Source organism: Pedobacter sp. (assembly GCF_045627485.1).
GTDB lineage: Bacteria > Bacteroidota > Bacteroidia > Sphingobacteriales > Sphingobacteriaceae > Pedobacter.
The window spans coordinates 1-57,671 of the sequence record NZ_JAZQNU010000135.1 but is presented as its reverse complement, the minus strand read 5'-3'; the positions used below and the strand labels follow the sequence as shown (position 1 = coordinate 57,671).

The following is a 57,671-nucleotide window of genomic DNA, read 5'->3' as shown; positions in this document are numbered from 1 at the left end:
TCCGGGCCAAAAGTTAAAGCTCTAGAGTATGAATTATTAAACCTGACGGGGACGAAAGCCGCCATTTGTGTAAATTCTTGGACATCTGGAGCAATTATGCTACTGAAATGGTTTGGAGTTGGGGATGGAGATGAAGTTATTTTACCGGCATATTCTTATTGTGCTACAGCCTTGTGTGTATTACATTGTGGTGCTACACCCGTCATGGTAGATATTTTAGATGACTTTACTATTGATCCTGTATTGGTGACAAATAAAATCACTGATAAAACCAAAGCCATAATTGGAGTAGATATTGCAGGGTTGCCTTGTAACTACAATGAGTTGCGAAAAATCGTAAATGATCCGCTTGTAAAACAGTTGTTTAATCCTGTTACAGCTAAGCAATTAGAGTTAGGGAGAATATTATTGATTTCTGATGCAGCACACTCTATTGGTGCCACCTATGATGGGCTTCCAGCCGCTCAAATGTGTGATGCTACAATCTTTTCATTCCATGCAGTAAAAAATATTACCACTGCTGAAGGGGGATGCATCTGTTTAAATCTGCCAGCGCCTTTAGACAATCAGGAAGAGTATAGTTTTTTAAAGCTTTACTCATTAAACGGGCAAAATAAAGATGCTTTCGCTAAATCTAAAGGTGCGAACTGGAGATATGATATTCTTTTTAAAGGTTTTAAAATGAATATGCCTGATATTTGTGCTGCTATAGGATTAGCTCAAATCAGACAGTACAATAAAACGTTGCTTCCACAACGTAAAAGGATATACCAAAAATATTGTGAGGCTTTCAAAAGTTATGATTGGTTTATTGAGCCAACAATGAAAGATGATTCAAGGGAGGCTTCTTATCATCTATTCCCTTTGCGTATTAAAGGGATTTCAGAGGTTCAAAGGGACCAGATTATAGAAGGGTTGGTACATTGGGATATTAATGTGAATGTTCATTTTATACCTATGCCAATGCTAACTTATTTCAAAAGTATTGGATACGCTATAGAAGACTATCCAAATAGCTATAAACAATATGCTTGTGAGATATCCTTGCCCATATATCCACAGCTCTTGGATATTGAAATTGATTTTATTGTTGAATGTGTTATTGACGCGGTACAACAAGTAAGAGTTGTTAATAATTTGGTAAAGGTACTCCTGTAAGAATTAAAAATCATGGATGCAAAAAGAATGTTCGATATAGTCTTCGCTGTGACGGGTCTATTGTTTCTGCTGCCATTTTTTTTTGTAGTCATTATTCTTTTGAAATGTGACTCAAAGGGGAGTGTTTTTTATAAGCAAATTCGAGTAGGCTTAAACCACAAGAATTTTGAACTGATTAAGTTTAGAACAATGTATAAGAATTCTGAAATCGGTGGCTTACTGACTGTTGGAGATCATGATACACGCATAACCCGATTTGGAAGCTGGCTACGAAAATACAAAGTTGATGAGCTACCACAGCTCATTAATATTTTAAGAGGCGATATGAGCTTAGTTGGCCCAAGACCAGAGGTGCTTAAGTATGTTTTATTGTATGATGCTTTTCAAAAAAAAGTACTTACTGTAAAACCTGGTATTACGGATTGGGCTTCAATCCAGTATATTGATGAAAATCAACTTCTTGCTAACGCTGATGATCCTGAAAAATTCTATATTAATACAATTATCCCATCAAAAATTACGCAGAACCTAAAATATATTGATAATCATAACCTTTGGGTTGATCTCAAGATTATTTCATATACAATTAAAAGAATTATTTTCAGATGAAAGTTTTAAAAATTCTGGATTGGCCATCTAAAAGATATTATGGTGAAACACATCATTTTTATCGCTGGAGGGATACTTTTCTGGATCATGGGCTGAAAGTGGAAATCTATTATGATCATAAGGATAAGAGGCTTCATGGAAGTGATTATTTGCTAATCCATTCTCGGTATTTTGAAGATGGATGGCAAAATATATTAACCAGAACATCCCAGAATGAGGATGAAATAATGGCATACTTGTTCAACATGAAAAATGAAACTGGCAGGCTAATTTGGTTTGATGCAGCGGATTCCACTGGTTCAAGTGATTTTCCGATTATACCGCTAGTTGATGTTTTCATGAAAAAGCAACGGCTCAGAGATATAAATTATTATACCTCCGAGAACCTGAATGACTTAAGAATTTGGCTAAATCCTGTGCCTGGAGTTCAGCGAACAACTTTTGCTCCATGCCCAAAAAATCAACTTCATAAAATTAAACTAGGGTGGAATTTAGCACTTAATGATTACAGGTACTATGGATATAAAATGAGCAGGCTAAGTAATTACCTGGCCTATAGTATCTATCCAACTCATTTGACACCTTATGATAAAAAAAGGAAATATGACCTTGCGTTTAGGGGGACGATCCATAAGGAAAATGGGGAAACAAGTATGATTTCCTACCAAAGGAATTATGTATTGGGGCTCTTTGAAAAATTGAATCTTATTATTGCAACCGGTAAAAATGTTAGTAAAGCAAAATACTGGAAAGAACTTAGAGATTCAAAGCTTAGTATTAGTCCGTTTGGTTGGGGAGAAATTTGCTATCGTGATTTTGAAACATTTATTGCAGGATCAGTTTTAATTAAGCCGTTGATGAGTCATTTAGAAACATACCCTGATCTGTATATTGAAAATGTAACATATGTCCCTGTGAGTTGGGGTTTACAAGACCTGGAAGAGAAGTTGGAGCACATGGTTGAACACTATGAATCGTGTAAACAAATTGCAAAGAATGCACAATTGCAATATTTTAATGCGGCTAATAACGCGCATAGCTTCATAAATTCTTTCAAACAGAATATTGATTAGCTCGGAATATGAAAATAATGGCCCTCGTACTTGTTATCTTGTATTTATACTCACTGTCATTTGGTATTTTTATGACAGAATTATTCAGAATTCCTGCACCTCTGATATTCTGCATTCCTTTAATTTTCTTATTTAGAGAAAAAGGAAAATTAGAATTCTTGTATAGTAGAGAGCTAGTTCTTTTTGGTATAGCAATTTTCTTATATAATGTTGTTGGCTTATCTGAATTGGTAGTTTTTTTTGCTTATATCATCTGTATCGGCCTCTGTGGATTTTATTTTAATTATTTTGTTGGAACGAACCTAAAGAGGTTTACCACCACCATCTTTGTTTTTATAGCATTACTAACTTTCTCTGCAATTGTAATGGTTTTCAATCCTTATTATGAGTCGGAAATAGATAATTTAAGAACCATGCTTATGGGGGAGCCTGTATTGCAAAGTCCTTCTGGAATAGCAGTTTACCAATTTAATTTTGGCTACCAATTAGCCGCCCTCGTCCCGTTTCTTCTAATAATTACATTTGTTTATAAATTGCCCCTTTTTGTTAAAGTGTTAACCCTTTTTATTTGTTTGCTTTTTATTTATCTGGGTATGCAGCGTTCGGTATTTGTCGGTTTTGCTTGTTCTGCCTTCTTATTTTTACTGATGTATTATAATTACAAAGCGATTTTTATTACAGTCTTTGCAGCATGTGCAGCATTTATTTTTTATACTTATGTTCTTAAGGATAATCTTGATACTTATAATAATATCATTACCAAGAACGAGAACAATATGCAAGAGTATAATCGTTCTACTCTTGCTGCCGAAAATTTAAGGATCTATTCTGGCTACCCTTATGGGCTTATTTTTTATGGAAAAGATTGGTCTGATGTTATTTACCGTAATGAAGTGTTTTCTTCAGGAATTACATCGCATAATGCTTATTTAATGTTTCTTACCTATTTAGGCCCTTTTTTAGGTTTAGGAATATTAATAGGCTTGTATCATAAAATTGGAAAAATTATTATTGACGCCTTTAGAAATGTAAGGAAGAAAGAATATGCCTTAATGATTTGCCTGTGCTGTTCTTTCATTGCTGTTTCTATAAATTCCATGTCTCATAATTCATGGCTTGTTAGTGCAAATGGGCCTACAATCTTTCTCTATTTCGCGATTTTACACCTTGATTTTTTGCTTCATAGAGCGGCCAAACCAGCCTTAGCACAAAATGTTACCTCAAACATTCACAGCCACCATTGCTAAGACAATCAATTGTTCCGAATAGTTCTTGACTAAGTAATCAAATGAAGAAACTCAGAATAATGCACCTTATCGGCGATTTAACCAAAGGTGGTGCTGAGCGCTTCGTAGTTGATTTATGTAATGAGCTTGCAAAATTGGATCAGTATGAAGTTTTTTTGATCTCTATATGTGCAAATAATGAAGAGATTACCTTTGTTAAGGATATTCATAAAGGTGTTAGGTATGTCTCTTTTAATAAAAAAAGAGGATTTAATCTGGGTGTATTTATAGCTTTAACTAAATGGTTAATTAAAGCGAAGCCACATATTTTGCATTCTCACTTAAATGGTTTTGAATACCTGGCATTCTACCTTTTTTTAAATAAAGAGACCATATTTTTTCATACCATTCATAATATAGCTGCAGCTGAATGTCCAAATCCATTCATCAAGAATTTCAGGAAGGTCTGGTACAAATCAAATAAAGTAAAACCAGTAACAATCTCTTATGATGGCCGTGAAACTTATAGAGATTACTATAAACTGAATAATGACATCCTCATCGAAAATGGACGTCAGCCTATGGTAACCAGTGATCAGTGTACATTGCTTATTAAAAAATATAAGAATACTCATGATAATTTTATTTTGGTACATATTGGGCGTATTGCTATTGAAAAGAATCAGGAGCTATTAATTAGGGCTGTGCAGAAATTCAATACAACTGAAAAAAAGAAATGCAAGCTGATAATTATTGGGGAAGTAAAGGACAAACATTTGTACCAGCATTTGTTAGCAGTGGCTAAAGAGGACTCCTACGTTACGTTTGTTGGCGGCAAAAATAATGTTGCCGATTATTTAAGTATAGCAGATGCGTTTTGCCTTTCAAGTACCTACGAAGGGATGCCAATTTCAATTATTGAAGCATTATCAATAGGATGTATTCCAGTTTGCACTCCAGTTGGTGGTATAAAGCAGATGATTCTGCATGGGAAAACCGGTTTTCTAAGTAAAGATCTTAGTGTGGATGGGTATTATGAAGTGCTAAAGGAGGCGCTGAACCATCCAGAATACATGATGATTAAATTAAGTGGAAGACATTTTTTTGAATCGAATTATCATATTCAAGTATCTGCAAATGCACATTCCGAATACTACTTAGCATGTATGCAGATGTAGGGTTTTTTACATTTAATAGAAACTTCCTGAAGTTGATATTAAAGTAGATGCCTGCTTCTTATCAAACCCTTATGCAAATGATCTTTTTATAGAACGATTTATAAATGAAATTTTGCATACCTCTGGTAAAATCAGGGCTTTGTTGGAAAGCTTTCCATTTCAAAATAGGGTGATATTAGTTAAAGGGGGATCGTGCTTCGTTACTGGAGGATCAATTTAAATAAAGAATGGAGACCTACAGCGACCAGTTACGGAAGTAATGTGATTATAGAAACCTTCAAATCTTTAAATCACAACAGGAGGTAAAGCTTATTTAGAAGATTCATTAGTTAATTAACGCTAAGATATTTTACTTCTGATTAACTATTAATGGTAATGAAAAAACGAGTGATTTTAATGACTCCTTCCATGAGTAAGGGTGGAGCAGAAACCCAATTGCTGAAAATTGCCTTGTTTTTAAAGTCTAAACATCATAAAGTTCTAATCATATCTTTAAAGCCTATAGATGAATTTAAAGGCGATATCCGCAAAACTGGTTTAGAAATATTATTCTTGAAAAATTGGTTCCGTTATCCTTTTTCTAATATTTTCAAGCTTTATAGAACCATTAGACAGTTTAGGCCAGATGTGGTTATTGCTTTTATGTTCATTGCTATCATATTTGCACGCCTTTTAAAATTGACTGCCAAATTTAAGTTGATATCTACTATTAGGATTTCTGTAATTCCAAAGAAGTGGTATCTCGCCTTTAAGCTTACACGAAGATTCGACGATGCGATAGTTTATAATTCATTTGCTTCAATGGTGAATTTCGAAAGGCAAAAGCTTGTAAGTATTGGGGGACTAGTTATTCACAATGGTATAAGGATGCCAAAATGTTATGACCTGGTTGATGATGTTAAAAATAAGCATTTCAAATGGGTATGTATTGGCCACTTTAGATGGAATAAAGACTACCTCACGCTTTTTAAAGCAATAGCTCGGTTAAAGCATATCAATTTCACAGTCGATATTGTTGGAGATTTGAAAGGAGAAGTGTGGCCACACCAAATTATTGAAAAATATGAGATTCAACAACACGTAAATATATTGGGCTTTAAAAAGGAATCGCAAAGCTATTTAATGCAATCAGATGCATTTGTGCTTTCCTCATTTTCTGAGGGGATGCCTAATGCAATTCTGGAAGCCATGGCATATGCTAAACCTACTGTTGTAACTGATATCGACGGTAATCGGGAGTTAGTTGGGAGCGCTATGTGTGGATTATTGTGCGAAAAGCAAAATGCGAAGGATTTGGCTACTAACATGCTAAAGATAATGAATATGTCATTGGCTGATAGGGTAATGCTTGGAAAAAACGGACAACTGCATATTCAAAAAATGTTTAGTGAAGAAAAGGTGATGAATGAATGGATGCAATTAATAGATAAGCTAGCTTGTTAATGTGATTTAAATTGACGGAATATGTGCGGAATATTTGGAACAATAAATTATGAATACCCAATTGATAAAAGCTTTATTTTTAACGGATTATTACACAGAGGACCTGATGAACAGGGGCATTACAGCGCAAATAATGTAAATCTTTATCATACCAGGCTGGCTATTCAGGATTTAAGCATAACTGGTCAGCAACCAATGGAGTACAATGGATTAGTCATTGTATTTAATGGTGAGATATATAATCATATGGAATTGAGAAGGAAGTATGGATTAAAAGCCTCTTCTAATTCTGATACGTTGACCATTCTTATGATGTTCGAGTTAATGGGAATGAATATGCTTGATGAATTTGACGGTATGTTTGCGTTTGCTTTGTACGATACCGTTAAATGTAGAATATATCTTGCGCGTGATAGGGCTGGAAAAAAACCTTTATACGTATATCATAAAGCAAGGATTTTTGTTTTTTCATCGGAACTAAATGTGCTCTATAAAAAGTGCAGACCTGAGATAGACTACTCTTCAATAGCCGAATACCTTTATGTTGGGCACCATTATCGAAAGGCCACACCATATCTTTTGGTGAATGAACTTGAAAACGGACACTATTTGAAAATTAATACACAGACAGGCGTTTATGATGATGTTTGCTGGTTTAAAATGGAGGAATATTATAAGACTGAAAGGCAAACTAATTACGCTGATGCTGTAACGCAATTAGATCAAATATTGAAAAATGCGGTAAAATGTAGAATTGATAGTTCTGATTTAGATGTAGGATCATTTCTAAGTGGAGGTATTGATAGTGGTTTAATTACAGCTATGGCTGCTCAGCAAACTTCAAAACTTAAAACATTTACAGTTAAAATGCCTGGGTTGTTTGATGAGTCGGCATTGGCAGGTAAGGTGGCTCAAAGGTATGCGACTGATCATACCATTGTGGAAATAGATTTTTCAGATTTAAATAATGATATAGAAAAGATCATTGTAAATCATGGTGAACCCAATTCTGATAATTCTGCAATTCCGAGTTACTATGTGGCAAAAGAAGCCAAGAAGCATATCACTGTAGTTTTAAATGGTGATGGTGCAGATGAGTTATTCGGAGGATACAGAAGGTACGTACCTTTCAGGCATGTTGATTTTTTTAATCCTAATCAATTCTCCAGGGTTTGTTCAAGAATTTTAACGCGCATTTTACCAATAGCTAATCATAAGCAAAGTAACTATAACTATTTTTATAGGTTATTGCAATTTGCCAGTTATTCTGACTTGATTAAGATTTATTGTTCTGCTTCTTCGGATCTTTTTGTTGGTTTTGAAGATGTTTTTATCGAAAAACCAAAGATGAATCTCATTTCAAGTGATTTGGAAAGGATAAATAACTATTCAATATCGCCATTAAAAAAGTTATTGCTGATGGACTTTGATTCCATGCTTTTTAGCAGACTATTAACCAAAATGGATATTGCTACGATGGCGAATTCTTTAGAAGGGAGAAGTCCATTTCTATCAAAAGAAATGTTAGAGTTTGCACCAGGGTTACCGGATAGTTATAAAATAAAGAACCTTCAGACCAAAGACATACTTAGAACTCTCAGTAAAAAATATCTGCCACAGGTTCTGATTGACCAACCAAAAAGAGGCTTCGAAATACCACTTAAAAACTGGGTAGATAAAGAATTGAAGGATATCATACAAGCATATTTAATGGCTCCAGATAATTTGTATTCCAAAATTTTAAAAAAAGATTTCATTCTAAATCTAATTGATAGAAAAGTTAAGATTTCGGACGAAAGAAGAGCTAAAATACTTTTTTGTGTATTCAGTCTAGAGGTATGGCATAAGCACCTTTAGGCTTTCAACCTATTGTTTAAAATAAAACGCATCATTATGAAAGTTTTGGTTACAGGTACTGCCGGTTTTATTGGATATCATCTGGCAAAGTGCTTGTTGGAAAGAGGCGATGAGGTAGTAGGGATTGATAATATTAATGATTATTATGATGTTAATCTAAAATATGGCAGACTTGCAGAAACAGGTATTAATGAAGCAGATGTAGAATATGGCAAAACTGTGAGAAGCGCTAAATATTCAAACTATCAGTTTGTTAGATTAGATCTTACTGATTATGACAAGATGAAAAATATTTTTAAAATTTGTCATTTTGATGCCGTATGTAATTTAGCTGCCCAAGCTGGAGTACGGTATAGTATTACCCATCCAAGAGCTTATATTGATTCTAATATTGTTGGTTTTCTTAATGTTTTAGAATGTTGTCGTACTCACAGGATTAAACATTTGGTATATGCTAGCTCTTCAAGTGTATATGGATTAAATAAAAGCATGCCTTTTTCATCATGTCATCAAGCTAATCATCCGGTATCATTATATGCTGCCACTAAAAAGAGTAATGAATTAATGGCACATACCTACAGTCACTTGTTTAACCTGCCGACAACCGGGTTACGTTTTTTTACAGTTTATGGTCCTTGGGGAAGACCTGATATGGCTCCATTTCTTTTTACCAAGGCGATCCTGGAACATAAACACATAGACGTATTTAACAACGGAGCAATGAAACGCGATTTTACTTATATAGACGATATTGTGGATGGAATTGTTCGCGTAATTGATGATCCTGCGAAAGTAGATACATTATGGGATGGTCTAGACCCTGATCCGTCCACTTCGAATGTTCCATATCGGGTTTTTAACCTAGGAAGAGGAGAGTCCGTGGATTTACTAAAATTCATTGCGGAGATTGAAAAAAACCTAGGGGAACTTGCGGTAAAAAATTATATGCCTATGCAGAATGGTGATGTGGAAGAAACCTGGGCAGACATCTCTAGCATGAGGGAAATGCTTGCCTATAATCCAAAAACTTCAGTCGCTGATGGGGTGAGAGATTTTGTGAGTTGGTATATGACCTTTTATAAGGTAGCAAATAACCGACAAGATGTTCTGGGAAGACATCTCGCTTAGGTGATTGCAATTTATTTACTATTAAAATAAATTAAAACTTATAAAGCAACACTGTATTAACTATAAGGATTTCTCGAATATAAAATCGCATTTGTTAGCTGATTATTATGAAACTATTTTTTATATGTGAAAAAATAGTGGTTTAATAATTAATCTTTAACCCTAAAACTGATAAAATACAGTATAAATTTCATAAAAAAATATATGTTCCATACTTTTTAAGTATATAATACCTCAATTTTATACGTTAGGTTTGTATTATACTTAAAAAAAAATGGAAATAAAAAACAAAACAACAAATCGCGTATCAATGAGTCTTCTATTACTTTTAGTGGTTTTTACTTTTAGTAAGTGTAAAAAGGGCTCGGAAGTGGCAAATCCAGACAGCCAATTGAATACAATTGAGAAGACCTTAGCGGCTTCAAATAGCAAAAATGGTATTAAAGCACTTAATTTAAGTAATGCTGTAAGTGACGGTGGTTTTTCATACAAGGCCTATGGAATAGCTGTTGATGGAGACTCACAAAGTAATTCAACTATTTCAACATTAAGATTGTTTGAAAATGGCAAGGAACTAGGTGCTGCCCATTCTAAACATGACGATATTAGAAAAATGGGTAAAGGCCGTTTTAGTCATTGGTTAAGTACGCTTTATTTTTCAGCATCAGATAATACTGATCCAAGAACAAATGGTCGCACTTATACTTATTCTATTGATGGAAGTACTAGTATTGGGGTGCCGCCTGTAACTAATCCATCTTTGCCAGATGGAAAAACTCCAATGGATAGCGAAGCTATTATTGGTTATGCATCAGTTAATGGTAAAACTACAGGTGGGTTGGGAGGTCGAACCGTAACTGTATCAAATCTAGCCGCTTTAAAATCTGCTGTTTCTTCGAATAGCGCAAAAATAGTTAGAGTGTCGGGAAGGATTACTGGAAAAGGCTATATAAATGTGGGGTCAAATACAACGATCCTAGGTTTAAAGGGGTCAAGCATGGAAGGTGTTGGTCTGTTAATGTATGGTACTAATAATGTGATTATACGCAACATGACGATCAAAAACGTAGTTACTTATTCTAACATTGTTATAAAAGAAGGTGCACATCATGTGTGGGTTGATCATTGTGATTTGTCATCTGACAGAAACCACGGATGGGATTATTATGATGGATTGTTAGATGTAGGAAATAGGGCTGATTATGTGACATTATCATGGAATAGATTACACGATAGTCACATTCCTATGTTAATTGGTTTCGGAGATGGAAACACTAATGACTCTGGTAAACTTAACGTTACTGTTTACAAAAACTACTTCTATAACGTGTCTGAAAGACAGCCAAGTACTAGATTTGGCTATATGCACGTGTTCAATAACTATTTGCAAAATGGTAGCGGATATGGAATTGGTGCAACAATGGGTGCAACTGTAAGAACTGATAACAACTACTTCGAAAATCAGAATGCCCCTATTCGTACAACGTACAATGCAAAACCAGGGTTTGTAAGTGGTGCAAATACTAACATATATAAAAATAGTGGAGCAAATAAAATTTCTACATCTGCTTCAACGTGGGTTCCGTCCTACGAATACAAATCAGCGTTAATTTCAGCTGCTCAAGTTCCAGCGGTAGTAACAGCCGGTGCTGGTGCAACTTTGAACTTCTAAAGTGTCAACCTTTAAGGTTGGCTAACTATAATTATTGGACTATATAAATCTTAGGGTCGGTTTAACATTTATGTTATCCGACCCTAAAATTTATACCTATAAATCAAAGTCAACATGATAAAGGAAAAAAAGACAATCTTAATTTCTTGTGATTCCCCACGTTCATTATTGGACTTTAGAGGGAAATTGATCGAATCGCTAATTGTAAAACATGAAGTCATAATTTTTACTCCAAAAATTGAACAAGATTGGATTAAAAAGAGGTTGACTGAATTGTCCATTAAAATATATGAAAATGAATTAAATCCAAGTAATGTATCCGTTCTTTCTGATTTGAAATATCTTTTTGAATTAAGTAGAGTAATACGAGCCATTAAACCTGATGTATTTTTCCCTTATACTTTTAAGCCGGTTATTTATGGAGTAATGGTGGCCAGAATTTGCAAAGTAAGTCATATAACGCCAATGTTAACCGGACTTGGCTATAATTTTCTTGATGTAGGTTCAGGTAAAAGTTTTGTTCAGAAAATCACAAGGATTTTGTTAAAAATCAGCCTTGGCGCTAGCAAAAGATTGCATATTATCTTTCAAAATGAAGATGATTATTACACGCTCATACGTTCAAATATTATTTCAAAAAGAAATATAACGCATGTGGTAAATGGCTCGGGTGTAGATTTATCATACTACCAATATACCCTCCCAGACTCACTTAATATAAGCTTTTTAATGATTTCTAGACTAATTAATGCGAAAGGTATCAAAGAGTATTATTATGCAGCAAAACAGATAAAAAAAAAATATCCAGAGGTTGTTTTTAAGTTAATCGGGGCATATGACGATAATATAGACGCCATAAGTTCAGAGCTGTACTCCAAAATAAAAACTGATGGAACAATACAGTACTTTGGATTGGTTGATGATGTAAGACCATACATTAATCAATGTTCAGTTGTTGTTTTACCCTCTTTCTATGGAGAAGGGGTTCCAAGGTGTCTATTAGAAGGGATGGCAATAGGCAGGGCTATCATAACCTGTAACTCGGTTGGGTGTCGGGAAACAATAAATCCAAATCTTCCACAGACAAACGGATTTTTAATTCCAATTAAAGATGTTAAGCAGTTAGCATGCAAAATGGAATATTATATAAGCCATACAGAAGATATCATAAGATTTGGTGAAAACGGAAGAAAATACGCCACCGAGAAATTTGATGTAAAAAAAGTTAATCAAGCTATGGTTAACATTCTTGAAAATACTGGAATCTGAAGTTTTTATTCTGTAAACGTGTTTTGAACAGTATAATAGGAATAAAAGTATAAAATCGATATACGTTAATAATGATTATTACTAATCCGTTCATGAATGAAAATTAAATCTTCAAGCAAAATGACATCTGTTGGAGGGTATTTGGAAATACAATTACCGAAAGGAGTGGAGCTATACCCTTCGTTATTGAAATTAAATACTGGTAGAAATGCGTTTGAATATATCCTAAAAGTGAGGCGTTATAAATTGGTTTACATCCCTTATTTCACTTGCGAAGTAATACTAGAGCCACTTAAGAAATTGGGAATTCAGTTTAAGTATTATATTATTGATGAACAGATGAACCCTGTGCTTGATATAGTTTTAGGACCAGAAGATTGTCTTTTATACACAAATTATTTTGGATTAAAACAGGAAACGGTTGTAAGGTTATGCAAACTTTTTGCTAACCTGATTATTGATAATTCTCAGGCTTTTTTTACCAAACCATTAGATACTGTAGACACTTTTTATTCTTGCCGTAAATTTTTCGGGGTTCCAGATGGTGCATATCTGCAATGTAAAAGTGATATAAAACTGAAATTAATAAAAGATATATCAATAGATAGATTTTCTCATTTGATAAAAAGTGTTGATTTGGGGATAGAACACGGATATAATGACTTTATCGTCAATGATATCAGTTTATCTAATTTACCAATTAAAAGGATGTCAGTGCTATCTCAAAGACTATTGTCAGGGATTGATTACATGGCATGTAAGCACAGGCGAAATTCTAATTTCTTGTACCTGCATGATTATCTAGAAAAGTACAACGATTTTTCGTTTGATGTAGCATCTGTTAATGGCCCAATGGTTTATCCTTTTTTAACTTCTTGTTCTGAAATCAGAAATAAGCTATTAGAAAAAAAGATATACGTTGCATCATATTGGCCAAATGTTTTAAAATGGACAACAAAGAATATGTATGAATATTATTTGACGACACACCTAAATGCCTTGCCCATTGACCATCGATATACACAATTTGAAATGAAACGCATTGTTAATGTAATAAAAACAGTATTATGAACGATAATATCTATTTAAGACCTCTGGTGGTAAATGATGCCAGCACGACGTATAAATGGCGAAATAATCCAGAGGTGTGGAAGTACACACTGTTTAGTCCAAATGTAACAATTACAATGGAAAAAGAGAAAGCGTGGCTGGAAGACATTCTGCAGCGACCTGATCAAAAAAGATTTGCTATTTGTTTAACACATACCGAAAAACACATAGGGAACATTCAATTGATTGATATTGAGGATCAGCATGCAGAATTGCACCTATTCATAGGAGATAAAGATTATTGGGGTAAAGGATTAGGTACCAAAGCGACTAAGTTAATTCTCGATTATGCATTTCGCACATTAAATCTTAAATACATTAAGCTTAGTGTAAATAGAACTAATGAAGCGGCCATTAAGATCTATACCAGGCAAGGTTTTACAAGACAGGATGAGGGAGTGAGTTTCATGGATATGAAAATTACAAGAGAAGATTATATACTTAATAACGGATTAAAATACTTGATTACAATTGACCAGGAAGTGGAATGGAAAAATTTCGTGAAAAGAACTATTAATTATGATTTTTACCATTCATGGACCTATCATTCTTTGGATCGCTCTGGAATTCCTTTATTGTTCGTTTATGAAGAAAAAGATAATTTCATTGGTATTCCTCTAATTAAGCGGGAAATTATCGACTCTGAATACTATGATATGACATCTGTATATGGATATAGTGGTCCTATTTCCAATAGAGATTTCAGCAGTTTACCCCCTGATTTTGTGAATAATTTTAGAAGCAATTTTTTAGATTTTTTAAAGGATGAAAAAATTGTAACTGTGTTTTCTCGTTTAAATCCCTTCTTTTTTCAAACTGATATAATGAAAGGTTTTGGAGGGGTTGTAGATAATGGTAAAGTAGTGGTTATTGATCTTTCCGTATCGCTTGAAGCGCAGCGAAAAGGCTACCACCAAGGAAGAGTATTAAGAAAGGTAAGACAACTAAGAAGAAATGGATTTTACGTGAAAGAGGCTAGGTCAGCCAAAGACGTAGAAATATTTTCGTTGATATACAATTTAAATATGCTGCGTAAAGACGCATCCGCAATATATCATTTTGACTACAAATATTTTAAATCTTTACTAGATACTGAAGAGTATGATGCCAGACTTTTTTTTGTATATGATATAGATGATTATCCTATATGCGGAGCCATTGTAGTAATAACCAACGGGATTATGCAAGCTCATTTAATTGGAACAAGAGCAGAGTACCTTTCGTATTCTCCTGCTAAATTATTAACTGATGAGATCGCTAATATTGGTAGAACTCTTGGAGCTAAATTTTATAATTTGGGTGGAGGTTTAGGTTTTAAAGAAGACTCTTTATATAACTGGAAGGCCAGCTTTACTGATCTTACTTTTGAATATAAAAGTTGGCGTTTTATTGTAAATGATGAAGTGTATAAGTCTTTATTAATTAAGAAGGAAATTAAGCTCGATACTAAAGTTGATTTCTTCCCACTTTATCGGTTGTAAGCTATAAAAGCCTAATTATTTCTCTCTTAAAAGTATAGTATCATGAAAAAAGAAATGTTTTGTGAGAAAATTTATTCTAGATGGCTCATTTTACTTATTGATCAGCTCATTATAATATTTGCTCTTGCCCTCTCCATAATAATTATAAAAAATTCAATTTTTCAAATTGTAATTGACAATGATTTACTTTTTTGCCTTGCTGTCTACAACGTGATCACTGTGTCGGTGTTTGTAAGTATGAGAATAAGCACAGGGATAATTAGATATTCAAGTGTTGATGATATTTTCCGTGTTTTTAAAGCAGTTTTGTTGGCTAGTTTGCTATTTGAAAGCGTAAATTATTTGATTTTGTCACCCTATTTTGGCCTGGATGATAAGTGGTTTATTTCTATGCTTATTATAAATTTTTACATCTCTGCTTCAATGTTAATTGCATTAAGGATAGGTGTTAAACAATTGTTTCATTATTTAAAAGATTTTGAAGTAGTTGCTAAAGAAGTGTTACTTATTTATGGTGCTGATAGATCGTCTCTGTTAATTAAGCAAGGCCTAGATTACTCCTCAGAACAAAATTTTGAAATTTTAGGTTTTGTTGATGATAACCATGATAAGAGAAATAAATATATTGAACAAAAGAAAGTATATAGTTCACAATCAATTCCCTATCTAAAAAACAAATATGGTGTAGAGAAGATGATTGTTATGGAAGATTGCGTGGATCTTGAAGGACGAAAACTGGCGATAAACAAATGTATGGAGTGTGGAATAAAGGTTATTTCTGTGTCTTCCTTAACCTCCTGGCTTGAGGGGAAATTAAAATTAAGTCAGCTCCCTCATATAAAGATTGAAGACTTATTACAACGTGACCCTATCCATATGGAAGGTGAAAATATTAAATGTGAACTTCAAGGCAAAAGAGTTTTGATTACTGGTGCAGCTGGATCTATTGGATCTGAAATAGTTCGACAGGTCTTAAAATGCAACCCTCAGATCATAATTTTATGTGATCAGGCGGAGACACCTCTTCATGAAATGCAGCTTGAAATTCAAGATAATTTTAATGCTAAACAATGTGAATTTGTTGTTGTAAATATTCAAAATTATGGTCGACTAAGAAATCTATTCCAAACATACAAACCGGAAATTGTTTTCCACGCTGCTGCTTTGAAACATGTTCCTATGATGGAGCATAATCCTACAGAAGCTGTTCTGACTAATGTATTGGGTACTAAAAATCTAGCTGATTTGGCTATTGATTATGATGTTGATAAATTTATAATGATATCAACGGACAAGGCAGTTAGACCTACAAATGTAATGGGAGCCTCAAAAAGAATTGCAGAAATTTATATCCAGTCACTTCAAAATTATCAAACCGATATCGTTCCTAGGACGCGATTTATAACTACAAGGTTCGGTAATGTCCTGGGGTCAAACGGGTCAGTTGTTCCACGTTTTAAAGCGCAAATTGAGAGGGGAGGGCCTGTTACCGTGACTGATGCTGCAATAACGAGGTATTTTATGACAATTCCCGAAGCAGTGCAATTGGTATTAGAGGCATCTGTAATGGGTAAAGGTGGAGAGATTTTTATTTTTGACATGGGAGAGCCAGTGAAACTTTTGAATTTGGCTGTAAATATGATCAAGTTAGCTGGTTTTGTTCCTTATACCGATATTAAAATATGTTTCACCGGGTTAAGGCCTGGAGAGAAATTGTATGAAGAATTATTGAATGATACAGAGATGGTAGTTCCTACTTATCATGAGAAGATTAAAATATCAAATGTCATTTATCATCCATACATTTATGTGAAACGCAAAATTGATGAATTGTTAGCGTTGAGTCAACTGAATGACGATCAGGTATTGGTTCGGAAGATGAAAGAAATTTTGCCTGAATACGTTAGTGCAAATTCTCATTTCCAAAATGCGGATGTGGTAGACCAAGTACCTCAATGAGTGAAGCTCCTCAAGCTTTAAGAATATTGTGTAAATTTTAAGAGTAATTATGGTTGCTGATTTCACCGGTAAAAAGCCGCTATTCACCGACCATTTGCTTCATTTGGAAAGTGATGTGTTTTTACTACCCGCTAACGCTTTACATTTGAATATAAATTCACACTAATGGAAAATAAAGATAATATTCAAGCTCCTGTTTCCAACAACAGAACGTGGGGTGGTATAATTATCCTGGTTATCGGGCTCGTTTTTTTGCTTAGAAATTTTGGTATTTATGTTCCGGGCTGGTTATTCAGCTGGTCTACACTTTTGCTTGGCATTGGCTTATATGTTGGGTTTAAACGGAACTTTACGGGCGCGGGTTGGCTGGTCATGGTTTTAATTGGTGGTTATTTTACCATCAACGACATGGTAGATTTTGATTTAGGAAAATATTACTTTGCCTTTGCATTAATCGCTTTAGGTTTATTCCTTATTCTTAAGCCTAAATATAGCGTCAAATCAAAAATAAACAGTAGGTTATCATATCAACAGGTAGCCGAGCCCTTACCGGATACTTTTGAAGATAAAGGTCCTTTAGGTGGTGAGGAAGCCATAATTGACAAAAGTGAAGTCATTGAAGCAGTAAGTGTTTTTGGTGGTGCCAGTCAAAAGGTTTTTTCCAAAAACCTGAAAGGAGGGGAGATCATTGCGGTGTTCGGGGGCTCAGAAATCAACCTCACCCAAGCCAATTTTGAAAATAGTATTGTGATAGAAGTGGTGGCTATTTTTGGTGGAATTAAAATCATTCTACCGCCAACCTGGGAGGTCAAATCAGAAGTGGTTGCTATTTTCGGGGGTATGGACGACAAGCGGGCTATCATGCCTTTTGGCGATGGTCCGAGAAAAATAGTTGTTATTAAAGGAGTGGCTTTGTTTGGTGGGGTAGATATCAGAAATTACTAATCTAAAGGCTTGTGATTACCAGACCGTTATCTGTTCCGAAAATACAAAAAATCGCTGTCAGCTCTTTCCTTGCCTATGCAGCTACCTTTGTCTTGTTATTTTATTACATGCTGAATTTCAACTGGACAATTTCTGTTGCTGATAGTGGAATTACCAATGGTTTACTTGCCCTCTGTTGTATCGTATTTAGCACTCTATTGGGTTATTACCAGCCAAAAAGCGAGCCTGTGATTTATGTTTTGGTGGTTACCATTATTCTGGCGTCGTTTGTGACTTTCACTAGCACCTTTCTTTTGGAGCAGGTTCTGGAGGATGCAAATTATAGTAGTTTTCTACAGTTGACTAAGCCCTTTAGGTTCATTATTGTTTTTATATTTCTGGTTTGGTGGGCGCTGGTTAATTTGCTGTGGTACAGGTTGGAGGAGCAGTCGCAAATGAAAGAACGGTTGTTTGCGGCACAGAACCTGGCTAAAGAAGCTGAGCTTAATAAACTCCGTCACCAGTTACAACCACACTTTTTATTTAACAGTCTCAACTCTGTATATGCACTTACCATTGTGAATCCTAAAGAAGCGGGTCCGATGATTATGAAACTGGCTTCTTTTTTAAGGGGCACTTTAAAAAGAGATGATGAAGTTTGGGTAAGTGTAGCCGAAGAAATGGAATACATACAGCTGTATTTGGATATTGAGAAGGTAAGATTCAGTCACCGCCTGAACCTGGATGTACAAATTGATGAAGAAACACTTGGAAAATTTTTGCCTGGAACATTTTTGCAGCCAATTGTGGAAAATGCTATTAAATTTGGATTGTATAATACATCGGCTGCCATTACGATTGCCATTCGTGTGAATATGGAACAGGATTTACTTAAAATTACAGTGAGTAATCCTTTCGATCCTGACATGAAGGCGACGGGAGGGACAGGTTTTGGCCTTACGGCCATTAAACGTCGCTTATATTTGCTATTTGCCGACCAAAATTTGTTACAGACATATACACAGGAACCTAATCTATTTGTTACACAGCTAAAAATACCACAACATAATGATCAAAACCATACTCATTGATGATGAGTCGCTAGCCAGGGACATTATTAAATTTTATCTGCAGAGTTTTCCAGAAATTACCATAATGGCGGAGTGTGCAGACGGTTTTGAAGGGTTAAAGGCGATTTCACAATATAAGCCAGATTTTATTTTTCTCGATATCCAGATGCCTAAAATAAGTGGTTTTGAAATGCTTGAACTGGTAGACGACCCGCCCAAGGTTATTTTTACTACTGCCTTTGATGAGTTTGCTATTAAAGCATTCGAAGTGAATGCTATAGATTACCTGCTTAAACCTATTGAAAAGGAACGTTTTGACCAAGCTATAAAGCGATTATTAGCCAGGCTGCATAGCGAGCATGACAATACTAAAGAACTGCTGGATACAGTTTCTCTAAGCCCTGTCCAGAACAATCGTGTAGTGGTGAAGAAAGATGGGGCCATTAAGATATTAAACGTAGCAGATATCCATTATTTTGAAGCCGACGACGACCAGGTGAAGTTGAATACCACAGAAGGTAATTTTTATAAGAACAAAACGATGAGCTTTTTTGAGAAAACACTCGATTCTTCTCAATTTATTCGTATTCATCGTTCTTATATTATAAATTTGTCGCAGGTGACTAAGATAGAGCTCAAGGAAAAGGAAAGTTACGTTGTGCTTTTAAAATCTGGTATATGGCTTCCTGTTAGTAAAACAGGCTATTTAAAGTTGAAAGCATTGTTAGGGATATAGATGCTTATTTAAAAATACTATACATCAATAATGTATTTGCATTTGAGAAATAATCACGCTATATTTGCACCTCTTATTTAAAAAATATATAGTTAAGATATAAATACAGTTATGAAAAGAACATTCCAACCTTCGCAAAGAAAGAGAAGAAACAAACATGGCTTCCGCGAAAGAATGGCTACAGCAAACGGTAGAAGAGTATTAGCTTCACGCCGCGCAAAAGGAAGAAGAAAATTATCAGTTTCTGACGAACGTCGTCACAAAGCATAATTTGATTGCAACACCATAAGTGTTAGCAGATAACCATGTCTGCAAAATTGCAATCGAAAACATGAAAACATTCTCAAAAGAAGAACGGTTATGCAGCAGAAGATCCTTAGATCTATTGTTCAAAAACGGTTCTTCTTTTTTATTGTATCCTTTTCGCGTATCTTATCTTTTTGTGGCTGAGCCTGTTGCAGCTCCTGTTCAGGTTGTTATTAATGTTTCTAAAAAACGTTATAAACGAGCCGTCGACCGTAATGTACTCAAACGTCGCACCCGCGAGGCCTATCGTTTACATAAGCAAGACCATCTATACAGTATCTTAAAACCATCTTCACAACTTTTACTGCTCTCCATTCAATTCATTGGCAAGCAGAAGTATGAATTTGATTTCATGGAAAAAAAGATGATCAGCGTATTCAAAAAGCTCATTACCCAGCTAAAGGAACATGAAAGCGATTAAATTTATTCTAAGTTGGATATTTCTGGCCATCATCAGGTTATACCAGGTCGTTTTGTCGCCTTTGTTGGGGTCAAATTGCAGGTTTACACCTACTTGTTCACAATATGGTATAGAAGCGATTAAAAAGTATGGTCCATTTAAGGGAGGATGGCTCACGATAAAACGCATTGGTCGCTGCCACCCATGGGGCAAACATGGGCCCGATCCCGTTCCATAACTGAAAATCCCTTATATTTGCGACAATGGCAAACATACTTCAAATTGAAACTGCTACCCAAACATGCTCGGTTGCATTAGCGATAGCAGGTGAAACCGTAGCACTCAAAGAGGAAACTGCAAAAAATATTCATGCCGGAAGCCTAACCTTATTTATTGACGCTGTAATGCAGCAGGCTGGTCTACGCTACCAGGATCTGGATGCTGTGGCGGTGAGTAAGGGCCCCGGATCTTATACTGGATTAAGGATTGGTGTATCGACCGCTAAAGGTCTTTGTTTTGCCCTTGACAAACCACTGATCGCAATTGATACTTTGAAGATGATGGCTAATGGGTTCCTTGTGGAAAATCCAGCGTATGAGGGTTTGATTTGCCCTATGATTGACGCACGCAGGATGGAAGTTTTTACAGCTTTATTTGATGAAAATCTTAATGCTGTAACGCCAGTAATCGCTAAAATTATAGATACTAACTCCTATGCCGCTGAGCTTGCTGCTCATCACGTGACTTTTATAGGTGATGGTGCCTCAAAATGCAGTGATATTTTACAACATCCTAATGCAGTGTTCTCAGCTATTAATTATAATTCGGCCGATTATTTGACGCCACTGGCATTAACCGCCTATAACCAGCATACATTTGAGGATGTAGCTTACTTCGAACCTTATTATTTGAAAGACTTCGTTTTTACTACCCCTAAAAAGAAGGTATAGAGTCAGGTTCTGATATTATTGCAGGAATTTTACTTAACAACACATTAGTCTGGAAATTCTTATGATCGCTTGTGAGTTGAAGGATTGTAGCATCGAATTCTCCTAAATGATCATATGATGAATACATGCGGTAATAGGGTAGGTACAGGTTATGTAAAGCGATTCTTTCTGAATTTTGATGATCGATATAGAAGATCACATTTGATTGTGACGATAATTGGTCAAAGGCCTCCCGGTATGTCTTTTTATTAATCAACTGTTTGTTGTTTCTGTAGTTAAATAAAAAAGACTGCAAGGTGCTGGCCCGGTTCGAAAAAACAAGGTAGTTGTCCACGATTGTGTAATAAGGTCTTTTAAATTTTTCAAAAGCTTCTCCAAAAAAGCTGAACAACAGGTGATCTTCCTTAAAAATGCTGATATCGTTGTCGTGAACTGTACTCACGTCTAGTAGCAATTGGCGAAGTTTATCGCCATTGCTCAGGTTAATTGCACCCAGTGTTTCTCTGGTCTTCAGCTGAAACGTAATCATCTGATCGTTGAAAATCTGAGGAAATGTGAGGTCAGGGTTTAATCGGTAAACCGTGTTCATACGGTTTAGGGAATTTTCTACCAGTTTTATCTTATTGGTTGCCTGAAACCATTTAGTTAATTTAGGTTGCCAACTTTTATATGGCCCGGGCATATATATGATATAGTTTGCTGTATTTTCGGGTAAGATGGCATCGATGGTTACTTTCTCTGGTTTGCTCTCAGAAAACAGGTTTAGGTAATTATTTTCCGCTTGAATAGATGTGTTTCCATTAAATAAGATGCGGTCCTTGCTATAACGGTAACTTAGGTTGGCAAATGCGTGCTGTTGGTTTAATAAACTAAATTCCTGTTTTAAGCGGCTGGGAGTAACCTGTTTTAATAAATCTTCCAACTGGTCAAAGTTCAAGTATAAAGTTGCCAGGCTGTTCTTTCTAAACTGTATGTTTTCCTTAATATAATCAATAAATGCTGTTTGTTTCGGTTCCTCAATAGATTTCAGGCATTCTGAAATCACCTGATAGGATGGAGATAATAAGATGAGATTCTTTTTTTGTGCGAGATAAAATACTGACGTATCGGCAAGTGTAAGTTTTGAAAAACTCTCCTGGTTTTCCACGGTAATGCCTTTTGCAGTGAGCATATCCGATAGTAATTTTGTGTCAATTTTTTCAGTGGTTTGTGTACTGACAAGGAAGTTGATTTCACGTTTCTCGGCCGGTAAAAAGCTGAGGTAAATGTCTTCATTTTTCGTGAGTGCGCTTAGCTCTGGTTTGGCCAGTAAATATTGCTGAAGGGATTGTAGATTTTTCATCTCCTGTGTTGATAGCAGACGTTGCAGAAGATCTTGGCTACCAAGCAGCTCTAAAATGCTTTTTTCGTTCTCAAAAACAAATACTAATCCCGACTTTGCCGTGGCTGCGTACAAACTTGCTTCACCCTCGTTAGTGTCCCTATTTAACTTTGAGAAATAGAGATATGCCAGGGTAATCATAGCACTTAGTAATACAATGATGGTGATGTAAAATCTTTTCATTTGTTACCCACAAATTTAATTTATATAGTTGGATTAATAGAAAATGCATACAAGTTTCTTACTTTTATCACTTATCCCATTTGAATAAATGAATAAGCGTATAATTTTAACTGCTGCATTTTGTGGTGCCCTTGCTGTTGTTTTTGGTGCTTTTGGGGCACATAGTCTTAAAGCCCTAATTGATACTTATTCCTTAACGATCTGGTCGAAAGGGGTAGAGTATCAATTCTACCATGTTTTTGCTTTGTTGTTTCTCTCCACGTTTGGCCGTTTCAGAAACAAACTGGTGGAATGGTCGTATTATTGTTTTACTGTAGGAATTGTTTTATTTTCAGGTTCCTTATATTTCTTGGCTACCAGGGAAATCCTACAGCTATCTTTTGTTAATTTCGTTGGACCCATAACGCCAATAGGCGGTTTGTTCTTAATTGCGGGCTGGGTGTTGCTATTCATTGCAGCGTTAAGACATAAATAATGGCAGAGGATCAGCTTGATTTTACGGAAAGAGAAACGTACTTCATTGAAGTTATTCTTCCCCTGTCTTTGGCTAAAAATTACCTTTATAGAGTCCCTTATCATTTAAATGATCAGATAGCTGTGGGTAAGCGGGTAATTGTGCAGTTTGGGAAGAGTAAAATATATACCGCACTGATTAAAAGCATTACAACTACCGCTCCTGAGGTATATGAGGCCAAATACATTATTGATGTGGTTGACCAGGCTCCTGTGGTAAATGCCATGCAACTAAAATTCTGGGACTGGATGGCAAGCTATTATGTTTGCAATGAAGGTGAAGTGATGTCAGCTGCTCTGCCTGCTGGTTTGAAGCTGGCCAGTGAAACAATTATTGTACTTCGAGAGGACCAGGGCGAAGTTCATGATAACCTTACAGAAAAAGAGGCGCTACTTGTGGAGGTGCTTAGAACTAAACAGCGCTTATCTATTGATGATATTGCTAAGTTGCTTGGGCAAAAAATAGTATTTCCCATTATACGTTCCTTAATTGATAAGGAAGTGGTATACATCTCGGAGGAAGTGATTGAGAAGTACAAACCGCTTTTGAAATCTTTTGTCAGTCTGAATCCCTTTTATAAAGAAGAAGGTAGCTTAAAGGTTTTATTTGAAAGTCTGGAACGAGCGCCTAAACAATTGGATGCGCTAATGGCTTACCTTCAATTGTCGAAGCAAAATTCAGAGGTGGCCAAGGTAGAATTGCTTGAACATAGTAATGCGGGACAGGCGGCCATTAAATCTCTCGTAGATAAGGATGTTTTTTTGATAAATAAGAAGCCTGTGAGCCGTTTGCAGGATGAAACCGATGACTTTATACTCAACTTCAAGTTAAGTACCGCTCAGGCAACTGCATTTGCCCGGATCAATGAGATCCTGCTGGAGAAGGAGGTCGTATTATTACATGGCATCACTGCATCGGGAAAGACCCAGTTATATATCAAACTCATTGAACAAGCCATTGAACATGGGGGGCAGGCTTTGTTTCTTTTGCCTGAGATTGCCTTAACCACACAAATAGTAGAACGGATTAAAAAATATTTTGGTGATGCGATAGGGGTGTACCATTCTAAGTTTAACGACTTTGAACGCGTGGAGATCTGGAATAAGGTGATTAATGGTAATTATAAAATTGTACTGGGTGCCCGTTCTGCTGTCTTTTTACCTTTTAACGATCTGAAATTTATTATTGTTGATGAAGAGCATGAGTCTTCCTATAAACAACATGACCCTGCGCCGAGGTACCAAGCACGGGATGCCGCAGTTTATTTAGCCCACCAGCACAAGGCAAAGATTGTATTGGGTTCAGCAACGCCGTCTATAGAAAGTTATTACAATGCTTTAAACAATAAATACGGGCTAGTTACCTTAGATGAACGTTTTGGCGGGGTGCAGCTACCAACGCATGAGGTGATTAGTATTGCCGAGCAAACGAAAAAGAAGAAAATGGTTTCTTATTTTTCCAGCGTATTAATTGACGATATTACCACTTCGCTTGCCAACAACGAGCAGGTGATTTTGTTTCAGAATCGACGGGGTTATGCTACCATCTTAATTTGTGCTACTTGTGGTTTTACACCCAAATGTGTAAACTGCGATGTAAGTTTAACTTTTCATAAAAGCAGTGGTAAATTGCACTGCCATTATTGTGGTTACCATGAGAGCCCGTTGAACATTTGTCCGGCATGTGGATCTGTCCATATAGAGCAAAAAGGTTTTGGAACCGAAAGAGTAGAGGAAGAGCTGAGTCTGATTTTTCCGGAAGCAAATATTGCTCGTCTGGATGTAGACAGTACACGTACAAAAAACAGCCTGCAAAAAATTATAAGTGATTTTCAGGATAAAAAGACTAATATTTTAATCGGCACTCAAATGGTGGCGAAAGGATTGGATTTTGATAACGTGACCCTAATCGGAGTCATCAATGCAGATACGCTGCTTAATTATCCGGATTTCAGGGCTTTTGAAAGAAGTTATCAATTACTTGCCCAGGTATCGGGAAGAGCGGGAAGGCGTGAGAAACAAGGGAAAGTATGTATACAGGCCTACGATGATAAACATCGCATTATTAAGCAAGTGGTGGAAAATGATTATGTGCAGATGTATGAAGATGAAATTGCGGAGCGTAGCCAGTTTAACTATCCCCCTTTTTCGAGGCTCATATTCATTAGCCTGCGGCATAAAGATGCCGATGTGATCAATGCAGCCTCACTACATTTCGCCAATACTTTAAAGGCACGTTTAGGCAGCCGCGTGTTGGGCCCTGAACAACCATTGGTATCAAGAATTAGGAATTATTACATCAGACAAATAATCATCAAGTCTGATAAACATACAGCGATTCAAAAGGTTAAAGCACTGTTGAAAAGTGAAATCACGACGTTTAATGCGGAGAAAAAATTTAAGGGTGTATTAATACAATTGGATGTTGATCCGTATTAGTTTACGAACTAAATTTATAAGGGTTGATCTTGTGAGGGTTAAGTATAAAACAAGTTAATAATCGTTTAAATGATGCTGAATAGCGTATAAACTGTTATTTTTGATAACGATGGCATATAAGTTTGTTGATAATTACAGGGAAAGAGGCGCTCGGAAAAAGTTAGTTGAACATCTAAAATCCAGAGGAATTACTGATACGAAGGTTCTTGCTGCAATAGGTAGGGTGCCACGTCATTTTTTCTTTGATGAGACTTTTTGGAACCAGGCGTATAAGGATATTGCTTTCCCAATTGGAGACGGTCAAACTATTTCCCAACCCTACACTGTTGCCTACCAGACGGAATTGTTGCACATCAAAAAAGGTGATAAAGTATTAGAAATAGGTACTGGATCTGGCTATCAAACCTGTATTTTAATGGAATTGGGGGCTGAGGTGTTCACGATTGAACGCCAGGAAAGTATTTACCGGCACACTATTAAGGTATTGCCGGGAATGGGGTATCGTGCGCATTTTTTCTATGGTGATGGTTCTATGGGTATTGCCGAACATGCTCCTTACCACAAAATTATTGTGACTGCCGGTGCACCATTTGTACCTGAAGCGTTGTTAAAACAGCTAAAAATAGGTGGTATACTTGTGATTCCGGTGGGTGATGAGAATAGCCAGAAAATGGTAACCGTGATCAGGGTGAGTGAAACTGACTATGAAAAAATAGAACTGGATACCTTTAGGTTTGTACCTTTAGTAGGCGACCAGGCTTGGTAACTATACCTTCATGGCCCTGTCAAGCTCGCGCTTAGATTCACGGTCTTTAATGCTATCTCTTTTATCAAATTCCTTTTTCCCTTGTGCCAGGGCGATTTCAATTTTTGCAAAACCACGTTCGTTGGTGTAAATCCTTAGGGGCACAATGGTATAGCCTTTTTCTTCACTTTTGGCTTTAAGTTTTTTAAGCTCTTTTTTATGTAACAGCAAGACACGGTCTCTCTTGATATCGTGATGGTAAAAAGAACTGTTGCTATATTCAGAGATATGAAGGTTTCGTACGTAAAGGATGTTGCCAATAAACATGCAGAAAGCATCAGACATATTAGATTTTCCCTGCCTGATTGCTTTTATTTCTGTACCTAACAAGGCTATCCCAGCGTTGAATTTTTCAACAATGTGGTAGTCAAAATAGGCTCTTTTATTCTTAATTTGTACGTCTTGTTTCATTAATGTTTTGCTATTTAAAGTTATGAAACTATCATAAACTTAGCATGGTTATATAAAAAGTAGGCTAATATCCGAAAATTACCTGACAATCAGGACCGGTATCTTTACCTTATGCCTAACTGCATCAACCGTAGTGCCAAAAATTAAATCTTTAATGCCTTTATGCCCGTGAGCACCCATAACCAGTAGCTGAAGTTCGTTTTGGTCACTAATTTCAGCTATCGCTTTTGCTGTACCACCGTATCCAATAACCGGGGTTACCATGTATCCAAGGTTCATGAGATTGTCGGAATACTTTTGCAGGTTTAAGGTATCGCTTTGTGTTTCATAATCTAAGGTATTTTTGCCATAATAATTAGCGAGTGCGGTTTCTACGATGTGGATAAGCACATACTCTGCATCTTTGCCACCCTGAAGCAAAGCATGTTGAATGGTGTTGCGGTCGTTTTTAGAAAAGTCTACTGTAATCCCGATCCTCGTGTGTTTAATTTTATCCACTTCTTCAATGTTTAGTGCATCGCCATGAGGTACATTAGTTTTTAACTCCTTTCTGGAAACGATGATAGGATGTATAAAAATATACAGTAACAACAGCCCGATGAGGATTGAGGCGGGAATAACCAGGTAATCGACATACCATGCGTTGGCGCCCTCGGTCCAGGATCCTATTTCTTCTACTACCATTTTTACATTCAGTGAAACGATTACTAATGCACTGATCCAGGCCAAAATTTTTACCCATGATTTGATGGCAAACCCTTTCATTTCTTTTTTATCGGAGGTAAAGTGGATTAAAGGAATTACTGCAAAGCCGAGTTGTAAACTCAGTACTACCTGACTCAAGATCAGTAAACCGCTAAGGGCATCGTCGCCAAAATAAAGGATGGTAAAAAAGGCAGGCACGATGGCCAGCAAGCGGGTAATTAAACGTCGTAACCATGGGCGGATCCGCAGGTTCAAGTGGCCTTCCATTATAATTTGACCAGCCAGGGTGCCGGTAACAGTTGAACTTTGTCCGGCAGCAATTAAGGCAATGGCAAATAGCGATGGGGCCACACCACCGAAGATATTTTCGAGTAATATATAGGCATCCTGAATCTCAGCAACTTCATGCAGACCATTATTGTAAAAGGCGGCTGCTGCAAGTATTAAAATGGCAGCGTTGACCAGAAAAGCTAAATTTAAGGCTATTGCTGTGTCGATAAAGTTGAACTTAATGGCTTCTTTAATGCCTTTTACATCCCTGTTAAATTTTCTGGTTTGCACCAGCGAGGAGTGAAGGTATAAATTGTGTGGCATTACTGTGGCACCAATGATACCAATAGCAATGTACAAAGCATCACCTGAAAGTACACTTGGCTCAAAGCCTTTGACAACATCTTTTAATGAGGGCTCTACAATAAACATTTCTACCAAAAAAGATATTCCCACTATAAACACCATGGATACTATAAAAGCTTCCATTTTGCGCATGCCCTTGTTCATTAGGAATAATAAAACGAAGGTGTCGAGGACGGTAAGACTGATTCCCCAAATTAACGGAAGGCCGAATAACAATTGTAAACCAATGGCCATACCAATGATTTCGGCAAGGTCGCAGGCAATAATGGCAGTTTGAGCTAAAATGTACAATGGAACATTAGCCCATTTAGGGTAAGTAGTTCTTGAAGCTTGCGCTAAATCAAGTCCTCTTACAATACCAAGGCGCGCACTTAAAGACTGAAGGAGTAAAGCAATTAAATTGGACATCAGTAAAACCCAGATAAGCTGGTAGCCAAACTGACTTCCTCCGGCCAAATCTGTTGCCCAGTTTCCCGGATCCATGTAACCGACACTCACTAAATAGGCAGGGCCAATGAAAGACAGAATTCGTTTCCATCCTGTACGCTTATTGGTTTCTACACTATTATGTACCTCACTTAAAGACTCAGACTGCTTCATGTTGTTGTATCAATAATTGTTGTTTAAAAATAAAGTGCTTTCTATTCTCATTTCTGTTAGGCGGGTTTCATTAACAGGTGTTTGGCAACCTCTCTACTGATGTTAATCTTTTTATCATCTATAATTAAATCAACAGAACCATCGAATTCCGTTATTTCAACCAGCTGTAAGGTAGTGCCTAAAGTAAGTTTTGTTTTCTCAAGGTATTTCAAAAAAGCGGAGGAGTGCTCACTTACACCAACAATGATGCCCTTTTCACCGGGTTGAAGTCTGTTTAATTTGGTAACTGATGTTTCTTCTACATTCCCATTTTTATCTGGTATTGGGTCGCCGTGGGGGTCCCGTGTTGGGTAGCCCAGAAAGCGATCAAGGCGTTCGACTAGAAGATCAGAATTGACGTGCTCCAGGTCCTCGGCTATTTCATGAACCTCATCCCAACTAAATTTTAATGTTTTTACCAAAAAAACTTCCCATAGGCGATGCTTGCGGACTATATTTACTGCTGTAGCTTGTCCTTTTTCGGTCAGTGTAACACCTTGATATTTCACATAGTTTACCAATTGTTTCTCCGCGAGCTTTTTTATCATATCCGACACGGATGCTGGTTTTGTCTGTGTGCGGTCAGCAATTGCATTAGTTTGCACAGGGCTAGCACTTAAACGTGACAAATGGTAAATGATCTTTAAGTAGTTTTCTTCCGTTTGGCTTTCCATTTCAAGGAATCTAAAAAAATATTTAGACAAATCTAAATAAAAATATAAAAAATTAATCTTATTATTTAGTTCATCTCATAAAATTATATTTGGCAGGTAGCGGTCATTTGTTATATCTTTGTTCAAACAAAACACAACATGGCCGCAGAAATTGACAAAATAGATTTTAAAATACTTAAGTTATTACAGGAAAACGGTAGAATTACAAATTTGCTATTGTCGCAAGAAATTGGTTTATCTCCTGCACCAACCCTGGAACGGGTAAGGAAACTTGAATTAGCTGGATTTATTAAAAGTTACCACGCACTGGTAGATGAGGAGAAACTTGGTTTAGGTATCAAGACATTCATACAAGTGCAATTAGATTTCCATAAGAATAACACCATTCAGACTTTTCTTGACGAAGTGAATAACATTAAGGAGATAACGGAGTGTCACCATGTCACTGGTCAGGCAGACTTTCTGTTAAAGGTTTATGTAAACGACATTAAAGCCTATGAACGTTTGATAATGGAAAAGATTAGCAAGATATCGGTAGTTAAGACTTTCCAAACCATGATGATCATGTCAACCACTAAAAAAGAACCGATCGTTCCATTGGAATATTAGTCATTTAAGCGCCAGTCTATCGGCGCAATACCCTGTTCCTTAAGTATTTGATTAGTTAACGAGAAGTGCCTGCAGCCCAGAAAACCCCTATATGCAGAAAAGGGGGAGGGGTGTGCGGCTTTTAATAAAGTATGCCTGGATTCATCGATTAACAATGATTTATCCTGGGCATATTTTCCCCACAACAAGAACACGATACCTTTCCTTTGCCTGGATAGTTCTGTGATTATGCGATCTGTAAAAGTTTCCCATCCCTTACCTTGATGTGAGCCTGGTTCTTGTGCACGTACGGTTAAGGTTGCGTTTAATAACAAAACTCCCTGGTTTGCCCATTTAGTAAGATCACCATGAACAGGTGATTCGAAATCCTGTATGTCTGTTGATAGCTCTTTAAAAATGTTTTTTAACGAGGGTGGGGGTTTAATACCTTTCTGTACAGAAAAAGACAGGCCATGTGCTTGGTTTGGCCCATGGTAGGGATCCTGCCCAAGAATAACAACCTTCACTTTTTCAAATGGTGTATGTTTGAATGCATTAAAAATGTCAGCGTTTTTAGGGTATACAGTATGACCATTTTTTATTTCGGCAAGTAAAAACGCCCTTAATGACTTCATGTAATCCTGTTCAAACTCATTCTTCAGGACCTTAAGCCAACTTTGTTCTAATGTTGCTGTCATTGTAAGTTAGGTGTGTCAATTATACTGAGTAAATCTTCTTCAAGAGATAACTGCGGGCTTTCTATGATACGGCCAAGTTCCTCACCTTGTTTATAAATGATAAAAGTAGGCACACTTTTAATATTTAAATGGCTGATGGAAGCGTTTATTGCCATTTTATTTTCATCTACTTCAATTAGTGTGAGTTGGTTTTCGGGAAACCCAAGGGCATCCAGCACCTTATTAAATTGGGGTACATATAACTTACTGTCTGCACACCAGGTACCAATGACGGCAATGATAGCTATACCATTAATTAAAGGAGCTAAATGGTCTAACCCCTCTTTTTGGGGTTCGTAGGCCGCGTAGTTGCGGTCGTAATTTTCTATAGTTATTGGCTTCATCATGATTTGTTAGGCTAAAGATAGTATTTGTTATTTTATCGGCATTATAATTTAAGTTTACGTATTTAAACACGATATTTGCATAAATTTACATAAGAATATGCCAAACATCGTACGTCTAATTCTGGGTTTTGCCTTACTTGGAGCCGCCATCACTTTAATGGTTTTTGGGTTCTGGGGCTGGGGTATTTTAACCTTGTTCATTAGTATTTTAGTTGTCGTGACGTTTTTCTATAATGAGAACATGTTACTCGCGCAGTGGTTTCTCCGTAAGGATGACATGCCAAAAGCAGAAAAGTTTTTAAGACGGATAACGAATTATGAAACACAGTTGATTCGTGCGCAGCATGGCTACTACCAATTGTTGATGGGATTGATTGAATCCAGAAAAGCTCCTATGCAGTCAGAAAAATATTTCAAAAAAGCCCTTGCTTTAGGTATGCATATGGAACACAACGTTGCCCTTGCAAAACTAAGCCTTGCTGGTATTGCCATGGGTAAAAGAAATAAAAGAGAAGCACAAATGTATTTAACAGAAGCTAAAAAGGCCGATAAGAATAAATTGCTTGCTGATCAGATTAAACAAATGAAAGAGCAGTTAGGGATGCTTGATAAACAACAGCAAATAAGATATAGGTAGTAGTTTTCGGTGAATATCATAAAAAAAGGTGCATCATGATAACATGGTGCACCTTTTTTAGTTGTTATTTGTCGCTTAGTCGATCAAAGTTTTCTTCCCATGATGCATCTCTGTTTCGCAGATCCTCCTCGTCATTGAGTAATGATTTATTAAGGTATCGCTGCTTTGCTTGCAAACAGTTGATAAGCTGCTGGATTGTTGTTAGATCAAATGATGCCCTGTCAAATCTAATGCAGTATTCATTTTCGTTGATTTCCAAACTTGAGGTAGCCATGGTTCATTGGTTTTAATATGCCTAAAAATAATAAAGGCCTGAGGTATTTTACTACCACAGGCCTTAAGTTTATGTTATCAAACAGTTAAGCGAACCAAGCCGTCACTTCTTCTTTTGACGGCATCACTAAGTCTAGTTTCATCTTTTTTCGCATGCCGCCCAAGTCGTTAAATACCTTGTTTGGATTGGCCGTTTTAAGGTCTTCTACAGTATTGAATCCCATTTTTCTGATCACCTGGACCCAATCTGCCGGGATACCAGCAGCAACGAAATCCTCATCGCTAGTGACTTTCGCTTTTTTCTCTGGACGCATTTGAGGGAAGAATAATACTTCCTGAATAGTCGATTGGTTAGTCATTAACATGACGAGGCGATCGATACCAACACCTAAACCAGATGTTGGGGGCATACCGTATTCTAAAGCACGAACAAAATCCTCGTCCATAACCATGGCCTCGCTATCACCTCTGGCAGCGAGTTTGAGTTGATCCTCGAAACGTTCTTTCTGATCAATGGGATCGTTTAATTCTGAATAAGCATTTGCGATTTCTTTGCCACATACAAACAATTCAAATCTTTCTACCAAACCGTCTTTGCTTCTGTGTTTCTTCGCTAAAGGCGTCATCTCGATTGGATAATCTGTAATATATGTTGGCTGAATCAGGTTTGCTTCAACTTTTTCACTAAAAATTTCGTCAATCAGTTTTCCTCTACCCATTGTAGCATCAATCTCGATATTTAAGCTTTTACAAGTCTCCCTGAGTTGCTCTTCTGTCATTTCTGAAACATCGATTCCTGTATACTTCTGGATTGACTCATACATGCTAAGTTTCTCATATGGCCCGGCAAAGTTGATTTCCGCGTCGCCCACCTTAACCACGGGCTTTCCATGGATAGCTACAGCAACTTTTTCCAGACATTCTTCCACCATACCCATCATCCAGATATAATCTTTGTACGCAACGTATATTTCCATTGCTGTATACTCTGGATTATGTGTACGGTCCATGCCCTCATTTCTGAACATCTTACCAAATTCGTATACGCCGTCAAAGCCTGCAACGATCAGACGTTTCAGGTATAACTCATTAGCGATACGTAAATAGAGAGGCATGTCTAATGTATTATGGTGTGTATTAAACGGACGTGCCGCTGCACCACCATGAATAGACTGTAAAATTGGAGTTTCTACTTCCATCCAACCATGCTCATCAAAGTAATTGCGCATGGTTTTGATAACCTTGGATCGGTTAATGAAGATTTGCTTGATGCCAGGATTAACGGTTAAATCAACATAACGTTGACGGTAACGTAGTTCCGGATCTGTGAATCCATCATAAACATTGCCGTCGTCGTCGCGTTTTACCACCGGTAGGGGTTTCAACGATTTGGACAATAATTTAAGATCAGTTACATGGATAGAAATTTCGCCGGTCTGTGTAGTAAATACATATCCCTTGATTCCGATGTAATCACCAAGATCCATTAATTTTTTAAATACAGTATTATATAAGGTTTTATCCTCACCAGGACACAGGTCATCTCGTTTCAAATAGATTTGTATCCTTCCGGTGGTGTCTTGCAACTCAACAAAAGAGGCACTTCCCATGATCCTTCTCGACATGATACGACCTGCCATGCTTATCGTTTTGTAGGCCGTCTTATCTCTTTCATAATTTGCCAGAATGTCTGCGGCATAAGCCGTTACTTCAAAAGATTCTGCCGGATAGGGGTCAATGCCTAATTCACGTAATTGGGTTAGCGCATTACGGCGCAATATTTCTTGTTCTGATAATCCTGTACTCATATATATGTTTACCCGGTCATGTCGCCGGGTGTTTTTTTAAACTGTAAAATTAGTAATTGCTGTTAAATTATCCCGCATCAACGGATTCTTTATACAACTGGTTGATGTATTCCGCATACTTTTTCTCCACTACCTTTCTCTTAATTTTCATGGTAGGAGTTAGTTCCCCGTCATCCATGCTAAAAGGATTGCGTTTAACCATAAAGGCTTTGATGCGTTCAAATTTGGCAAGTTCTTTCGATAATTTCCGAACATCTTGTCCAATCCAGTCAATAATCTCTTTATCACGGATAAAAACATCCGGTTTTGAGAAAAATTCCTCCGTCAATCCAAATTGTTCGGTTAAGGAATCGGGGTTAGGGACAATGATGGCAGTAAGATATTCCCGCTTATCACCAATGAGGAAGATCTGCTCTATTCTCAAACTTTTTAAATAGATGTTTTCCACTGGTGAAGGGTATATATTTTTTCCATAAGCATTCACAATCATGTTCTTTATGCGGTCGGTGATTTGGAGGTTTCCTTTATAGAAGCGGCCAATGTCACCGGTATGGAACCAATTATTTCTGTCGATCGCTTCTGCAGTTTCTGCTGGTTTGTTGAAATATCCCTGCATTACACAATGCCCCCGAACGATTACTTCACCTTCCTCACATTCGAATTCCGGGTCGAAGGTATCATGGGTTTGAATGTTTATCATCTCTTTTGTATCTGGATTCTGGATACCCACTTCAATCAATGGGATCACGCGACCCACCGTACCATAAATCTGGCGATCATATTCGGTAACGGATATTACGGGAGAAGTTTCTGTTAATCCAAAACCTTCTAATATTTTAATGCCCAGGTTGCCAAAGAATTCACCAACATTTTTAGGCAGTGCAGCACCACCAGAAATCATAAACTTAAGTCTGCCCCCGGTTTTCTCTTTAATTTTGCTGAATACTAATTTTTCCGCCAGCTTTTTCTGCGTGTTAAGCAACAGCCCAGTAGTTTCTCCAGCTTCTTTTAACCTTCTGTGTTTTTGACCAGTTTCCAAGGCCCAAAGAAATATCTTTGATTTCAATCCACCTTCACTTGTGCCGCTTTTTATGGCTTTATCATGAATACGTTCCAGTAACCGTGGCACACAGCTCATCACCGTTGGTTTAATTTCCATCATATTTTTGGCCAGAAGCTCCAGACTCTGCGCATAGGCGATTTTACAGCCCTGAGAGCAGCAAACATGGTAAGTCGCTGTACGTTCAAACACGTGAGACAAAGGTAGGAAGGATAAAAAAACATCGGTTTTCTCAATCACATAGATTTGTTGAAGACAAACTTTAACGTTTTCCACAAAATTGCCATGAGAGAGCATTACACCTTTCGGTGTTCCAGTTGTTCCTGATGTATAGATGAGTGATGAGATATCCGTTGGACGTAAAGCTGAACGGATGAGGTTGATTTCGGTTTTCTCTGCCGAATGCGGTTGCATAGCCAGGATATCTTCGAAGTAGATTATTTCAGCTTTGAGATCTTTGGGTAGAGCAACCTTTTTATAATCTGCAAAAGCAGGGATGATATATTGAAGGTTTCTGCAGTTTACTGCGATTTTCAATATTTTCTTAAATAAGAAAGTATTGCCGATAAGGATGGCCCTAATGCCGGAATCATTTATAATATATTCTACTTCCTGCTCGGATAAAGTAGGGTATATGGAAACATTTATGGCACCGATTTGCTGAATTCCCTGATCATAGAATACATATTCCGGGGAGTTTTCAATGATTAGCCCCATACGGTCACCCTTTCGGATACCTTTATTTAAGAAGTAAGCGGAAACGGCATCTGCACGTTCTAAGGTAGTACCGAAAGAAATCTCTTCCCATTCACCGTTTTTTTTATGAATAAGGAAAGTTTCTTCAGGTGAGTGAATATTCTCAACTACATTTCTTAACAGACTAGGAACGGTTGAGAACTCATTAAATGATACCATAATTTGCTCTTGTTGTTTTACTTGCAGGGCAAGATAAATTTACATTTTAAAAAGAAAAAGGGCACCGTGGTGCCCTTTACAAATATAACAAATGTATTTTAAACAGAGAAACTCTCTCCACAGCCGCATGAACGGCTTGCATTTGGATTATGAAAATTGAAACCCTTACCATTTAAGCCATCTGAAAAATCGAGTTCTGTGCCGGCGAGATATAAAAAAGATTTCATATCCAAGGCAATTTTTATGCCTCTGTCTTCAAAAAACTGATCGCCAACTTTCTCTTCATTGTCAAAATCCAAGTTGTATGATAACCCAGAGCAGCCGCCTCCTTTTACAGAAACGCGAAGAAAATAATCAGCACCAAGTTGCGAATCCTGCATCAAATGGTCTATTTTGCTTTTTGCTTTATCGGTTATTGTGATCATTGCTTATTAATTTTGTACTACTAATACCACTGTGGTAATTAGTGATGTGATTTCGCTAATTCAATTGGTGCCATACCATTTTTAACTCTGTAATCATTGATTGCAGATTTAATTGCATCTTCAGCTAATACCGAACAGTGAATTTTAACTGGTGGCAAAGCTAGTTCTTCTACAATGTCCATGTTATCGATGGTTAAAGCTTCATCTACAGTTTTACCTTTTAACCATTCTGTGGCTAATGACGAAGAAGCGATTGCTGATCCGCAACCAAAGGTTTTGAATTTAGCGTCAGTAATGACGTTGTTTTCGTCCACTTCAATCTGCAGACGCATAACGTCGCCACATTCTGGTGCACCAACCAAGCCGGTACCTACAGATTTACTGTCTTTATTTAATGTACCAACGTTACGTGGGTTGGTATAATGTTCCATTACTTTTTCTGAATATGCCATTTTTTGTTTCCTCCAGCCTTGAAGCCTTTTTAATGTTTTAATTAATTTTTAACGGGTTGCCACTAGTGCTCTGCCCATTCAATTTTGCTTAAGTCAATTCCTTCTTTAAACATTTCCCACAGTGGAGATAAATCTCTCAAGTGATTAACTGCTTTTTTAGTGTTTTCAATAGCATAATCAATTTCCTCTTCTGTTGTAAAACGACCTAAGCCGAAACGGATAGAAGAGTGTGCTAAATCGTCAGAAAGACCTAAACTTTTTAACACATAGGAAGGTTCAAGGGAAGCAGAAGTACAAGCTGAACCTGAAGAAACCGCTAAGTCCTTCATCGCCATCATTAACCCTTCGCCTTCAACATATTTGAAAGAGATATTTGAAACATGTGGTAAACGGTGTGCTGTGTTACCGTTAACATAACTTTCTTCTAATTCTGTTAAAGAACGCTCAAGTTTGTCTCTTAAAGCAGACAAACGGGCTGCTTCCTGATCCATTTCAAGGTAGCACAATTCGCATGCCTTACCTAGGCCAACAATGCCAGGAACATTTAAAGTTCCTGAACGCATGCCACGTTCGTGACCACCACCATCCATTTGTGCAGTTACTTTAACCCTTGGATTTTTACGTCGTACGTATAAAACACCTACACCTTTAGGGCCGTACATTTTATGTGCAGAAAAGGCCATTAAATCAATGCCATCTTCATTTACATTTACTGGGATCTTACCCACGGCCTGAGTAGCGTCAGTCATAAATAAAGCACCATGTTTATGTGCTATTGCAGATATTTCTTTAATTGGCTGAACAACACCAATTTCGTTGTTACCATACATTATAGTAACCAAAATTGTTTCCGGTGTCATTGCGGCTTCTAATTCCTGCAAGTCAATAAGACCATCGCTTTGTACTTTAAGGTAAGTAACTTTAGCACCTAATTTCTCCAGGTGTTTACAAGTGTCCAATACCGCTTTATGTTCTGTAGTAGCCGTAATAATGTGGTTACCTTTATCTTTGTACATTTCAAAGACACCTTTAATACCCAGGTTATCTGCTTCAGTAGCTCCTGAGGTAAAAATGATTTCTTTTTCGGTGCAGCCAATCAGCTTGCTAACTTGTTCGCGAGCATAATCAACTGCTTCTTCAGCAACCCATCCAAAAGCGTGGTTACGACTGGCAGCATTACCAAATTTGTTAGTGAAATAAGGCAGCATGGCCTCTAAAACCCTTGGGTCCAGGGGTGTCGTTGCGTTATTATCTAGGTAAATAGGAAGTTCCATGTTATGATTTATTATTCTTAATATACAAATATACGTAAAAAGATTGCCAACAGTTATCATTAATAACTATGAACCTATTGATAAATCCTGCATTTTTACATTTATCTAACTTTGGAAAATGAATAAAATCGAACATATCGGTATTGCTGTCAAAAATCTCCAGGAAGCCAGTGATATTTATGAAAGTATGCTGGGGACAAGTTGCTATAAAATCGAAACGGTTGATAGTGAAGGTGTCAACACTGCCTTCTTTCGGGCTGGAGAAAATAAAATAGAATTGCTGGAAGCTACACATGCGGATAGTCCAATTGCAAAGTTCCTGGAAAAAAGGGGCGAAGGTATTCATCATATTGCATTTGAGGTAGATGATATTTTGCAGGAGATGTCACGATTAAGATCAGAAGGGTTTGTGCTACTTAATGAACAACCTAAATTAGGTGCCGATAACAAACTTGTGTGTTTTGTGCATCCAAAAGCAACAAAAGGGGTATTAGTTGAGCTTTGCCAAGAAATAAAAAATAGGTAAAAGGTTTAAAAACAGATAAAAATGGGTTGGCAGCCTATGGATAATTAGGGTTTTTGAACAAATTCATAGTGCATACTTGTTAATCAAGAATAAATTATTGATATTTGCATCCTTTAAAATAAGAGACACGTAAGTAATAAATATAACCATAACATGAAAAAAGATCTGCATCCATCAAACTATAGATTTGTAGTATTTAAAGATATGTCTAACGAATATTCTTTTTTAACCAAATCCTGTGTAGATACTAAAGAAACTATCACTTGGGAAGATGGTAACGAATACCCTCTATACAAATTAGAGATTTCACACACTTCTCACCCTTTTTATACTGGTAAAATGAAATTGGTAGATACAGCTGGTCGTATCGATAAGTTTAAAACTCGTTACGCAAAGAAGTAATTCTACATTAAAAAAGAAATTATTTAAGTCCTGATGCAATAGCCTCGGGACTTTTTTTATTTTTGTCGCTTATGATGATGAATTTGTTCGACGATGCGACATGGTTTTCCTTGCGTCCGTTAACCTTTACCCGTCCAGTTGCAGATCTACGAGTTGGGATTTTGACAATTTCCCAAAAGTGGGAGAAACACCTGCAAGGAACTTATGGCTACTCAACTATTGATTATCTGTCTTTCAAGTATCCTCCTCTGCCGAAAGCGGCTTTATTTATCAACGGCTCCGTATGTCCTGATGAAAGGCTGATTGAAGCCATCATGATGCTTCAAGAAGGGGAGGCATTGGTTAGAAGTGAACTTTTATTAGCTTACCGTAGCTATCCTGGCACCAGCCATGATGAAAATCTTGCCAAGGGTTTTATCCAAAAGGAATACACCCATGACTTTGTCCATATTGTTTACCCTGAGGATATTTTCAAGAATAACGATGGAGAAATAAAAAAGGACTTCTCTTTGCTCACAAAAGGCAGAACCTCTGCTTTACTTAGTAGTACCAATACCCTTCTTGGCGACAATATTTTTATTGAAGATGGCGCTAGTGCCGAATGTTCTACTTTCAATAGCCTGAAAGGTCCCATTTACCTGGGTAAAAATTCAGAAGTCTGGGAAGGATCACATATCAGGGGTTCATTTGCATTATGCAATAACTCTCAGGTTAAGATGGGAGCAAAAATTTACGGTCAAACAACGATAGGTCCATTTTGCCGTGTAGGCGGCGAAATTAACAACTCGGTGATTTGGGGTTATTCGTCAAAAGGCCATGAGGGATATTTAGGGAATTCGGTGATGGGCCAATGGTGTAATATTGGCGCTGATTCTAATAACTCCAATCTTAAAAATAACTACGCGGAGGTGAAATTATGGGATTATGAGAAAGAATGTTTCCGTAAAACCGGGTTGCAGTTCTGCGGATTAATCATGGCCGATCATGCTAAATGTGGTATTAATACTATGTTTAATACGGGTACGGTAGCTGGCGTGAGTGCTAATATTTTTGGGCCAGGCTTTCCTCGTAATTTCATTCCGGATTTTGCATGGGGTGGGGCACAGGGCTTTGAAACTTATACTATTCGAAAAATGTTTGAAACAGCGGAAAAAGTATTTGAACGAAGAAATATGTCATTTGATAAGCAGGAAAGGGATATCTTGCAACATGTCTTCGATTTAACGCAAAAACATAGACGCTTTTAATTTACCAATAAATAAAATTTATATGAGAAAGAACATTGTAGCAGGTAACTCGAAAATGAACTTGGACTATGCTGAAGGAATCTCTTTGTTTTCAGAGATTGTAAACATGGTAAGAGATGAGCAAAAAGGCGATCAGATTGCCATTATTTGTGCACCGTATATTCATTTAAACAGTTTAGCTAAATTAGGAGGTACTACTGTTAAAATTGGTGCTCAAAACTGTCACCAGAACGAAAGCGGTGCTTTTACCGGGGAAATTTCTGCAAAGATGATAAAATCTGTAGGTGCAGAATATGTTATTATCGGGCACTCAGAACGTAGACAATATTACGCGGAAAGTGACTCTCTTTTATTGGAAAAAACTAAAATTGCTTTAAAAAATAATCTTATTCCAATTTTTTGCATAGGTGAAACTTTAGATGAACGAAATAATGGTAGTTACTTTGACGTTATTAAATCACAGTTAACAAATGGTTTATTTTATTTAAGTGCTGAAGATTTTGCCAACGTAATTGTGGCTTATGAACCAGTTTGGGCAATTGGAACAGGATTAACCGCCAGTTCTGAACAGGCGCAAGAAGTACACGCTTTTATTCGTCAGCAAATCTCTGGGCAATATGGCGAAGAAGTTGCCGAAAACACGAGTATTTTGTATGGTGGAAGCTGTAATCCAAAAAATGCTGCTGAATTGTTTTCGCAACAAGATATTGACGGGGGACTTATCGGAGGCGCATCATTAAAATCACGTGATTTCACTGATTTGGTAAAAACATTTAATTCTTAATGCAGTACATTAAAGTAACTTTTACCTTCGAAAATATTGAAGATTATCAAAAGGATCTTTTGATAAATGACCTTGCTGAAAATGGTTTTAATACGTTTGAAGACACAGCGACTGGTTTTTCTGCCTTTACTGACTTTGAACTATACAGCCAGGTTAATTTAACGGCTGTTTTAAGCCAGTTTGAGGGTGAATTTTCCTACACTTATACTGTAGAAGAAATCGAAGGTCAAAACTGGAACGAGGAGTGGGAAAAGAATTTTCAACCCCTAATCATCTCAGATGAATGTTATGTGCGCGCAACTTTTCATGAAGCGCAGCCACAGTATACTTATGAAATTGTGATCGATCCAAAAATGGCTTTCGGAACTGGACATCATCAAACCACAACAATGATGATGCAGTATATTTTACAAACTGATATACCAGGTAAAACAGTCTTAGATATGGGGTGTGGTACTGGTATTCTTGCTATTTTAGCAGGTAAAAGAGGTGCTTCAAAATTGGTAGCTATCGACTATGATGAAGTGTGTTATCAAAGTACACTTGAAAATATAGCCTTAAATAATATTCAAAATATTGTCGCCATATGCGGAGGGAAGGAAGCCATTCCGGCTGATTCGTTCGACGTAATCCTGGCTAACATTAACCGAAATATTTTACTGGACCAAATTCCTGTCTACGCGAAGGTTCTAAACAGCGGTGGACATATTTTCTTTAGCGGTTTTTATGAGAGTCCGGATCTAGGGATGATCAAAGAAGCCTGTACAGAATTTAACATCGTTTACCAGGACCACAAAAAAATAGGCGACTGGGTCGCTGCTCATTTTATTAAGAACTAATTAATTATGAAGCGTATACACTTTATTGCAATTGGCGGAAGTGCCATGCATAACCTGGCTATTGCATTGCATAAAAAGGGTTATGTGGTTACGGGATCAGACGACGTTATTTTTGAGCCATCCAGCAGTAGATTAGGTAGCTATGGTTTGCTTCCAGCATCAATGGGCTGGAACGAAGGGAACATTTCAGCTGATTTGGATGCAGTAATTTTGGGTATGCATGCTTTTGATGACAATCCAGAATTAGTAAAAGCCAGAGCAATGGGTTTAAAGATATATTCATATCCAGAGTATATTTATGAACAGTCTAAAGATAAGTTAAGGGTAGTTATTGGTGGTAGTCACGGTAAAACGACAATCACTTCGATGATTCTGCATGTGTTAAATTTCTATCATCGTGACTTTGATTACCTGGTTGGCGCACAGTTGGAAGGCTTTGATACGATGGTGAAGATCACCGAGGAAGCCCCTTTAATCATCATTGAAGGCGATGAATACCTCGCTTCCGCAATCGACAGGCGCCCTAAATTTCACTTGTACAAAGCAAATATTGCGGTAATTAGTGGTATTGCCTGGGATCACATAAATGTTTTTCCAACTTTTGAAAACTATATTCATCAGTTTGATGTTTTTATCAAAACTATAGAACCAAATGGAAAATTAATTTATTGTGAAACAGATTCTGTGTTAGCTGAACTTGTAGCTAAATCAGATGCGAAAATAGAGAAGATACCGTATAACGTTCCTGAACATGAAATAAAGGATGGAGTTACCTATCTTTTGCCAGAGGAAATTTCTCTCAATGTTTTTGGAGATCATAATTTGATGAATCTGTCCGCTGCAAAGTTGGTATGTGGACAATTAGGTATAACTGCTGCAGATTTCCAGTTGGCAATAGCCACATTTAAAGGAGCTTCGAAGCGGTTAGAGTTGTTGTTAAGTGAAAAAAATACGAACGTTTATAAGGATTTTGCGCATTCACCGTCTAAGTTAAAAGCGACTATAGATGCTGTAAAGTCTCAATTTGTAGCCAGAAAGCTCGTTGCCTGTATAGAGTTGCATACATTTAGTAGTCTTAATAAAAATTTTCTTCTTCAATATGAACACACTATGGATATCGCAGATGAGGCCATAGTTTATATTAATGAAAAGACTTTCCAACATAAGAAAATTCCTCCTTTTAGTGAGTTAGAAGTTCAATCTGCATTTAAAAATGCTAAATTGCGATTTTTTAATGACGCTCTCAATTTTGAAAAGTATTTGTTAAGCTTAAGTTTTAACAATACAAATTTATTACTCATGAGTTCAGGGAATTTCGGGGGTTTAGATCTCGTTAAACTGGCACAGGAGTTGAATAAGTAGTTTAATGCACAATAATTAATATCTAAAATCAAAACATGAACGTCATTGGTAAAAACATCAGGCAATTGCGGCAGAAGAACGGCTGGAGTCAGGGCGAGGTAGCGAAACGCCTTAATATATCAATACCAGCATTTTCTAAAATTGAAACAGGTATCACGGATATCAATATTTCAAGGTTAGCACAAATTGCAAACTTATTCGAAGTTTCCACCATGGATATCATCTCTAAAGAGGGAGAAAATCCGCAGTCAGTAAATTTCGAAGAAATTAATACGCTCAAGACAAAGCTATCTTCCAGAGAGGAAGAGATCATCAAACTTCAAAAGAAAGTGATCGAACTATACGAAGAAATCAGACAGAAGTAAATTAAAAAATCTTACGCAAGGTGAGGTGTCGCTTTCCAAAGGTGGCACCTGTAGCCTGGTGTATGGAAAGCATTTTATCATTAAAATCTCCTACCCAGGACAACTCCAGTTCATCATACTGGTTTAAAGGAAGCACATACTCTTTAAGTTTTATAAACAAAGCCGATTCAAGTCCAAGTTTTTGGTAAGCTGTTTTTGTTCCCATCACAATCGCACGCATACGGTTAACACCTTTCCAGCGTCGGTAAACAAATTTTACCTTTTCCAATAACCCTAATTTCCCATTAAAACCTTTAATTAATTGGTTAGCATCAGGTATAATAACCACAAACGACGCAGGTTCTCCATTGATGTATGCAAACCAGATGAGTTTCTCATCCATGATGGCTTCCATTTTTTTGAAGCTTTCCTGGAGGGTTTCTTTTTTTATGGGTACAAAATTTTCAAAGTCTTTCCAGGCATCATTATAGATTTCCATCAAGTCTTCCACATACTTTTCAGAATTTTTCTTCGAAAAGAACTCAAAGGTATATCCCGGTTTACCGGCAACCCAATTAGCTATTTTTGTAAATCTTTCGGGAAAAGGATTTCTAATCTGTAAATGATTAGTTATCTGCTCATATTCTTTGGTAAAGCCATAATTATCAAAGAGTGCCTTGTAGTATGGCTTGTGATAATTCATTCCATAAGAAGGGGGTGTGAAGCCTTCTACAAGTAAACCCCAGTAAGAATCGTTCTCCCCGAAGTTTATGGGGCCATCCATGGCTTTCATACCTTTTTCAGAAAGCCATTCTTTAGCCGTGTCAAATAACTTAAATGCCGCTTTCTCGTCATTAATACACTCAAAAAATCCGATACCACCAGTAGGCTGGTCGAACTGATATGCTTTTTTATCATTAATGAAAGCAGCGATCCTTCCTATGGTTTTCCCATGATCATCTTTTAAAATCCACCTGGTGCATGCCCCATGTTTGAAAAACGGATTGGTATTGCGATTAAACACAGCATCGATGTCCATATCCAATGGACAAATCCAGTTTTCATCATCCTGGTAAATATAACGGGCAAGCGCTAAAAATTCTTTTTTTGTCTTGGAATCACTAACGGGAAGGATCTGCATGTATAAAGTCTTTTCATAAAAAACATCCTTTTAAGGATGTTAGGGTGTACGTTTTTTGAAACTAATAGGTGTCGTCTTCGTCGTCGTCAATATAGTCATTAAAGGTATCCAAATCGTCCAGTGGAAGATCGAATTCATCATCGTCATCATCTACAAATGACTTCTTGTTTTTAGTGCCTTTAATAGCATTTTCGTTGAGCAAATCAAGCTCTTCAACTTCCTCTATCGGACTTTTCTTGATGGTTTTTTTCGGAGTTGTCATTACAAAAAAACTAAATTAATAAATGGATTGCTTGGTTTAAATTTACGCATTTCTATTCACCAAAATTAAAACAAAAAGCGTTTGTGCAAGAAAGTATTTCAAAAAAAAGATGCCTTTAAAAATGTTTGACGTATATCCTGAGATATATCTTTTGTTTACGCTGTAAGTGCCTGGCTGGCGAATATTTGGATAAAAAAAAGTGGTAAAGGTATTAGCTTTACCACTTTTAACACACAAATGAAACCTGAATTGAGATAGTTTTAAGGTTAGGGTAAAATATCTTTATCAATTCTATAAGAACGTTTTTCAAACTAGGTTTGTTTAAAATCTGATACAAGTATAAGGCTATTAACCAGACGTAGCAACACAAATTAGTATGTGGTATCATTAATTGAGTAAACGGTAATTATTCTGCTAATTTGATCAAAATCTTAACAGAAGTCCCAGAAATTCCATTTTGTTTTACCTGAATTTGTATAGGGTTGGTTGCAATCTGGTTTAACAGGTTAATCCGTTCCTGTGTTAAATTCATGCCTTTACTGTTATGTGTAAACTTCTTATGTTTTAGCGAATTGTCTATACCAACCCCGTTGTCACAAACCTCTATCATTAGATCAGCATGCTCATCCATACTAATGGTGATTTTAAGTTCGCCACCTTCCTCCAATGGCATAATTCCATGCCATATCGCATTTTCAATATAAGGCTGCAATAACATTGATGGAATGAATGTTTCTTCCTTATCTATATCGGGGGAGATACTTATCTCATAATGGAGTTTATCTCCGAATCTTTTCTTTTCAAGACTCAGGTATAATTCCAGGTATTCCAGTTCCTCCTGTAGTGATATATAACTTTTCGTACAAATCTCCAAATTTTTCCTAATCAGTTTTGCAAAGCCTGTTAACACTTTATTGGCTGAGGAAGTGTCTTTTGTATTGATATAATGCTGAATTGAATTCATCACATTAAATACAAAATGTGGGTTCATCATGGCTTGCAGGGCCCTTTGTTCTAGCATCAGGATTTTATTTTTCAGTAACAGTTTTTGTTGCTCTTTATTTTTTTGTTTTTTAGTCACCACTACGGCAATTCCATATAAACATAGTCCACCCAATGCAAATATTACTAATTTGAACCAGGTGGTTTCCCAAAATTTAGCTTCCAGCTCGAATTTCAAAAACGCTGGTTCACCCCAATCGCTGTTAATGGTTTTTGCCTGCACTTCGAAATTATAATTGCCAGGTTCTAGTGCAGCAGCGTCAACCCTTTTTATCCTGGTTTCTGTCCATTTATTTTCCGGTTTCAGTCGGTAGCGGAACCACATGTCCTGATTCTGAAAATCAATTGCTGTGAAGTACAACGTGATTTTATTATTCAAAGGATTCACCTTAATATCAACATCGGCAATGTTTCTTTTCGTTCCGTCCACCACAATGCCAGTAACCAGAGCCTCCGGTGGCTTAATTAGCTGGTTATGTGTTTTGTTATAAAAATAGACCAAACCACTGTTGGTTGCAAAGTAGGAGGTACCCTTATCAATGTAAAGGTCGTTTACGTCATTTCTTAATAAAGCATTGGTGTATTGAAATGATTCTACCAGTGGTTTGTTCCCCTCCATGCAGATCCGGTTAATCCCTTTATTGGTAATTACCCAAATATCTTCACCACTTATAAATTGTTCTCCACAGATGTTACTGGCCAGTCCATCAAGTTGCGTAATATGATGAAGAATTTTTTTACCATCTGTCAAAATTAACCCATAACCGTCGGTTGCCAGTACAAGTGTGCCATCTGGCAGCTGTTTAATATCGTTAATTCTTTTGGTGATGACAGAGTTTTTTAAAAACGGTGTTAACTTGCCGTTACTGAACTCATGGAGTCCCCGGGTATTAGAGAACCATAATTTCCCTTCTTTGTCGTAAAAAGTGCTATACGCCCTATCCTTAAAAAAATCTTTTCCTTCCCGGAGGCCCGACAAGGAAAAATGCAAATTTTTATCCTGGCCGTTTAACACTAGGACGCCCGATGATAAGGCGACTGCCAACGAATGGTCCTCTTTTAAGGAGAAGTCTTTTACTACAAACACGGAATGCTGTTGTTCTTGTAAGTATGTATTTGTGTGTTGATCACTATGGATATTACTAATCACACCCAGACCTTCATCAGATGCAAAATAAATTGATTTACCGTCTGCTTTCAGCGTCAGTTTCTTAATGCCAGTATGAAAAGGGCGGTTGTGTTGCACCCTATACTCACTAATTTTTTTCCCCGCATCAAGTTTGTTAAGGTATCCCCCTTCAAGGCCAAGCCATATGTTTTGTTCCCTGTCTTTAAGTACACTTTTGACCACATTACTGCTTAAACCATGTGATTTATTTATCGTAAACATCCGGTTTTCCATGCGAGGCAACATATAAACCCCGTCGCTACCCGTAAACCACATATTTTGCTGCCTATCCTTAATTACTTGCACTGTAGGTACACCCCTTAGATACTGTATTGTACGGCCTGAAGAATCGATATGAAAAACGCCATCCTGACTACTTAACCATAGGTCTTTTCGATCAACATGAAAGTATCCCAGTTCTAAATTAGTTAACTTAGGGTCGATAGGTTTAACCAGTTTCTGAAGTTTGCCACTTTTATAGTTCAGCCCTTTTTTATCCAGGTACCACATCGTGTTGTTATGCGGAGCCGCAATCATTTTATGATATGATGGTGGTGCAGGTGTATTGCTGTTTACCAGACTAAATTTACCATTATTATATAAACGCACGTTGTTTTGGCTATATATCCATATTTTGCCACTCGCGTCTTCGCTGGCATAACTAAATGTAAACTGGTTTTTATAGTCGGTAGAACTGAATTTGAATAATCTTTTGCCATCAAACATGAACAACTGATTTTTGTTGGTGCCAAACCAGAGTCTATTCTGCTTATCATGAAATATCGAAATTATTACAGCGTCAAATTTGAGTAGGCCCAGAGCTTGATCGTTGGTGCTATTGTAAATCTTGCCGTTGTGGAAATAGCTCATTTCCCCGTTAAAAGCCAAAAACCAGATTCGTCCTTTATTATCTTCCTTAATCTGAAGCACCTGGTTGTCAGGCATCCCGTCATCAATGGTGAAATTTTCGAAACGCTGGCCGTCAAAGCGGCTTACCCCGGCATCTGTGGCCACCCATATAAACTGATGGGAATCCTGAAGGATAGAATAACAATTATTACTCGGTAAACCATCTTTGGTGGTGTAATGCTGTATAAATGTCGATTGTGCCACACAAACTGTTATGCCGGCAAGCAATACCGTTAGTAGCAGTAAAAACCTGAAGAACGTAATTTTATTTATCACTCTTTAAGTTGGTATAGGATTTAACTTTTTCAGCAAATTCACTTGCTCTCCTGCGGGAAACAGCAATTTTAACTCCACTTTTTAAAGTAAGCTCTAAACCGTTTTTCGAATTATACTCCTGAAGGTAATCCAGGTTGATCATGCTTGACTTATGAACCCGTACAAACTTACTCTCCGGTAAAATCCCTTCATATTCCTTCAACACTTTTGCTACCGTGATTTTGTCTTTACTATTCAGGTAAAAGACAGAGTAGTTGCTGTCGGCTTCAATGTTAATTATGTCATCAAAGTCAACAATCGTATATCCACCCTGGCCATTAGGTAAACTCAGTTTCCTTATTTCCGAACGGTCATCCAAATAGCCGGCCAGCATGGTAAGCTGTTCACGATTTTGTTGTTGGGCAAGTTTATTTGTTTCTACCAGCCTGGTGGCCTTGTTAACAGTTTCCTTTAATTCGTCAATATCTATTGGTTTCAGAAGGTAATCAAGGGCATTTGCCTTGATGGCGCGTAGGGCATATTGATCAAATGCCGTGGTGAACACCACATGAGCATTGTTTTGTATCGCTGTGGGAATTAACTCAAAACCATTTTCGCCTGGCATGGCGATATCCAGGAAAACGAGGTCTACCTCATTTTCCTGTAATAAAATTCTAGCTTCACTAACTGATTTTGCTATGCCGGTGAGATGAATATTTTCGCAATTTTCCTGAAGTAAAAAGTATAAAGAAGAACGTGCGAATTCTTCATCATCAACAATGATTGCGTTAAGTACCAGCATAGAGAGAGATTTTATGCCAATTTAGTAATTGATAACCTGTTCTTCTAAAAATTCCGGTAAATCTCTGTAATTATATTGTTGTCCACGTAACTGAGGTTCAAAACCAGCCTCTTTAATAGCATCCTGAATCCCTTTTGCAGTGAAACGATGTGGTGCTCCTGCTGCAGAAACTACGTTTTCTTCAATCATGATGGAACCAAAATCATTCGCACCTGCATGAAGGCAAAGCTGGGCAACAGTTTTTCCAACTGTTAACCACGAGGCCTGAATATTTTTAATATTAGGAAGCATGATTCGGCTTAGTGCCAGCATACGCACGTATTCATCGCCAGAAACATTGTTGCTAATTCCCCTCAATCTTTTTAATAATGTACCATCATCCTGGAAAGGCCATGGTATAAAGGCAAGAAAGCCTTTTGCGTCTGCAGGTTTCTCACTTTGCACCTGTCTGATCCACACCAAGTGTTCAAAACGTTCTTCGATAGTCTCCACATGACCGAACATCATAGTGGCCGAAGTGGTAATGTCCAGTTGGTGTGCAGCGCGCATCACGTCAAGCCACTCCTGTCCGCCACATTTTCCTTTAGAAATTAACCTTCTTACACGATCGTTTAAAATCTCTGCACCGGCACCCGGCAAAGAATCCATTCCGGAAGCTTTTAAAGCCGCTAATACTTCTGTATGCGATTTTCCTTCTAGTTTAGCAACGTGGGCAATTTCCGGCGGACCTAACGCATGAAGTTTCAAATCCGGATAAAGTTCTTTAAGTGTGCGGAACAGGTTCGAATAAAATTCAAGTCCTAAATCCGGATGGTGCCCTCCTTGTAATAGAAGCTGGTCGCCACCTAAACGAAAAGTCTCTTCAATTTTAACTTTATAGGTCTCAATGTCTGTAATGTAACTATCTTCATGACCAGGTCGTCTAAAGAAATTACAGAATTTGCAATTGGCAATACAAACATTGGTGGTATTCACATTTCTGTCTATTTGCCAGGTTACTTTCCCACTGGGCACTTGTTTCTTTCTCAGTTCATTTGCTACATAGGCCAGTTCGGCGGTAGCAGCATGATGGTATAGAAAAACGCCCTCTTCCTGAGTTAGAAAGTCGAATTGCAGGGCCCTGTGTAATAGATCAGCAGTGTTCATCTGCCAAAGATAACCATAAGTTCCGTTCTTTTTAAATTCCTATCTTTGCCGCAATTATTTTTAAATATATGGTAGATTTCAACCGTTTTACACTAGCTAACGGATTGCGTGTTTTAGTACATGAAGATGATACAACGCCCATGGCGGTATTAAATATTTTATATGACGTAGGTGCGAGGGATGAAGAGGAGGGTAAAACCGGCTTTGCACACCTTTTCGAACACCTGATGTTTGGTGGTTCTATTAATATTCCGTCTTATGACGAGCCTTTACAAAGAGTAGGAGGAGAGAACAATGCCTTTACCAGTAATGATATTACTAACTATTACATCACTTTACCTGCTGTAAACCTGGAAACTGCTTTCTGGCTGGAAAGCGACCGCATGTTAAGCCTGGCCTTTTCCGAGAAAAGTCTGGAAACACAAAGGAACGTGGTATGTGAAGAGTTCAAACAGCGTTACCTTAACCAGCCCTATGGCGATGTATGGTTAAAGTTGCGTCCTTTAGCTTACCAAACTCACCCATATCGCTGGGCAACAATCGGGCAGGATCTAAAACAAATTGAAGAGGCAAAGATGGAAGATGTGAAAGCCTTTTTCAAAAAACACTATAACCCGCAAAATGCCATTATGGTAGTTGGTGGTAACGTGAAAACAGCCCATATCAAAGCGATGGCCGAGAAATGGTTTGGTAATATTCCTGCAGGTGAACGTTATGAAAGAAACCTGCCGCAGGAACCCCTGCAAACTGAAGCACGCCAATTAACGGTTAAGGCCAATGTGCCTTTGAATGCCATTTACATGGCCTTTAAAATGCCAAACAGAAGGAGCGAAGCCTATCAGCGTTTTGACCTTATGTCTGATATATTGTCACAAGGACAGTCGTCACGTTTATACAATAAGCTGTTAAAAGATCAACAGTTGTTTAGTGATATTCATGCCTATATTACCAGTAGTTTAGACGATGGACTTTTTGTTGTTGAAGGTAAATTAGTAGAAGGTGTATCTATGGAGGCAGCGGAAGCAGCAATCTGGACAGAACTGGAACTTATTAAACAAGAGCCGATATCTGTTGATGAGTTGACCAAAGTGAAAAACAAATCCGAATCAATAATGGTCTTTGCCGAGATGAGCTTACTTGACAAAGCCATGAATCTGGCTTATTATGAACTATTGGGCGATGCCAACCTGCTGAATACAGAGATCGACCGTTACCTGTCAGTTACTGCAGAACAAATACAGGAAGCTGCACAACAGACTTTCGTAAAGGAACAATGTTCAACCTTATATTATTTAATCGATAAAGATGCTAAATAGAACCCTCGTACCTGATTCTATGCAGGTATCAGAAATAAAATTTATTACGCCACAAGAGCAGGTGCTTGATAATGGAATTAAAGTATATACCATCAATGCCGGCAAACAAGAATTAGTACGGATCGAGTTTATCTTCGATAATGTTAACTACGACGCTACTAAACCCTTACAGGCAGTTGCCGTAAACCATTTGATTAACAATGGAACGGCATCGTTATCGGCCAAAGACATTGCTGATAAAGTAGATTATTACGGTGCCTTTTTACAAACTGAATATGGTGCCGATCAAAGCAGTATTAAGCTGTATACATTAAACAAACACCTGCCTTCTGTATTACCCATATTGAAGTCTATATTAGATGAAAGTGTGTTTCCACAGCAGGAATTGGAAATCTTTATCCAGAATCAAAAGCAGAATCTACAGGTAAGTTTAGAAAAGAATGACTTCCTGGCCCGTAAAAACTTTGCTCATGCCATCTTTGGCGATACCAGTTATGGATCTAACATCGGATTTGCCGAATATGATGCGTTGCAACGTGCAGATTTATTAGCTTATTACAAGGCAGCTTATAAACCAGCTAACTGTACATTGTTTGTGTCTGGTAAATTTGAGCACACCGAATTCGCTTTATTGAATCAAATTTTCGGACAAACATGGAACAATGACCTGCCTTCAGTTCAAAACAACTTTGCATTTGCGCCGGCACCCAAAGGGGAAATCCTTATTGAACGTCCAGGCGCCATACAATCTGCCATACGCATGGGAACATTGGCCATTAACCGTACCCATCCTGATTTTGCAGGCTTCCAGGTATTAAATTGCCTTTTGGGTGGTTACTTTGGCTCACGCCTGATGGCAAATATCCGTGAAGACAAAGGGTACACCTATGGCATTGGTTCCGCAGTGGTATCTATGAAAGATGCCGGTTACTTCTTTATCGCTACCGAAGTAGGTGCAGATGTTTGCGGAAAGGCTTTAACGGAGATTGAAAAAGAAATTGATATCCTGAAAACAGACCTGGTATCAGATGCCGAACTCGACCTGGTACGTAATTACATGTTAGGTTCTATGTTAGGTAGCCTGGAAAACGCATTTTCGCATGCCGATAAATTTAAAAGCATCTTCTTCTCCGGATTGGATTATGCATATTACGATCGTTATATTGAAACCGTAAAAACAATAGAGGCCAGCGCGCTACGCACACTGGCCAACAAATATCTAAATACCCAAGATTTCACCAAGGTGATCGTCGGAAAGAAATAACGAGTCTCCCTGTTGGTTAATTTACTTTTTCCAACAGGGTTATTACCCCGTCCATGGTTGCTACAAGCACCTTTTTTCCATTAATCACATTCACGGTGTTCACCATAGAATGGTCAACTTTATGTGCCCACACCTGTTTTCTTGTTTTAGGGTCAAAGGCGTAAATTACACCGTTTTTGGTGCCAAAGAAAACGTTATTGTCCTTTGCAATCAGCATGGATGGAACATGTTCATAACCATATTTCAGGTTTAACCGCCATAATACGCCAGGATCTGTCTTTTGCGTTTGATAGGCAACCACCTCATCGTTCATGGTTTTTCCAAAGATCAATGATTTGTCTTCCGAGATGCCTATGGATTCTCTCACAGTAGCTTCTTTATTGCGCCAAAGTGTTGTTCCCTCATTGGCATCTATTGCCGTTAGCACACGGTCGGGCGCAGCAATGTAGACCACATTATCATGTGCAACGGGTGTAACCATAGCTGGCGAATACATGCGGTTGCCATGTCCATTATTCCATTTCCATAACAAATCACCGTTACTCTTTTTTAGCGCATACAGATGACGCCCCCAGGAGCCGAAAATCACCTTATCTTTATACAGGAGTGGTGTACCTACAAGTGTGCCTTCTACGCCTTTAAATTCCCATACCAGGTTGCCATTTTTAACATTCAAAGCACGGAAAGTGTTATCGCTTGATCCGATAAATACTTTTCCTTTTTGTACTACCGGCGATCCTAATACAGCGGCTTGGGCTTTGTATTTCCAAACCAACTTTCCTGAATTAATATCCATGGCATAGACATGTCCATCGCCACTTCCTAAAATTGCCATACCCTTAACCATAACCGGAGATGAATAAATGGCGCCACCTGTCTTGTAGGTCCATTTTTTCTTTCCATCGGCTAAATTAAAAGCTTCAATCTCCCCAATCGCATTACCTACCACTACAGTTTTACCATCAGTAGCTGGTGTGGAAATTACATTGGCTGCCGAATGGTACGACCAGGTTTTTTTTACTTCAGGGTAAGTATCATTTATAGCAAATGAAGGTCTTTCAAACGGACCATAGCTTTTCGGTTTAAAAGTGCCTAAAGCAAATTTACGCCATGGCTGTTGAACTTCTAATCCAGGTCTTTTTACAGCAAAGAACACCGAATCTTTACGCATAGTTACTACATTATATCCACCAATGCTGTCTTTAGCACGCAGGTTGGAGCGCCCCATGGTGCCTTCGATGCCTTCAAAATCCATGGCTTTGTTGGCATGGCCATGGCCACAAATGGCATATTGGATGTTGTACTTTTTAACGCGGTCTATTGCTTCATACCAGTTATCAAGGCTGTTGTCTATTGGATAATGGTTTATAAATACCACCGGCATATCCTTAGGAGTGTTTTTTAATATATTGTCAAGCCAAACGGTAGCATCGCGGGGGATGTGGCCGTCAGACATGCGAACGTAGGGTCCCGATGCACAGGCAATAAAACGGAATCCTTTGTGGTCGAAAGTAAATTTATCATCACCAAACTCTCTGATAAAGTCAACACCACCAGATTCTGACCAGCCGGTATCGTGGTTCCCAGGAATTACATAAAATGGTTTATTTAGCCCGGAAAGAATTTCTTTGGCCAGTTTGATTTCCTTTTGTGTACCCATCTCCGTGATGTCACCGGTAACCAGTATAAAATCTAGGTCTGCCTGTTTATTTAAATCGGCAACGGTGTTCCGTAAATCATCTTCGCCGGTGTCGGTACCAACATGTGTATCGGTTACAAATCCGTATTTAAATGTTTGTGCCTGCGTTGGATAATAGAAAAGAAAAAATAGTGCAAATAACAAATAGTGTCTGAGCTTCATATGTAAAAGTTTCATGCGCTAAAACTAAACATTTTAATGTTTTTGATTAACAAACTGATTATTTAATTATCATATTTGTATGTAACATTTCCCTCATCTTTATTCGTTAAAACATATGCTATCGACCTTCCTGGATAATAAAGAACTCGTGTTTAAAATTAACCCCAACCTCAGCACAATCGACTGGATTTATGTCTGTTCATTGTTTGAAAAAGTGAACTGGCGTACGCGTATTCCGGAAGAGATAAAGAAGGCTTTTTATAGCAGCACGTGGACAATGTTTGTGTACCATGAAGAGCGATTGGTAGCCTTCGGGCGCACCATTGACGATGGCCGATATTATGCCATGCTTGGGGACATCGTGGTAGATCCCGATTTCCAGGGAAGGGGATTGGGTAAAAAACTGGTTAAAACCCTTAACGATAAATTAGAGAATTATCATTTTGTAACATTAACTGCGGCACCAGGGAAAGATGCTTTTTATAAGAGCTTAGGCTGGAAAAAACAGAGTACTGCGTTTATCTGGCCACAAGGTCCAAAGCAATTAAGGCAACATACGGAGCCGGAGCAGTAGGGCTTATAATACTCCGCTTAGTTGGTTACCCTGTAAATAACACCGTTGGTATCGTCGGAAACGAGCAGTGAGCCATCAGGATGCACCGCTACACCAACCAACCTCGCAAAATGTGATTGGTTACCATTAATTAAAAAGCCAGTCAGGAAGTCGTCAAAACGAATAGGTTTGCCGTTTTCAAAATGCAGGCGTACAATTTTATATCCTGCCGGAACACTCCTGTTCCAGGAACCACGCATGGCAATAAAAGCATCGTTTTTATAATCTGCCGGAAAACGATCACCTGTATAAAATGCCATCTGCATTGGTGCAGCGTGCGCCTGGTAGGTCAGTGTTGGCTCAGTGCTTAACTGTGCGTATTGACTGTAGGTAGTATCGCCCTGCGGCGGTTCAGTCGGATTATACTTACTTTCTCCGTAAATATAAGGCCAGCCGTAGTTAAGATTCTCCTTAATCAGGTTGACTTCTTCCCGTTGTTCTTCATCACCAAGCCAGTCAATCCCATGATCCATTCCCCACAATTCCGAAGTTGCTGGATGCCAGCCAAAGCCTATAGTGTTTCGTAATCCTTTTGAAAACACCTTTTTATTGCTGCCATCTAAATTACTTCGAACCAGGGTAGCATTCATTTTATTAGGTTCCGGACATGAGTTGCAAGTACTGCCGACTGAAATGTAAAGTAAACCATCAGGGCCGATAGCCAATGTACGGTTGGGGTGTTGCCCGCCATCCGGTAGGTCGCTGATGATCATTCGGGGTGCACTTAATGTTCCATCAGCATTTATATCTGCTACATAGACTTCTTTTACTGCAGCAATATACATTTTAGATTGGTGTATTGCCAGGCCATGAGCCTGGTTTATGGTAGCCACCGTCGATTTAGCGTCGGCTATGCCATCGGCATTCGTATCCTTTAATAGCATGATAATACCGGCTTCACGATCCGACGCGTAAACATTGCCGGTACTGCTAATAGTCAAAATCCTTGGTTTGCCTAATCCGTCGGCAAATTTATTAACAGTAAACCCAGGAGGTACTTTTAATTGCTGGATATTTGCATCTGATGCAGGTGCCTGCGCCGGCCTGAAAACATATGCTTTAATCTGGCTTGAAGTCGGTTGATCCTTGGTCTCTGGAATAATCGACTCCCAAAAGTCGTCATGTTTAGTGCAACTGTAAATTAGACCAGATAGTATGGCGACAATGGTCAGGGTTCTTGTCCAGTTTTTCATAAGGAGCCGTATTGGTGGTTATATTTAAGAACAAGAGGGTTCTGTATTTGTTCTTTGTTAAAAGTACTGGTATTTGCTAAATATGTTAAGTATATTTCACTGATTATCAATTTAGTGATGCCCAAAACTCTTCTTCGGATGAGCCGATTATTTATTCTATTCGGCTCATTATTATGTGTATATTTGAGCCGAATAGAATAAATATTCGGCTCATCATGTATAACTGGCAAAGAAATTCCTGGCCGCATTTTAACTATAAACTGGTTAAAATTGAGGAAATGCTTCATCAATTTGCTGAAAAAACAGGCTTAATTACTGGCTTGGTTAAGGCTTTGCCTGCAAATACAAAAATGAAGGCGATTATTGAGGTCATGGTTTCTGAAGCTATAAAAACATCTGAAATTGAAGGTGAATACCTTAACCGTAAGGATGTGATGTCGTCGATTAGAAACGGATTGGGTTTAGTCGATAAACACCAGGCATCAGATCTAAAAGCTAAGGGTATTGCAGAACTCATGGTCGATTTACGGCAAACCTACCAAGAGCCATTAACTAGTGGTCATTTGTTTGCCTGGCACACCTTGTTGCTCGGCAGCGAGCGTCATATGAAAGTGGGTGCCTGGCGTGGCCATCCCGAACCCATGCAGGTTATTTCTGGCTTTTTTCCACAGCGCCTCTGACGACATGAGCGTGGAATATGCCTCGAGAACGTTCCCTTTCGACAGTTCGTACTGGTTCATGAGCGTTTCGGCACGTTCATATCTCTGGCTCGTGTTTTTGAAAC

General features: G+C 37.6%; 55 protein-coding genes (1 of these 55 running past the window's edge). 36 read left to right on the top strand and 19 right to left on the bottom strand.

The features are described 5' to 3' along the window. The 20 genes from ACR2F3_RS10430 to tsaB all read left to right on the top strand — a co-directional run. Window positions 1-1,158, top strand: partial view of a DegT/DnrJ/EryC1/StrS family aminotransferase gene (locus tag ACR2F3_RS10430; RefSeq protein WP_432709916.1) — the 3' portion only. The gene continues 84 nt to the left of window position 1, outside the view; the window shows 1,158 of its 1,242 coding nt (coding positions 85-1,242); its start codon lies beyond the left edge, outside the window; it ends in the stop codon at window positions 1,156-1,158. Window positions 1,159-1,170: 12 nt separating this feature from the next. Continuing rightward, complete coding sequence (locus tag ACR2F3_RS10425; protein ID WP_432709915.1) at window positions 1,171-1,767, top strand: sugar transferase; 597 nt, start codon at window positions 1,171-1,173, stop codon at window positions 1,765-1,767. Next, window positions 1,764-2,840 (top strand): glycosyltransferase family 1 protein, encoded by a 1,077-nt coding sequence (locus ACR2F3_RS10420; RefSeq protein ID WP_432709914.1) that lies wholly within the window; start codon window positions 1,764-1,766, stop codon window positions 2,838-2,840. The genes ACR2F3_RS10425 and ACR2F3_RS10420 overlap by 4 nt, the downstream gene beginning before the upstream one ends. A gap of 71 nt (window positions 2,841-2,911) precedes the next feature. Then, window positions 2,912-4,087 (top strand): hypothetical protein, encoded by a 1,176-nt coding sequence (locus ACR2F3_RS10415; protein ID WP_432709913.1) that lies wholly within the window; start codon window positions 2,912-2,914, stop codon window positions 4,085-4,087. A 41-nt stretch (window positions 4,088-4,128) separates the two neighbouring features. Further along, on the top strand, window positions 4,129-5,244 hold the full coding sequence (locus tag ACR2F3_RS10410) for a glycosyltransferase (protein ID WP_432709912.1): 1,116 nt from the start codon (window positions 4,129-4,131) through the stop codon (window positions 5,242-5,244). 375 nt (window positions 5,245-5,619) lie between these two features. Next, window positions 5,620-6,687, top strand: coding sequence for a glycosyltransferase (locus tag ACR2F3_RS10405; protein WP_432709911.1), 1,068 nt, complete (start codon window positions 5,620-5,622; stop codon window positions 6,685-6,687). Window positions 6,688-6,708: 21 nt separating this feature from the next. Then, window positions 6,709-8,544: an asparagine synthase (glutamine-hydrolyzing) gene (gene asnB, locus ACR2F3_RS10400; protein ID WP_432709910.1), complete on the top strand. Its 1,836-nt coding sequence runs from the start codon at window positions 6,709-6,711 to the stop codon at window positions 8,542-8,544. Between the two features lie 36 nt (window positions 8,545-8,580). Beyond that, window positions 8,581-9,672, top strand: a complete 1,092-nt coding sequence (locus tag ACR2F3_RS10395; RefSeq protein WP_432709909.1) for an NAD-dependent epimerase — start codon at window positions 8,581-8,583, stop codon at window positions 9,670-9,672. A 274-nt stretch (window positions 9,673-9,946) separates the two neighbouring features. Further along, window positions 9,947-11,344 (top strand): pectate lyase family protein, encoded by a 1,398-nt coding sequence (locus ACR2F3_RS10390; protein WP_432709908.1) that lies wholly within the window; start codon window positions 9,947-9,949, stop codon window positions 11,342-11,344. A gap of 114 nt (window positions 11,345-11,458) precedes the next feature. Beyond that, a complete protein-coding gene (locus ACR2F3_RS10385) occupies window positions 11,459-12,613 on the top strand; it encodes a glycosyltransferase family 4 protein (protein WP_432709907.1) in 1,155 nt (384 codons plus the stop codon). A 96-nt stretch (window positions 12,614-12,709) separates the two neighbouring features. Then, a complete protein-coding gene (locus ACR2F3_RS10380; RefSeq protein ID WP_432709906.1) occupies window positions 12,710-13,684 on the top strand; it encodes a hypothetical protein in 975 nt (324 codons plus the stop codon). Next, complete coding sequence (locus ACR2F3_RS10375; protein WP_432709905.1) at window positions 13,681-15,204, top strand: GNAT family N-acetyltransferase; 1,524 nt, start codon at window positions 13,681-13,683, stop codon at window positions 15,202-15,204. Before ACR2F3_RS10380 ends, ACR2F3_RS10375 begins: the two co-directional genes overlap by 4 nt. A 42-nt stretch (window positions 15,205-15,246) precedes the next feature. Further along, window positions 15,247-17,163, top strand: a complete 1,917-nt coding sequence (locus tag ACR2F3_RS10370; RefSeq protein WP_432709904.1) for a polysaccharide biosynthesis protein — start codon at window positions 15,247-15,249, stop codon at window positions 17,161-17,163. Between the two features lie 165 nt (window positions 17,164-17,328). Then, window positions 17,329-18,108, top strand: coding sequence for a LiaF transmembrane domain-containing protein (locus ACR2F3_RS10365; RefSeq protein ID WP_432709903.1), 780 nt, complete (start codon window positions 17,329-17,331; stop codon window positions 18,106-18,108). 11 nt (window positions 18,109-18,119) lie between these two features. After that, window positions 18,120-19,178: a sensor histidine kinase gene (locus ACR2F3_RS10360; RefSeq protein WP_432709902.1), complete on the top strand. Its 1,059-nt coding sequence runs from the start codon at window positions 18,120-18,122 to the stop codon at window positions 19,176-19,178. Continuing rightward, window positions 19,156-19,893, top strand: coding sequence for a LytR/AlgR family response regulator transcription factor (locus tag ACR2F3_RS10355; protein WP_432709901.1), 738 nt, complete (start codon window positions 19,156-19,158; stop codon window positions 19,891-19,893). The genes ACR2F3_RS10360 and ACR2F3_RS10355 overlap by 23 nt, the downstream gene beginning before the upstream one ends. 111 nt (window positions 19,894-20,004) lie before the next feature. After that, a complete protein-coding gene (gene rpmH, locus ACR2F3_RS10350; RefSeq protein ID WP_083251894.1) occupies window positions 20,005-20,163 on the top strand; it encodes a 50S ribosomal protein L34 in 159 nt (52 codons plus the stop codon). A gap of 61 nt (window positions 20,164-20,224) precedes the next feature. After that, on the top strand, window positions 20,225-20,620 hold the full coding sequence (locus ACR2F3_RS10345; RefSeq protein ID WP_432709900.1) for a ribonuclease P protein component: 396 nt from the start codon (window positions 20,225-20,227) through the stop codon (window positions 20,618-20,620). After that, on the top strand, window positions 20,607-20,837 hold the full coding sequence (gene yidD, locus ACR2F3_RS10340) for a membrane protein insertion efficiency factor YidD (protein WP_432709899.1): 231 nt from the start codon (window positions 20,607-20,609) through the stop codon (window positions 20,835-20,837). Before ACR2F3_RS10345 ends, yidD begins: the two co-directional genes overlap by 14 nt. A 25-nt stretch (window positions 20,838-20,862) precedes the next feature. Then, window positions 20,863-21,549 carry a tRNA (adenosine(37)-N6)-threonylcarbamoyltransferase complex dimerization subunit type 1 TsaB gene (tsaB, locus tag ACR2F3_RS10335; protein WP_432709898.1) on the top strand — a complete coding sequence of 229 codons (687 nt, stop codon included), beginning with the start codon at window positions 20,863-20,865 and terminating at the stop codon, window positions 21,547-21,549. On the opposite strand, the gene ACR2F3_RS10330 is transcribed toward tsaB, so the two are convergent. Then, window positions 21,533-23,113 carry a hypothetical protein gene (locus ACR2F3_RS10330; protein WP_432709897.1) on the bottom strand — a complete coding sequence of 527 codons (1,581 nt, stop codon included), beginning with the start codon at window positions 23,111-23,113 and terminating at the stop codon, window positions 21,533-21,535. The genes tsaB and ACR2F3_RS10330 overlap by 17 nt on opposite strands. Window positions 23,114-23,201: 88 nt before the next feature. Between ACR2F3_RS10330 and ACR2F3_RS10325 the strand changes: the two genes are divergently transcribed. The 3 genes from ACR2F3_RS10325 (at window position 23,202) to ACR2F3_RS10315 (ending at window position 26,831) form a co-directional block, all read left to right on the top strand. Continuing rightward, window positions 23,202-23,588 carry a DUF423 domain-containing protein gene (locus tag ACR2F3_RS10325; protein WP_432709896.1) on the top strand — a complete coding sequence of 129 codons (387 nt, stop codon included), beginning with the start codon at window positions 23,202-23,204 and terminating at the stop codon, window positions 23,586-23,588. Then, entirely contained in the window at window positions 23,588-26,065 is a 2,478-nt protein-coding gene (gene priA, locus ACR2F3_RS10320; protein WP_432709895.1) for a replication restart helicase PriA, read from the top strand. The genes ACR2F3_RS10325 and priA overlap by 1 nt, the downstream gene beginning before the upstream one ends. Before the next feature lie 109 nt (window positions 26,066-26,174). Then, entirely contained in the window at window positions 26,175-26,831 is a 657-nt protein-coding gene (locus tag ACR2F3_RS10315; protein WP_432709894.1) for a protein-L-isoaspartate(D-aspartate) O-methyltransferase, read from the top strand. On the opposite strand, the gene smpB is transcribed toward ACR2F3_RS10315, so the two are convergent. The 3 genes from smpB to ACR2F3_RS10300 form a co-directional block, all read right to left on the bottom strand. Further along, complete coding sequence (smpB, locus tag ACR2F3_RS10310; protein WP_196858673.1) at window positions 26,832-27,281, bottom strand: SsrA-binding protein SmpB; 450 nt, start codon at window positions 27,279-27,281, stop codon at window positions 26,832-26,834. It abuts the gene before it with no gap. Between the two features lie 78 nt (window positions 27,282-27,359). Continuing rightward, window positions 27,360-29,222, bottom strand: coding sequence for an Nramp family divalent metal transporter (locus ACR2F3_RS10305; protein WP_432709893.1), 1,863 nt, complete (start codon window positions 29,220-29,222; stop codon window positions 27,360-27,362). 56 nt (window positions 29,223-29,278) lie between these two features. Beyond that, window positions 29,279-29,935 (bottom strand): metal-dependent transcriptional regulator, encoded by a 657-nt coding sequence (locus tag ACR2F3_RS10300; RefSeq protein ID WP_432709892.1) that lies wholly within the window; start codon window positions 29,933-29,935, stop codon window positions 29,279-29,281. 138 nt (window positions 29,936-30,073) lie between these two features. On the opposite strand from ACR2F3_RS10300, the gene ACR2F3_RS10295 reads away from it, so the two are divergent. Next, a complete protein-coding gene (locus tag ACR2F3_RS10295; protein ID WP_432709891.1) occupies window positions 30,074-30,544 on the top strand; it encodes an Lrp/AsnC family transcriptional regulator in 471 nt (156 codons plus the stop codon). Here ACR2F3_RS10295 and ung read toward each other — a convergent pair. Both ung and ACR2F3_RS10285 read right to left on the bottom strand, forming a co-directional pair. Continuing rightward, entirely contained in the window at window positions 30,541-31,221 is a 681-nt protein-coding gene (gene ung / locus ACR2F3_RS10290) for a uracil-DNA glycosylase (protein WP_432709890.1), read from the bottom strand. The two genes, ACR2F3_RS10295 and ung, sit on opposite strands and share 4 nt — an antisense overlap. Next, window positions 31,218-31,607 (bottom strand): thioredoxin family protein, encoded by a 390-nt coding sequence (locus ACR2F3_RS10285; RefSeq protein WP_432709889.1) that lies wholly within the window; start codon window positions 31,605-31,607, stop codon window positions 31,218-31,220. Before ACR2F3_RS10285 ends, ung begins: the two co-directional genes overlap by 4 nt. Before the next feature lie 97 nt (window positions 31,608-31,704). On the opposite strand from ACR2F3_RS10285, the gene ACR2F3_RS10280 reads away from it, so the two are divergent. Continuing rightward, window positions 31,705-32,244, top strand: coding sequence for a DUF2892 domain-containing protein (locus tag ACR2F3_RS10280; RefSeq protein WP_432709888.1), 540 nt, complete (start codon window positions 31,705-31,707; stop codon window positions 32,242-32,244). Between the two features lie 64 nt (window positions 32,245-32,308). On the opposite strand, the gene ACR2F3_RS10275 is transcribed toward ACR2F3_RS10280, so the two are convergent. The 6 genes from ACR2F3_RS10275 to ACR2F3_RS10250 all read right to left on the bottom strand — a co-directional run bounded on the left by ACR2F3_RS10275 (window position 32,309) and on the right by ACR2F3_RS10250 (window position 38,451). Continuing rightward, window positions 32,309-32,518 (bottom strand): hypothetical protein, encoded by a 210-nt coding sequence (locus tag ACR2F3_RS10275; RefSeq protein WP_432709887.1) that lies wholly within the window; start codon window positions 32,516-32,518, stop codon window positions 32,309-32,311. 85 nt (window positions 32,519-32,603) lie between these two features. After that, on the bottom strand, window positions 32,604-34,325 hold the full coding sequence (gene lysS, locus ACR2F3_RS10270) for a lysine--tRNA ligase (RefSeq protein WP_432709886.1): 1,722 nt from the start codon (window positions 34,323-34,325) through the stop codon (window positions 32,604-32,606). Window positions 34,326-34,392: 67 nt separating this feature from the next. Then, window positions 34,393-36,300 (bottom strand): AMP-dependent synthetase/ligase, encoded by a 1,908-nt coding sequence (locus ACR2F3_RS10265; RefSeq protein ID WP_432709885.1) that lies wholly within the window; start codon window positions 36,298-36,300, stop codon window positions 34,393-34,395. Window positions 36,301-36,398: 98 nt separating this feature from the next. Continuing rightward, a complete protein-coding gene (locus tag ACR2F3_RS10260; protein ID WP_432709884.1) occupies window positions 36,399-36,725 on the bottom strand; it encodes a HesB/IscA family protein in 327 nt (108 codons plus the stop codon). 38 nt (window positions 36,726-36,763) lie between these two features. Continuing rightward, on the bottom strand, window positions 36,764-37,177 hold the full coding sequence (gene iscU, locus ACR2F3_RS10255; protein WP_432709883.1) for a Fe-S cluster assembly scaffold IscU: 414 nt from the start codon (window positions 37,175-37,177) through the stop codon (window positions 36,764-36,766). Window positions 37,178-37,239: 62 nt separating this feature from the next. Further along, window positions 37,240-38,451, bottom strand: coding sequence for an IscS subfamily cysteine desulfurase (locus ACR2F3_RS10250; RefSeq protein WP_432709882.1), 1,212 nt, complete (start codon window positions 38,449-38,451; stop codon window positions 37,240-37,242). 118 nt (window positions 38,452-38,569) lie between these two features. Between ACR2F3_RS10250 and mce the strand changes: the two genes are divergently transcribed. From mce to ACR2F3_RS10215, 7 genes are all read left to right on the top strand, one after another. Continuing rightward, window positions 38,570-38,977 carry a methylmalonyl-CoA epimerase gene (gene mce, locus ACR2F3_RS10245; RefSeq protein ID WP_432709881.1) on the top strand — a complete coding sequence of 136 codons (408 nt, stop codon included), beginning with the start codon at window positions 38,570-38,572 and terminating at the stop codon, window positions 38,975-38,977. Window positions 38,978-39,130: 153 nt separating this feature from the next. Further along, the gene (locus ACR2F3_RS10240; protein WP_090786193.1) at window positions 39,131-39,379 is read left to right on the top strand and encodes a type B 50S ribosomal protein L31; all 249 of its coding nucleotides are present in this window, start codon (window positions 39,131-39,133) and stop codon (window positions 39,377-39,379) included. Window positions 39,380-39,450: 71 nt separating this feature from the next. After that, on the top strand, window positions 39,451-40,626 hold the full coding sequence (locus tag ACR2F3_RS10235) for a GlmU family protein (protein WP_432709880.1): 1,176 nt from the start codon (window positions 39,451-39,453) through the stop codon (window positions 40,624-40,626). A gap of 22 nt (window positions 40,627-40,648) precedes the next feature. After that, complete coding sequence (gene tpiA, locus ACR2F3_RS10230) at window positions 40,649-41,410, top strand: triose-phosphate isomerase (RefSeq protein WP_432709879.1); 762 nt, start codon at window positions 40,649-40,651, stop codon at window positions 41,408-41,410. Then, entirely contained in the window at window positions 41,410-42,249 is an 840-nt protein-coding gene (gene prmA, locus ACR2F3_RS10225; RefSeq protein ID WP_432709878.1) for a 50S ribosomal protein L11 methyltransferase, read from the top strand. Before tpiA ends, prmA begins: the two co-directional genes overlap by 1 nt. Before the next feature lie 6 nt (window positions 42,250-42,255). Then, window positions 42,256-43,611 (top strand): UDP-N-acetylmuramate--L-alanine ligase, encoded by a 1,356-nt coding sequence (locus tag ACR2F3_RS10220; protein WP_432709877.1) that lies wholly within the window; start codon window positions 42,256-42,258, stop codon window positions 43,609-43,611. A gap of 35 nt (window positions 43,612-43,646) precedes the next feature. Next, complete coding sequence (locus ACR2F3_RS10215; protein WP_196858656.1) at window positions 43,647-43,976, top strand: helix-turn-helix domain-containing protein; 330 nt, start codon at window positions 43,647-43,649, stop codon at window positions 43,974-43,976. A 1-nt stretch (window position 43,977) separates the two neighbouring features. On the opposite strand, the gene ACR2F3_RS10210 is transcribed toward ACR2F3_RS10215, so the two are convergent. The 5 genes from ACR2F3_RS10210 to ACR2F3_RS10190 all read right to left on the bottom strand — a co-directional run bounded on the left by ACR2F3_RS10210 (window position 43,978) and on the right by ACR2F3_RS10190 (window position 50,640). Continuing rightward, a complete protein-coding gene (locus tag ACR2F3_RS10210) occupies window positions 43,978-45,096 on the bottom strand; it encodes a GNAT family N-acetyltransferase (protein WP_432709876.1) in 1,119 nt (372 codons plus the stop codon). A gap of 61 nt (window positions 45,097-45,157) precedes the next feature. Next, entirely contained in the window at window positions 45,158-45,358 is a 201-nt protein-coding gene (locus ACR2F3_RS10205) for a hypothetical protein (protein WP_432709875.1), read from the bottom strand. A gap of 406 nt (window positions 45,359-45,764) precedes the next feature. Then, on the bottom strand, window positions 45,765-48,713 hold the full coding sequence (locus ACR2F3_RS10200; RefSeq protein WP_432709874.1) for a ligand-binding sensor domain-containing protein: 2,949 nt from the start codon (window positions 48,711-48,713) through the stop codon (window positions 45,765-45,767). Further along, entirely contained in the window at window positions 48,703-49,494 is a 792-nt protein-coding gene (locus ACR2F3_RS10195) for a LytR/AlgR family response regulator transcription factor (protein ID WP_432709873.1), read from the bottom strand. The genes ACR2F3_RS10200 and ACR2F3_RS10195 overlap by 11 nt, the downstream gene beginning before the upstream one ends. A 21-nt stretch (window positions 49,495-49,515) precedes the next feature. After that, window positions 49,516-50,640: a CofH family radical SAM protein gene (locus ACR2F3_RS10190; protein WP_432709872.1), complete on the bottom strand. Its 1,125-nt coding sequence runs from the start codon at window positions 50,638-50,640 to the stop codon at window positions 49,516-49,518. 68 nt (window positions 50,641-50,708) lie between these two features. On the opposite strand from ACR2F3_RS10190, the gene ACR2F3_RS10185 reads away from it, so the two are divergent. Both ACR2F3_RS10185 and ACR2F3_RS10180 read left to right on the top strand, forming a co-directional pair. Then, the gene (locus tag ACR2F3_RS10185) at window positions 50,709-51,956 is read left to right on the top strand and encodes a M16 family metallopeptidase (RefSeq protein ID WP_432709871.1); all 1,248 of its coding nucleotides are present in this window, start codon (window positions 50,709-50,711) and stop codon (window positions 51,954-51,956) included. Beyond that, window positions 51,946-53,220, top strand: coding sequence for a M16 family metallopeptidase (locus ACR2F3_RS10180; RefSeq protein ID WP_432709870.1), 1,275 nt, complete (start codon window positions 51,946-51,948; stop codon window positions 53,218-53,220). Before ACR2F3_RS10185 ends, ACR2F3_RS10180 begins: the two co-directional genes overlap by 11 nt. A 16-nt stretch (window positions 53,221-53,236) precedes the next feature. On the opposite strand, the gene ACR2F3_RS10175 is transcribed toward ACR2F3_RS10180, so the two are convergent. Next, a complete protein-coding gene (locus ACR2F3_RS10175) occupies window positions 53,237-55,081 on the bottom strand; it encodes a PQQ-binding-like beta-propeller repeat protein (protein ID WP_432709869.1) in 1,845 nt (614 codons plus the stop codon). Window positions 55,082-55,196: 115 nt separating this feature from the next. Between ACR2F3_RS10175 and ACR2F3_RS10170 the strand changes: the two genes are divergently transcribed. Beyond that, a complete protein-coding gene (locus ACR2F3_RS10170) occupies window positions 55,197-55,655 on the top strand; it encodes a GNAT family N-acetyltransferase (RefSeq protein WP_432709868.1) in 459 nt (152 codons plus the stop codon). Window positions 55,656-55,672: 17 nt separating this feature from the next. Here the strand turns inward: ACR2F3_RS10170 and ACR2F3_RS10165 are convergent, their stop codons facing one another. Continuing rightward, window positions 55,673-56,887, bottom strand: a complete 1,215-nt coding sequence (locus ACR2F3_RS10165) for a PQQ-dependent sugar dehydrogenase (RefSeq protein WP_432709867.1) — start codon at window positions 56,885-56,887, stop codon at window positions 55,673-55,675. Window positions 56,888-57,102: 215 nt separating this feature from the next. On the opposite strand from ACR2F3_RS10165, the gene ACR2F3_RS10160 reads away from it, so the two are divergent. Next, window positions 57,103-57,567 carry a DUF4172 domain-containing protein gene (locus tag ACR2F3_RS10160; protein ID WP_432709866.1) on the top strand — a complete coding sequence of 155 codons (465 nt, stop codon included), beginning with the start codon at window positions 57,103-57,105 and terminating at the stop codon, window positions 57,565-57,567. The last annotated feature ends 104 nt before the right edge of the window (window positions 57,568-57,671 follow it).

Coding starts and splice junctions, on each gene's coding strand:
- ACR2F3_RS10425 (WP_432709915.1), top strand. CDS start 1,171: ATGGATGCAAAAAGAATGTTCGATATAGTCTTCGCTGTGACGGGTCTA.
- ACR2F3_RS10420 (WP_432709914.1), top strand. CDS start 1,764: ATGAAAGTTTTAAAAATTCTGGATTGGCCATCTAAAAGATATTATGGT.
- ACR2F3_RS10415 (WP_432709913.1), top strand. CDS start 2,912: ATGACAGAATTATTCAGAATTCCTGCACCTCTGATATTCTGCATTCCT.
- ACR2F3_RS10410 (WP_432709912.1), top strand. CDS start 4,129: ATGAAGAAACTCAGAATAATGCACCTTATCGGCGATTTAACCAAAGGT.
- ACR2F3_RS10405 (WP_432709911.1), top strand. CDS start 5,620: ATGAAAAAACGAGTGATTTTAATGACTCCTTCCATGAGTAAGGGTGGA.
- asnB (WP_432709910.1), top strand. CDS start 6,709: ATGTGCGGAATATTTGGAACAATAAATTATGAATACCCAATTGATAAA.
- ACR2F3_RS10395 (WP_432709909.1), top strand. CDS start 8,581: ATGAAAGTTTTGGTTACAGGTACTGCCGGTTTTATTGGATATCATCTG.
- ACR2F3_RS10390 (WP_432709908.1), top strand. CDS start 9,947: ATGGAAATAAAAAACAAAACAACAAATCGCGTATCAATGAGTCTTCTA.
- ACR2F3_RS10385 (WP_432709907.1), top strand. CDS start 11,459: ATGATAAAGGAAAAAAAGACAATCTTAATTTCTTGTGATTCCCCACGT.
- ACR2F3_RS10380 (WP_432709906.1), top strand. CDS start 12,710: ATGAAAATTAAATCTTCAAGCAAAATGACATCTGTTGGAGGGTATTTG.
- ACR2F3_RS10375 (WP_432709905.1), top strand. CDS start 13,681: ATGAACGATAATATCTATTTAAGACCTCTGGTGGTAAATGATGCCAGC.
- ACR2F3_RS10370 (WP_432709904.1), top strand. CDS start 15,247: ATGAAAAAAGAAATGTTTTGTGAGAAAATTTATTCTAGATGGCTCATT.
- ACR2F3_RS10365 (WP_432709903.1), top strand. CDS start 17,329: ATGGAAAATAAAGATAATATTCAAGCTCCTGTTTCCAACAACAGAACG.
- ACR2F3_RS10355 (WP_432709901.1), top strand. CDS start 19,156: ATGATCAAAACCATACTCATTGATGATGAGTCGCTAGCCAGGGACATT.
- rpmH (WP_083251894.1), top strand. CDS start 20,005: ATGAAAAGAACATTCCAACCTTCGCAAAGAAAGAGAAGAAACAAACAT.
- ACR2F3_RS10345 (WP_432709900.1), top strand. CDS start 20,225: ATGAAAACATTCTCAAAAGAAGAACGGTTATGCAGCAGAAGATCCTTA.
- yidD (WP_432709899.1), top strand. CDS start 20,607: ATGAAAGCGATTAAATTTATTCTAAGTTGGATATTTCTGGCCATCATC.
- tsaB (WP_432709898.1), top strand. CDS start 20,863: ATGGCAAACATACTTCAAATTGAAACTGCTACCCAAACATGCTCGGTT.
- ACR2F3_RS10330 (WP_432709897.1), bottom strand. CDS start 23,113: ATGAAAAGATTTTACATCACCATCATTGTATTACTAAGTGCTATGATT.
- ACR2F3_RS10325 (WP_432709896.1), top strand. CDS start 23,202: ATGAATAAGCGTATAATTTTAACTGCTGCATTTTGTGGTGCCCTTGCT.
- priA (WP_432709895.1), top strand. CDS start 23,588: ATGGCAGAGGATCAGCTTGATTTTACGGAAAGAGAAACGTACTTCATT.
- ACR2F3_RS10315 (WP_432709894.1), top strand. CDS start 26,175: ATGGCATATAAGTTTGTTGATAATTACAGGGAAAGAGGCGCTCGGAAA.
- smpB (WP_196858673.1), bottom strand. CDS start 27,281: ATGAAACAAGACGTACAAATTAAGAATAAAAGAGCCTATTTTGACTAC.
- ACR2F3_RS10305 (WP_432709893.1), bottom strand. CDS start 29,222: ATGAAGCAGTCTGAGTCTTTAAGTGAGGTACATAATAGTGTAGAAACC.
- ACR2F3_RS10300 (WP_432709892.1), bottom strand. CDS start 29,935: ATGGAAAGCCAAACGGAAGAAAACTACTTAAAGATCATTTACCATTTG.
- ACR2F3_RS10295 (WP_432709891.1), top strand. CDS start 30,074: ATGGCCGCAGAAATTGACAAAATAGATTTTAAAATACTTAAGTTATTA.
- ung (WP_432709890.1), bottom strand. CDS start 31,221: ATGACAGCAACATTAGAACAAAGTTGGCTTAAGGTCCTGAAGAATGAG.
- ACR2F3_RS10285 (WP_432709889.1), bottom strand. CDS start 31,607: ATGATGAAGCCAATAACTATAGAAAATTACGACCGCAACTACGCGGCC.
- ACR2F3_RS10280 (WP_432709888.1), top strand. CDS start 31,705: ATGCCAAACATCGTACGTCTAATTCTGGGTTTTGCCTTACTTGGAGCC.
- ACR2F3_RS10275 (WP_432709887.1), bottom strand. CDS start 32,518: ATGGCTACCTCAAGTTTGGAAATCAACGAAAATGAATACTGCATTAGA.
- lysS (WP_432709886.1), bottom strand. CDS start 34,325: ATGAGTACAGGATTATCAGAACAAGAAATATTGCGCCGTAATGCGCTA.
- ACR2F3_RS10265 (WP_432709885.1), bottom strand. CDS start 36,300: ATGGTATCATTTAATGAGTTCTCAACCGTTCCTAGTCTGTTAAGAAAT.
- ACR2F3_RS10260 (WP_432709884.1), bottom strand. CDS start 36,725: ATGATCACAATAACCGATAAAGCAAAAAGCAAAATAGACCATTTGATG.
- iscU (WP_432709883.1), bottom strand. CDS start 37,177: ATGGCATATTCAGAAAAAGTAATGGAACATTATACCAACCCACGTAAC.
- ACR2F3_RS10250 (WP_432709882.1), bottom strand. CDS start 38,451: ATGGAACTTCCTATTTACCTAGATAATAACGCAACGACACCCCTGGAC.
- mce (WP_432709881.1), top strand. CDS start 38,570: ATGAATAAAATCGAACATATCGGTATTGCTGTCAAAAATCTCCAGGAA.
- ACR2F3_RS10240 (WP_090786193.1), top strand. CDS start 39,131: ATGAAAAAAGATCTGCATCCATCAAACTATAGATTTGTAGTATTTAAA.
- ACR2F3_RS10235 (WP_432709880.1), top strand. CDS start 39,451: ATGATGATGAATTTGTTCGACGATGCGACATGGTTTTCCTTGCGTCCG.
- tpiA (WP_432709879.1), top strand. CDS start 40,649: ATGAGAAAGAACATTGTAGCAGGTAACTCGAAAATGAACTTGGACTAT.
- prmA (WP_432709878.1), top strand. CDS start 41,410: ATGCAGTACATTAAAGTAACTTTTACCTTCGAAAATATTGAAGATTAT.
- ACR2F3_RS10220 (WP_432709877.1), top strand. CDS start 42,256: ATGAAGCGTATACACTTTATTGCAATTGGCGGAAGTGCCATGCATAAC.
- ACR2F3_RS10215 (WP_196858656.1), top strand. CDS start 43,647: ATGAACGTCATTGGTAAAAACATCAGGCAATTGCGGCAGAAGAACGGC.
- ACR2F3_RS10210 (WP_432709876.1), bottom strand. CDS start 45,096: ATGCAGATCCTTCCCGTTAGTGATTCCAAGACAAAAAAAGAATTTTTA.
- ACR2F3_RS10205 (WP_432709875.1), bottom strand. CDS start 45,358: ATGACAACTCCGAAAAAAACCATCAAGAAAAGTCCGATAGAGGAAGTT.
- ACR2F3_RS10195 (WP_432709873.1), bottom strand. CDS start 49,494: ATGCTGGTACTTAACGCAATCATTGTTGATGATGAAGAATTCGCACGT.
- ACR2F3_RS10190 (WP_432709872.1), bottom strand. CDS start 50,640: ATGAACACTGCTGATCTATTACACAGGGCCCTGCAATTCGACTTTCTA.
- ACR2F3_RS10185 (WP_432709871.1), top strand. CDS start 50,709: ATGGTAGATTTCAACCGTTTTACACTAGCTAACGGATTGCGTGTTTTA.
- ACR2F3_RS10180 (WP_432709870.1), top strand. CDS start 51,946: ATGCTAAATAGAACCCTCGTACCTGATTCTATGCAGGTATCAGAAATA.
- ACR2F3_RS10175 (WP_432709869.1), bottom strand. CDS start 55,081: ATGAAGCTCAGACACTATTTGTTATTTGCACTATTTTTTCTTTTCTAT.
- ACR2F3_RS10170 (WP_432709868.1), top strand. CDS start 55,197: ATGCTATCGACCTTCCTGGATAATAAAGAACTCGTGTTTAAAATTAAC.
- ACR2F3_RS10165 (WP_432709867.1), bottom strand. CDS start 56,887: ATGAAAAACTGGACAAGAACCCTGACCATTGTCGCCATACTATCTGGT.
- ACR2F3_RS10160 (WP_432709866.1), top strand. CDS start 57,103: ATGTATAACTGGCAAAGAAATTCCTGGCCGCATTTTAACTATAAACTG.